Here is a 57,671-nt window from a genome sequence, read left to right on the forward strand (position 1 = left end):
TTATCAGTGACCTATCCTGGTCAAATTGGCGATTTCAATTATGTGTTCAGTGGCTCTATTTTTCGCAATGGTCAACGCGATTATTCAAATGCGTTGCGAGTAGAGCAGAGCGATGAAGGCATAATCCAATTAATACAAGATCAAATTGATCAGACCAAGCGACAATCAACTGGCATTCACTTAACACCACGGTTAAGTTACAAATTGGAGAATGGTGATAATCTGACGGTGCAGCCGTTCTTGATGAGTTCGCGCTCACAGTCGAATAGCCATTCGCAAATTTCCCAAACCCCTGAACTACTTGATCCGATTACGCTAAGGGCACCCGTGGCGTTGGCAAATTCGCAGAGTCATTCTGATTCCACTATGATGCGTTTGAATGCGAATTATCAACATCGATTTGAGGATACTTCTAAACTGACATTGCGTGCTGGCGTCAGCAGTAGTCGTGCCGATAGCAACAGTTTGCGTACGCAGTTTGCAAAGAACGGAGAGCAACTCAATTTAATTAGCGATGTCAATAATACGCGCGATATGGGATTGAGCTTCGGCGGCAAATATACAACGCCCATCGGTGATAAACAGAACTTAGCTACCGGTTGGGATATGGAGCGTAGTCAACGTGAACAGAAACGAATTTCACTCGATAATGGTAAGCCGCAATTTACCGAGTCTGGTGATAATTTGGAAGCTGCAACCAGACGCTTAGCCGCTTACGTACAAACCGAAATTGACTTGAGCACTCAGTGGTCAGGTTATGCAGGCATTCGTTGGGAAGGAATACAAACACATAGCAGTAAAGCCAACTATGTTGTCGACAATTCGACTAGCGTGTTTAGTCCTATCGTGCATGCGGTTTATCGCATCCCAGATTTTGGTAAAGATCAAATTCGTATGAGTTTGACAAATAGCTATCGTGCACCGGCTTTGAATGATGTGATAGCTGTTCCCGCAATTTCTCCTTTGAATGGTCCAACTCGCCCTGATCGCAGCGGTAACCCAGATTTGAAGCCCGAACTCTCACGTGGTATCGATATCGCTTACGAACACTACTTAAAATCAGCGGGAATCATGAGCGTTAATTTGTTTGTGAAAGAAATTGATGACTTGATTCGACGCCGTACCGAGTTAGTTAAAGCAGGTAACGATTATCGCTGGCTAAATTCGCCGATTAATATTGGTCGCGCAATTGCTAAGGGAGTTGAGTTAGAAGCAAAATTTCAGCTACAAGAATTCTTTCCTCAAGGCCCAGCGATCGATGTCAGAACAAACTACAGTCGTTTTTGGTCTAGTGTTGACGATGTCAAAGGACCCAATAATCGCCTAGATCAACAACCAAGTCAGACCGCGAATTTTGGTTTGGATTATCGCGTAAGTGGATTACCGCTAACTCTGGGTGGAAACTGGAACTGGACTCCTGCGTATGTGAATCAGGTCAGTGACACCCAGTTATTGAGTATTGGTATCAAACGCCAAGTGGATATGTATGCGCTTTGGAAATTCTCACCCAATTTTAAAATACGTTTGGCAGCCAATAACTTACAGGCGGCCGATTATCTGAGTGGGAATAGTCTGGCAATCAATGGCGTTAATTATTTGCAGAACAATCGATCTCGCACTTTTACGGTATTTAATTTAAGGCTGGAGTTGAAGATTTGAAGATTCGTTTCAAAGTGAAAGTCTTTTCGGCTTGTTATTCACGTTTAGCTTGCGTGGATTGTGTCGTCGAGGTCATCCGTTTTATGTGACACAATATGAATTAGACCGGATTGCGCAGCTTGTTGCGGATGCCGCATGACGCGATTGTAAAAGTCATCCGCTTGCATTGCCTCAGTGTGAACGATACCGATGCAAGCGTTGCGGCCTGATTTTTTTACCATATATAAACCTTGGTCAGCAAAATTCACGACTTGCGCCCAGTTTACGAGATGAGGTTGATGCGGCATGAATGGGAAGCTCGCGTAACCGACTGAGCAGGTTCGAGAAATTTCCATATCATCTAGTAATTTAAAAGTCGTGTCCGCCACAACTTGCCTTATACGTTCCGCGACCACAGCTGCATCTTTGCGATTGCAAGTCCGAGCAACCACAAGAAACTCTTCGCCACCCCAACGTACTAAATAATCTGATTCGCGAAACACATTCTTTAAGCGGTCGCGCATTTGCATCAACACCATGTCGCCGCACGCATGGCCATAGGTATCATTGACCGATTTAAAGTGGTCTAGATCAACCATAAAAAATACCAGGTCGCTATCAGCAGGATGGTTTAAAAGTTCATTTGGACTACTGATTTGATCTTCATAAGCGCGAAGCGTACGCGCCACATCGCTTTCGATATTTTGTAATAAAAATCGTCGATTACGTAATCCAGTTAATGGGTCGGTAATGCTAACTTCTTCTAATTGATTTTGCGTTTCACGTAAGGCAGTTAATGTCGCTTGTAGTTGTTTGTAAGCAGATGCATTATCTAAGGCAATTGCGCCATAGGCGGCGAGTGTGCGTAAAATAGATCGCTCACGTTCTCCATAAACATGGGCTCTGGTTGATTGGATAGACATGACACCTAATAGTCGATCACCGATCATGAGCGGTGTGTAAAGCAGACTTAAAGTCGCCACAGTACCCGGAATAATAAAACGACCTGTTGCACCTGGTTCTCGCTCTAATACAATTTCTTGTCGCTCGCGTGCGCAACGCGCGAACGAGGATATGGGATGGTCTAAAGCAGTTTCAAAACTCGGAATAGGTACACCATTTTCAATACCAAAAACGAATCGCAGTGTATTGCCATCTGGTTCGAGTAACGATATGCCGAAACTCGTGGCATCAAGTAAGTCGTTGACATGTCGATGCAGTGCCTCAAATACAGATTCAACATTCAGATTTGCAGTCAATTCTCGTCCAATCAAACCTAAGGTTTCCAGTGTATTACTGGCTTCTTGAAGGCTGGCGGCACGTTCAGCTTCACTTGCAGCAATCTTACGATGATATTCTGCATCGGCGCGATGACGTGCATTTTCATAGCGCACTTGCATTGCGATCGCGCGATTATGTGCCTCGTGTAAGCGATGATTTTCTTTTGCTTTGGCAGCGAGCTTTGCATAATGAAACGCCGATTCAAAATCAGAGATGCTTGCATAATTGTCAGCGATGCTGTCCAACAAATCAGCGGGAATGCAGATGCCTTTGATCGACTGACATAAGCTTAATGCTTCAAGTTGATAATGCAAGCTTAGATTGGCTGTAGGAACTTCCATCTGTAATGCATTAACATCAAAGTCAGGATGTTTTCGTGCCAATTCTGAGTACACCCGTAAGCACTTTATCTGCTCGTCGATATTTTGATGCTCACGTGCGATGTGTAAAGCATGACGAATTTTTTCATGTGCTTCGTTTGGTAAATTTAGTCGGCAATATGCGATTGCTTGTCCACGCCAGCAATCTGACAAAAATATTGCTTCATTGTGCGCTTCGATCCGTTCGGCTGCTTGCTCAAAATACTGTAGCGCTTGGTTTGGCAATCCAGTATCTAATGAAAGATCGCCCAAATACGCCAAGGTGTGTGCATAGGTGCGAGAACTAGAGATCTTGGTTTGCATCTGTAACGACGCAATTAGTTGGTCTTTTGCTTCTTCGAAACGCCCAAGTAAGCGCAAGGCATTTCCGGTTTGTAGCAAGGCAATGGCTACTGAGCTTGGCCATTGATTATGGCGAGCAAATTTTAAAGCAATTTCATCCCATTCTAAGGCGGCATTCATATCGCCGAGAGTGGCAAACGAGTCGCCAGCATTCGTCGCTGCCAAAATTGCTTGGCGAATTTGTCCAGTCTCAAGTGCTGCGCTATGTGCCTGTATATGTAAGCGACATGATTCACCCATCTCGCCGATTTTATTGGCGATGATAGCGCGCGCGCTAGCTAGCCATGCGAGTACTGCAGGATGATAATTATGCTCAGGTTGAAAATGCCGCTGTAGCTCGGTATTCGTATTTTGTGGATCTCTGATGGCGCTATTGTGCAATTGGCGTGCGAATGCGATTTGCATATGTAATGGATCGCCGGCCCGCTCATAATGTTCTTTTGCTGCTTGCAAACATCGGTCGCGCTGCAAAATATCGCCTAAGTCTCGATATATAGAACAAAATAAAAAATAGCTGTCGCCAAGTGCGGATTGATCGCCATTTTCTTCAAATAAATGAAATGCTTGATTGGCTTCGTGTCTAGCCAATTCTAAATCACCAAAAAGCCAGTGAACTTCTGCTCGTATTAAAGCTAGGCGCGCTTTGATCGAGCTGGATTCTTTTTCACTTATCGCATGATTGTCCGATAGCAGCACGGCTTCATTTGCCAACAAAAGTGCGCGTTGACAATCGCGCTGTCGTAAATGCCAAGCGAGAGGGACTAAAACGTTCAAGCGAGACAGTGTATCTTCAGACAAAAGCGCAGCTTCTAGTCCGGCGATTTCTGTGTCTGATACGTACAAATCCATTTCTACCTTAGGTGATTGTTCGATGTTTTAGTCGATGACGAAAATATAGCGTCGTCGAATTTAACATAAAGGCGCATCGCTTGAAATACGCCATTTTGCCCAATCTAACAGTGTTTTACGATTGCTCTCTATTTTGACCGAATTGCAGTAAATTAAAGATAACTGTTTAATTTATATTTTTATGAATAATATTAATCAGAACAGGGCAGACGTTACTTTCAGAACTTCATCAATGGTTGTTACGCCATCGATAATTTTGTGTGCTCCAGCAATCCGTAAAGGCTTCATATCATCTTGAATTGCCTGATTTCTGAGAGCATGAATGTCAGAATCTTGTTGTATTAATTTACTGAAGGTCTGTGTCACGGTTAATAATTCGTATAAACCGGTACGACCTTTGTAACCTGTTTGACGGCACTCTAAACAGCCAACGGGACGGTAAACCGTCTTAGGTTTCTCAATGGGCCAGTCTTCAACGGTGGCAGACCAGACAGGATCAGGGATTTCTCCATCACTGGTTTTGCAATGTGGACACAAGGTTCTTACTAAGCGTTGCGCCAGAATGCCAATGATGGTTGCTTCGAGCAAATAATAGGGAACACCCAATTGAAGCAAACGCATAATGGCAGAAGGCGCATCGTTGGTGTGCAAAGTGGAAAGAACCAAGTGGCCGGTTAGCGCAGCTTGAATTGCCATTTCTGCCGTAGCTAAGTCACGAATCTCACCGACCATAATAATGTCTGGATCTTGACGCATCAATGCGCGAATTCCATCGGCAAAAGATAAATCAATATTGGATTGCACTTGCATTTGATTAAACGATGCCTCCACCATTTCAATCGGATCTTCTACCGTGCACACGTTGACATCGGAAGTGGCTAGCGCTTTCAGGGTTGTGTATAGCGTAGTTGTCTTGCCTGATCCCGTTGGTCCTGTCACCAGAATAATGCCATTCGGTTTTTTTGTGAGTTCATCCCAACGAATCGCATCATTGGTAGGGAAGCCTAGTTCAGGCAAAGTTTTTACCACGACTTCTGGATCGAAAATACGCATCACCAATTTTTCGCCAAACGCGGTTGGTAAGGTTGATAAACGTAATTCGACTTCTTGCCCTTCTGAAGTTCTTGTCTTTACACGCCCATCTTGTGGCCGACGTTTTTCAATCACGTCCATACGACCAAGTAATTTGATCCTCGCGGTCATTGCGATCATGACGACAGCTGGAACTTGATACACTTGGTGTAATACGCCATCAATACGAAACCGAATTGCTGCCATGTCGCGCTTCGGTTCCAAGTGAATATCCGAGGCTCTTTGTTCGAAAGCAAACTGCCATAACCAATCAACGATATTGATGATGTGCTGATCATTTGCGTCAACTTGTTTATTTGATTTGCCAAGCTCGACTAGTTGTTCGAAATTATTTCTGAGTGCAACGTCATTCCCATTTGATTTGCGCGCATCCTTGATCGATTTCGCTAAGGAAAAAAATTGCGCAGTGTATTGAGCAACATCGAGCGGATTGGCGAGAACTAATTTAATTTCTTTCTTTGTCAGTCTCGAGATTTCGTCGAACCAAGCAGCATTGTTGTATGGATCGGTTGTCGCAATGATGACGCTGTCATTGGTCGCATCCACAGGCAAAATATGAAATCGTGTGGCGTAGGTGGACGACATCACATCAGAAACTTTTGTAAAGTCGATTTTGAGAGGATCAATGCGATAAAAGGGAATGCCAGCTTTGCGAGCAGCCCATTCGGTCAGCCAATCGAGCGTCAGTAATTGTTGTGGGCGTAGTGCTGAATACAATTTTGATTGAGCAATCGCGGTGAAAGGATGCATGCTCTCCGGACCATTTTTATGTATTCCTCGCGCGTGATTAAATGCCGCTTTGGCATCTTCTTTCTTTACGATGCCATCTTCCATCAGCCACGTAAAAATTTGCTGCATACTTAAACTTTTAATTGGTCCGCTATTCATGTTGTTCGCTTCAATTTGTTGGCTAATGGAGAGTTAAATTTCGTTGATGCCAGTTTGATTTATTTTTGCGTTTTCGCCAATCCATCAACCCATTGTTTTGCTGGAAGTTTGCAAGATTCTTGAATTTGTTGTGCTCTTTGGTACAAAATTTCAAGATCCAATTTTAAGCGAGGCTTGAACGCGACCGCGACTACATTGCCCTCATGGACTTCTGGTAGGCATAAGACGGTACCAAATACATAGCGCAAGACTTTGATATTTTTAGCAAAGCTAGGATGGTCACCGAATAAGTTCACGGTCAAGGTGCCATCTGCTTTTAAACAGTCAAAGCAGGCTTGATAAAATTCTGTGCTGTCGAGTACGGGACCGCGTGCTGTTGCGTCGTATAGATCGACCTGCAATGCATCAAACTGATTGTGATTCACTTCATCACAAACGAAATCGAATGCATCAAGTTCTTTCACTGATAGGCGTTCATCATTGGCGGGTAACTTAAACATGCTCTCGCAAATCATGATCACTGCTGGATTTAAATCGACCGCGGTAACCTTTGCATTCGGAAACTGTCGATAGCAAAATTTAGTGAGCGCACCTGTTCCTAGACCTAATTGCAAAATGTGTTGTGGCTGATCCTTAAACAACATCCAACACATCATTTGTTGTGCGTACTCCAGTTCCAGCCAATCTGGTTTGCGCAAGCGCATTGCACCTTGAACCCATTCAGTGCCGAAGTGAAGGTAACGTACGCCATCGTGTTCGGAAATAGTGACTGGAGCAAATTTAGGTTTACGTCTTTTTTCAGCTCCACTTGGGCCTGATCGATAATTTGATTCAGCTTCAATAGATTTTCGTTTGATCAGCATATTGGGGGATGTAAGGTGACAATTGATGATTATTCAGTTGATGATTGCACAAGTGCTAGTCTAAATGAAATTTAAAATCGCACTTAGCTTGTATAAAGATTCATTGTAAGCCCTACGCCAGTATAAATGCTATTGATCTATCACTAAGTGATGTGAGCTTACTCATGTTAAACCTTCTTGCCGGAAGACTTAAAATGTCAACTAAATGTTAAATTTGGCGTTATAGTGAAACAGGTCTAGAAAATTTCCGATACTTATCGAATTTGTTGAAAGGAGTCTATCTTGAAAAAAATGATTACGATTGCGACGCTTATTGTTGCGACTATGACCTTAAGTGCGTGTGTATCAACACGTACTTCTGGCAGTGTTTATCGCCCTTATCAAACTCAAAATGAAATGTCAGTACGTATGGGAGTTGTAGATTCCGTGCGTGAAGTGACGATAGATGGCGGGCGTAGTGGTGTGGGTACATTAACTGGTGCAGCGTTGGGTGGCTTAGCTGGTTCAAGCGTCGGCGGCGGCCGCGGATCGACAGCGACAGGCATAGTTGGTGCGGTTGTCGGTGGCATTATCGGCAATAATGTAGAAAGCAATGCCAATACGCGTAAGGGTTTAGAAATAACTGTTCGTTTGGATAACGGTGAGTTAAAGGCAATCACGCAAGATGCAGATGAAAGTTTTAGGCCAGGGGATAGAGTGCGCTTGCTTTCAGATCGTAGAACAACGCGTGTTACTCATTGAGTGATGTGCATTGATGCGTATTGATTTGTATTGCACGTATTGGTTTTTTTAGAATAAATTGCATAGATAAAGTCACCCTTGTGGTGACTTTATTCGTTTTATAAGCCCTGATTCCTTGACTCAAGAAGTTATAATCACGCTTTCGGATTTTTTCGTTGATGCTCTTGTTATGCTGCAATTTACGCTTTATTCTCGTTCCTACTGCCATCTTTGCGATGACATGCTAGTCCAGCTTAAAAGTGCCTTACAAGCTATCCCGCATTTGATTGAGGTGATCGATGTCGACGCAGATGAAAAATTAGTAGCGCAATTCGATGAATTAGTTCCTGTTTTGTTTGCTCGCAAAGGCGAGCAAGAAGCGCGACAAATTTGTCATTATTTTTTAGATGAAGTAAAACTGAAGGCATACCTTAATGAACACTAAAAATACAGGCAGCCTTGAGAATTTGTCTTTGTTTGATTATGAGGATGAGTTAATTTGTGGTGTCGATGAGGCGGGACGAGGGCCACTTGCTGGGCCTGTTACAGCCGCGGCTGTAATACTTGATCCAGCTCATCCAATTGAAGGATTGAAAGACTCTAAAAAACTCAGTGAAGCCCAGCGCGATTGGTTGGCTGAGCAAATTAAGAAGCATGCTTTAGCATGGTCGATTGCGGAAAGCTCAGTCGAAGAAATCGATACATTGAATATTCTTCAAGCGACGATGTTAGCGATGCGTCGTGCAGTTGAAGGCTTAAAGATTACCCCAAGCCTAGCTTTGATTGATGGTAATCGTTGCCCTGTGATGCCAGTCAGATCAGAGGCGATTGTGAAGGGGGACGATAAGGTGGCAGCCATTTCTGCAGCCTCGATTTTGGCGAAAACTGCACGTGATCATTTACTGGCTGAATTACATAGCATTTATCCGCAATATGCCTTGGACCAACATAAAGGTTATCCCACTGCATTGCATTTAGCTAGGCTCAAAGAGTTTGGTGTTTCGGCTATCCATAGAAAATCGTATGCACCAGTTAAAGCATTGTTGAAAGATATCTAAATGAAGCAAATTAGTTCTCGTGATAACCCACTGTACAAAGAGCTAAAACAGTTAGCTAGCTCAGCAAGTGCGCGTAAAAAAGCTGGTAGAACGATTTTAGATGGCGTTCACTTATGTCAGTCTTTTTTACAGCATGCAGGCGTTCCAGAATATTGTGTGATTTCCGATGCAAGTATAGATCTACCTGAAGTTGGTGCTTTAATTCATGCTTGTGAGAGCAAGAACGTCAATTGCATCGTTTTGCCAGACAACATGTATCAAATCATGAGCCAGGTTGAAAACGGGATTGGCGTGATGTTTGTTATTAAGACTCCGCAGCATACTAGTCCTACAAATCTTACATCGAATGCCGTTGTGCTCGACAATTTGCAAGATCCAGGTAATCTTGGCTCAATTTTACGCAGTGCGGCTGGCGCGGGTATTGAACAGGTATTCTGTAGTATAGGAACAGCTAGCGCGTGGTCGCCCAAAGTATTGCGTGCGGGTATGGGGGCACATTTTGCTTTGCAAATTTATGAGTCTGTTGATTTGTATGCTTTTTTGCGAGAAGCCGCCATTCCTGTGCTGGCGACCAGTTCACATACATCTACAACGATTTATCAGGTGAATTTAAATCGACCGGTCGCATGGTTGTTTGGGCATGAGGGACAGGGAGTCGATCCTGCTTTGATGGCATTGGCAACCGAGAAAGTCACCATTCCGCAGCGAGACGCGATTGAGTCTTTAAATGTTGCAGCAAGCGCGGCGATTTGCTTTTTTGAGCAGGTTCGGCAACGAATTTCTTAGTTCAATTGATTCACCGCAGTTTAGATAATCAATCTCAACATGCTTGATGAGATCTAAAAGGTTTCAACGATCTCATCGATCGTTGAAGCGCTATGTGGTAGATGTACACAAAAATACGTGTACTAGAGCCGAGAATCCGGCTTTACTTCCTGCAAAATTGTAGTAGCAATTTCTTCGATTGACTTCGCCGTCGACGATAACCAACGAATCCCTTCTCGTTTCATCATCGCTTCTGCTTCGTTGACCTCATAACGACAATTTTCTAGGGATGCGTATTTACTTCCTGGGCGTCGTTCATTACGAATTTCCGACAAACGTTCTGGTGCAATGCTTAACCCGAAGATCTTTCCTTTGAATTCAGGCAAAGCAGAAGGTAATTTACCACGTTCAAAATCATCGGGAATCAGAGGATAGTTCGCAGCCTTAATCCCATATTGCATCGCTAAATACAGCGTAGTTGGCGTTTTGCCAGAGCGGGAAACACCGACCAAAATAACATCTGCTAACGATAAATTCTTGTTTGATTGGCCGTCGTCGTGGGCTAAGGAGAAATTAATTGCTTCGATCCGATTCTTGTATTCTTCTGTATCTGCAATGTTGTGACTGCGACCGACGGTATGTGTTGACTTAATTCCTAACTCTTCTTCTAAAGGCGCAACAAAAGTTTGGATTAAATCCATGTGTAAACCTTTAGACTTAAATATCACGTTCGCCAATTCAGGTTTCACCAAGGTAGAAAACACAATTGGTCTGTTTCCTGTTTGCTCAAACGCCTCATTAATGCGCCTCACCGCATCTTCTGCTTTTTCTATATCATCAATAAATGGTAGACGAACTTGTTTAAATTTGAGATCGAATTGTGTAATTACGGAGTGCCCAAACGCCTCTGCAGTGATGCCTGTGCCATCAGAGACAAAAAAAACGGTGCGATTAGCAATCGGAAGTGCATTTGAAGAGTGGTCTGGCATAGGTATTCAATCTGAATTTGAAAAACGAGAGTGGAGATAAATTGTACTGTAAATGATCCACGCCAAGCTGTCCGTATGGTGAAATTGACAGTTTGTGTGCGTAAAATATATCAAGCAAAAAAATGCACAAATTTTTTCCATCAAATGTGCATTTTGCAGCGCACAAGGTAAAATGCATAGCAAAACTAGCGTTGTTGTTGGAAACAGAATAATAAGAAAGACCGATGATCAACCTATCCATGCAAGCCATTGCGCATTTCAATGCCTAGCGCAATACCTAGCAAGGAAGCAGTGCGAAAGATTTCTTATCATCAAAAAAGAGGTTGTTATGTCTAACGCAGCAAATATCGAGGCGGGCAGTGAATCTGTGTACGTTGCCTCGTTCGAAAACTTACGGATGACTGATGTTGATTCTGTCGGTGGTAAAAATGCTTCACTTGGCGAAATGATTAGCCAGCTTGCTTCGGCAGGTGTACGTGTTCCGGGTGGTTTCGCCACGACTGCTCAAGCTTTCCGTGATTTCTTGTCATACAGCGAAAATGGTGGTTTGCCATTGGCGCAACGTATTGCAGATCGTCTGGCATCTTTGGATATCGAAGACGTGAAAGAACTGGCAAAAGCCGGTGCTGAAATTCGTCAATGGATAATCGACACGCCTTTCCAACCACGTCTGCAAAAAGAAATAGAAGAGTTTTACAATAAACTGGTTGCTGATTCTACTGCCGAAATGTCATTCGCTGTGCGTTCCTCTGCTACCGCAGAAGATTTGCCAGATGCTTCATTCGCAGGTCAACAAGAGACTTTCTTGAACGTGGTTGGTATCGACAATGTGCTCGAAGCGATGAAACATGTATTCGCTTCTTTGTACAATGATCGCGCAATTTCTTATCGCGTACACAAAGGCTTCACACATGCAGAAGTGGCTTTGTCTGCTGGCGTACAACGCATGGTGCGTTCTGACTTAGGCGCAGCTGGTGTGATGTTCACGATTGATACTGAGTCTGGTTTTAAAGACGTCGTGTTCATTACTTCAAGCTATGGTCTTGGCGAAACCGTGGTGCAAGGCGCGGTCAACCCTGACGAATTTTATGTGCATAAGCCTATGCTCGAGCAAGGCAAATTGCCGGTGATTCGTCGCAATATTGGTTCCAAATTAATCAAGATGGAATTTACGGGCGAAGCAAAAGCAGGACGCTCAGTAAAAACGGTTGATGTGCCGATTGAATTGCGTAATCGTTATTCTTTGAACGATACAGAAGTAGTTGAACTGGCGAAGTATGCAGTCATCATCGAGAAGCACTATGGTCGTCCTATGGACATCGAGTGGGGCAAAGATGGTCGCGACGGCAAGCTCTACATTTTGCAAGCACGTCCAGAGACAGTGAAGTCACAGCAAAAATCGACCGACGCGCAACAGCGTTTTAAACTCAAAGGCACCGGTGCGGTGTTGGTTTCAGGCCGTGCGATTGGCCAAAAAATTGGCGCGGGTCGAGTTCGTGTGATCCACGATCCATCCGAAATGGAACGCGTACAACCAGGTGACGTGTTGGTAGCAGATATGACCGATCCTAACTGGGAACCAGTCATGAAACGCGCTTCGGCGATCGTAACAAATCGTGGCGGACGTACATGTCATGCGGCGATTATTGCGCGCGAATTAGGCGTGCCAGCCGTGGTTGGTTGTGGTGATGCGACTGATTTGTTGAAAGATGGTACTTTGGTGACTGTCTCTTGTGCAGAAGGTGATGAAGGCAAGATTTACGACGGTTTAATTGAAACCGAAGTGACAGAAGAAGTACGTGGCGAATTACCGAGATTGCCTTTGAAAATTATGCTGAACGTGGGTAATCCACAACTGGCATTTGATTTCCAATCTGTACCGAACGAAGGCGTAGGCTTAGCGCGCTTAGAGTTCATTATCAACAACAACATCGGCGTGCATCCAAAAGCAATTTTGGAATATCCGAATATTGATCCTGATTTGAAAAAAGCAGTCGAATCCGTCGCACGTGGTCATGCATCGCCTAAAGCTTTTTATGTTGATAAATTGGCTGAAGGTGTCGCTACCATTGCCGCTGCTTTTTGGCCTAAAAAAGTCATCGTGCGTTTATCTGATTTCAAATCCAATGAATACAAAAAGCTGATTGGCGGTACACGCTACGAACCGGATGAAGAAAATCCAATGTTAGGTTTCCGTGGCGCTGCACGTTATTTGGCGAGCGATTTTGCTGAGTCATTCGAGATGGAATGCACAGCAATGAAACGCGTGCGTAATGACATGGGCTTGACCAATGTTGAGATCATGGTGCCGTTTGTTCGTACCTTAGGTCAGGCAGAAAAAGTCGTCAATTTATTAGCCAAAAATGGCTTGAAGCGTGGCGAAAATGGCTTACGTTTAATCATGATGTGCGAAGTGCCATCTAACGCAATTCTGGCAGATGAGTTCTTAGAATTCTTTGACGGCTTTTCAATCGGCTCCAACGATTTGACGCAATTGACTTTAGGTTTGGATCGTGACTCTGGCATGGAACTGCTGGCAGCAGATTTTGATGAGCGCGACCCTGCAGTCAAAGCAATGCTGTCACGTGCAATTTCTGCTTGCCGTAAAGCTGGCAAGTACGTCGGCATTTGTGGTCAGGGTCCTTCAGATCATCCTGATTTTGCAGAATGGTTGATGGCTGAAGGAATTGAATCGATTTCTTTAAATCCTGATTCTGTGATTGATACTTGGAAGCAGTTGGCAACTGTCGCAAATTAGTAGATAACAAGATGTAGTCAAAATTAACCGCGAAGATTCGAGAGACTCTTCGCGTTTTTTATAGTTATTTCGTTATGCTGTCATAACAGTTGCTCAGAGTAGCCTTCAACAAAACAAGCGATAAAACATATTCGAATTCCCTCAACATCATTCCGTGTTGAGGGTTTTTTTGTTTGTAAAATACCGATGACAATTTGCTAGTTATCGGGCAAACTGTTGTAATTCTTATTAAGGAGAATAATCAATGGAAGCTTGGACATGGTGGTTGGTGCTAGCTGGTGTGGTCGTCATTTGTGAGTTATTTACCGGGACTTTTTATTTGTTGATGTTCGCAGTTGGTTTGTTTAGCGCATCGCTTGTTTCTTTATTTACGGACTCTACGCAACTACAAATGTTGATTGCTGCTGTGGTGGGCAGTGCAGCTACCTTGGCGCTACATAATAGTAAATACGGTTGGAAACAACGTAAAGAAGTGGCGACTGATCCGAACGTGAATATCGATATTGGTCAGCAATTAAGAGTCGATGAGTGGCAACAGCAAGGGAATGGAATTTCATTCGCAAGGGCAAAATATCGTGGTGCGATGTGGGATGTTGAGTTGCGTCATGCGCATGCTAGTGCAGGTTTGTTTGTGATTGAGGCGGTAGAGGGAAGTCGATTAATTGTGCGTCCAACGTAAATTTGTGTGCTCGGTGTGACTTGGTTGAAGTAAAAAATGATGTTGGTTTAAATAAAAAAAGGAAAATGAGATGGAAAATTCAGGCTTTGTCGTATTAGTTTTATTTGTGCTCGCATTGGTTTTCATCATGAAGACAATTAAAGTGGTGCCACAACAAGATGCGTGGGTAGTTGAGCGCCTTGGTAAATATCATGCGACCTTAGCACCGGGTCTCAATATTGTCGTGCCGTTTGTTGATCGCGTCGCGTACAAGCACGTCTTGAAAGAGATTCCGCTCGATGTACCACCACAAGTTTGTATCACCAAAGATAACACGCAGCTACAGGTAGACGGCATCTTGTATTTTCAAATTACAGATGCGATGCGCGCTTCTTACGGTTCGTCAAATTACATCGCTGCAATCACGCAGTTGGCACAGACTACGCTGCGTTCAGTGATCGGTAAGATGGAACTCGATAAGACGTTTGAAGAGCGTGATCACATCAATACAACGATTGTGAATGCTATCGATGAATCGGCAGCGAATTGGGGTGTCAAAGTATTGCGTTATGAAATTAAGGATTTGACGCCGCCGAAAGAGATTTTGCATGCAATGCAAGCACAGATTACGGCAGAGCGTGAAAAGCGTGCTTTGATTGCGGCTTCCGAAGGCCGTAAGCAGGAGCAAATTAATATCGCCACGGGTGAGCGCGAGGCTTCGATTGCCAAGTCTGAAGGTGAAAAACAAGCGTCGATTAATCGTGCCGAAGGTCAAGCAGGCGCGATCCGTGCAATTGCAGAAGCGAGTGCTGATGCGATCCGTCAAACCGCTGCTGCGATTCGTGAACCTGGTGGTGAAGATGCGGTGAATTTGAAAGTGGCTGAGCAATATGTTGCAGCTTTCGCGAATTTGGCGAAAACCAATAATTCCATCATCGTTCCTGCCAATATGAGTGATATGAGTGGCTTGATCGCTAGTGCTATGCAAGTGGTGAAGGCGCAGAAATAATTCATATTTTTGAACGCAGATTTATAGATTGCCTTGCTATAGATTGCTTAATGATGAATTGAATAGTGTAGATGATTTATTTATGTCCGTTCCAGTCTGTTTAGTCGATATCGATATTCAAATTTGACAGTCCTATCGCCAGTCTGAGTGAGGAAATAACTGCAAAGCCCCAACATGTCGTTTCGTGTTGGGGCTTTGTGTTTTGGCAACATTTCTTTCAATTTTATTGTTATTTTAATTAAAAATTTTTACACTTAAAGTCCATTCAATGGCACGTGAGAACTAAACATGTTTTTTCATCGCTTTCAATCTGTTCTGAGTACATTAGGTCGTAAGCAGTATTTTAAAGCTGAATTACTTAAGGGCTGTAATTCAACCATGCCGATGCGCCGCTTGCTGCTGTCAAGCATCCTAACAGTTGGGGTCATCTCCGGAAAAGTGTTTGCCGCGTCAAGCCAAACTAGTGAGGCGAGTGAAGAATTGCCGGCATCGAAGAAAACATTCAATTCGACCTTAGCTTTAGTCCTGCCTAAGACAATTTCATTTGCAAAAGAAATAGAAGGGGAAATTGCTAGCTTTCTGATCAGTGAGAAGCTTGACGGTGTCAGAGCCTACTGGGATGGCAAACAGTTATATTTTCGTAGTGGTCGCATAATTAATGCGCCTAAATGGTTTGTCGAAAAATTTCCAGATCATCCTATGGATGGTGAACTCTGGATTGGGCGCGCGCAATTTGAAGCATTATCTGGCGCAGTGCGGCGCCAAATTCCACAAGATGAAGAATGGCGGAAAATTCATTATTGTTTATTTGAGTTGCCACTTGCTAATGGGGACTTTCGAACCCGTGTCGCTGCCCTAGAAAAATTGGTTCATGTTGTTCGTATACCTTGGTTGAGTGTCATTCCTCAAGAACATTTATCGACAGTAGAACAACTTGAGACAAAGTTGAAACAGATCGTTTTACGAAAAGGCGAAGGGCTTGTTTTGCATAAAAGCGATGCCTTGTTTCAATCGGGACGGTCTGCTGAAGTTTTAAAACTTAAACCTCAGCACGATGCGGAAGCAAAGGTGATTGCGATTTTGCCTGGACGTGGGAAGTATGACGGCATGATGGGCGCGCTATTAGTCGAAACGAAGGGCGGACAAAGATTCAAATTGGGTACTGGATTTGATGATGCCATCAGAAAAAATCCACCGCCCGTAGGAAGCTTGCTTACCTATCGTTATCGGGATTTGACAGGAAATGGCTTGCCGAAATTTGCGAGTTTTATTCGTGTGTTTCATCCGGAGTAGGTATTCGGCTGTATTTCTGTCAGCCGTAGAGCTGGCGACTCACTGGCTCTCAACAAGGGCTTTATTCGACCATATATTTCTTTTTTAATGTGTCGATTAAGCTGGTAGTCTTTACCTTATCAAATGCCAACCGAATTTTTCTGATGGTGATGGGGTCACATTTTTTATTGATGGCAAAGTAGAGTTGAAATTCGTCATTTAAAACATACACTGCTTCCATCGCGTCTTTGGGGTAGGGCAACTGACTTAGTTCATAGTTTGCACCGGCTCTCGTAGCGAGGATCAGGTCGACCCGCTTAAAGAATAGTTTTTTTAGGTTCGACGCGGTTGTCGGTGCTTCGTCAATTTGCTTGCGTGGGAATAGGCCTCGATCCATGACCAGCTTGAGACTGGAAGTATCACGCACGATACTGACCGTGTACTTCTTTAAATCCTCTTTACTATTGATTTGAATATCTTTGCGTTCAGCCAGTTTGAATAGCCATAATTTTCGTGTTGCAACTGGGCCTATCCATTCGAAGTTTTCTTCGCGTTCTGGCGTTCGGGTGGTGGTATAGATAAGGCTATTTGCTTCTTCACTCGCCTGTTGAAAAGCACGATTCCAGCTCATTAATTTGTAACTTGCGTCGATGTCTGCTTCGCGCAAGACGGCTTGTAGCAGTTCGGTCGAATAGCCTGTTAGCTTGCCGTCTTTTTCATAACTATAAGGCGGCCAAGATTGCGTGTAGACGTGCAGCGTTTGGGCTTGTAGCAAGCTTGCTGCAATCACAAGTGATATTGCCAAACTAATTTGAGACAACCGCCAGCGAAGTTCGCGCATTTTGCTCTTAATATCAGAAAATTGATGCCTTATGGTAATGCTGAATCAGGCGATAAGCAAGAAAGCTGTCGATAACTTGCTATGCATAAAAAATTCAACTGATATGAAGAGACTTCCACACAACATACTGCGTGACCGGACTTTGTAGAGGCGATGGCAGCAAGTAACTTAGATGCACTAGCTAAGACACCGTAGCATCGTGATGTTTTTCTATCTAAACAATGATCAAGTCCGGCACTTGCACAGAGGTCCTATTTATTGGTTTTACATGTCTTTCATTTATGTGCTTGATGTCAATTATTGCAGCAATGCGCAGCGACTAATTCGCTGCTTCTAAAAACTCCTGCTGTTCCAACCAATCCGCCTCCAATTGATCTAGCTCTTTGACCACATAGGCTTGATCCAATAGGAGATTTTTTAACTTCTCTTTGTTGACGTCGTCGTAAATTGCACTATCTTCGAGTTGCTTGCTGTAGTCTTCTTTTTTGAGATTGAGTTTAGCCATTTGCTCTTCTAAGCGTTTAATGCGCGCCTCGATTGGTTTGCGTAGCGCTGCAATCCGTTGACGTTCTTCGGCATCTCGACGCTTGCGTTCTTTGTCATCAATAGGTGCGCTCGGTACTGGCTGCGTTTGCGGTAGTGCGCTTGCTTTTTCTTTTGACTTGCTTGGCAATGCAGTTGGGTTCGCTGCTGCAGCTGCTTGTTCTAATTTGGTTTTATACAGCCAATCTTTGTAGTCGTCTAAGTCTCCATCGAATGGTAAGAGCTTGCCGTCGGCAACAATAATAAATTGGTCGGTCGTGGCACGTAATAGATGACGATCATGTGAGACCACCACCAAGGTTCCTTCGAATTGAGCGAGCGCCTCGGTCAATGCTTCACGCGTTTCTAAATCTAAATGGTTGGTCGGTTCATCGAGTAATAACAGGTTAGGGCGCTGCCAAACGATCATCGCCAATGCTAAGCGTGCTTTTTCTCCGCCTGAAAATGGCGCGATTGGGCTGGTGACCATGGTTCCTGGGAAATTGAATCCACCCAAAAAATTACGCAATTCTTGCTCGCGTACATCGGGTGCAATATGTGCCAAATGCCACAATGGCGATTCGTCATGTCGCAACATTTCTACTTGATGCTGGGCGAAGTAGCCTATCGATAAACCTTTGCCCGTCGTAATCGACCCTTTGAGTGGCGCTAGCTCACCGACGATGGTTTTGATGAGCGTTGATTTACCCGCACCGTTGATTCCAAGTAGACCAATGCGCTGACCGATTTGCAGCGAAAATTTCACGTCGCCGACAATTTTCTTTTCGGTAAAACTGTGATCAGTTTGTGACTCCAGTCGATAACCACAATCGACATCGTCCATCACTAACATAGGATTCGGTGCGCTTAAAGGCTCGCGGAATTCAAATGAAAATTCAGCCGCTGCACGCAATGGTGCCAGTTCTTCCATTTTTTCCAATGCTTTGATACGGCTTTGCGCTTGTTTTGCTTTTGATGCTTTAGCCGCAAAACGATCAATAAACGATTGCAGATGTGCGCGTTTGCGATTTTGTTTTTCAATTGAACTCTGCGCTAGAATCAATTGCGCGGCACGTTGACGTTCAAACGCAGAGTAGTTACCTGAATAGCGTTTTAGTTGGCGTTCATCGATATGCACGACGACGTTGACAACACCGTCTAAGAAGTCTCTATCATGCGAGATGATGATCAAGGTTCCTTCGTAACGTTTCAGCCAATCTTCTAGCCAGATAATGGCATCCAAATCCAAATGGTTGGTTGGTTCATCGAGTAGCAGCAAATCAGATTTGCACATCAAAGCTTGTGCTAGATTCAAACGCATGCGCCAACCACCGGAGAAGCTCGCTACCGATTGTTCCATTTGTTCCAGTGTAAAACCTAAGCCCAGTAATAATTGTTCGCCACGTGAGCGTACCGTGTAGGCGTCTGCATCAGCTAAGGCACCATATACCTCACCAATCGCGATGCCATTATCGTGTGATTCTGGTTGTGCTTCCAGCTCTGCTAATTGTGCTTCTAATTTTCGTAGTGTGACATCGCCGTCAATCGCGTAATCAATCGCGCTGCGTTCGAGTGGTGGCGTCTCTTGTGCGACATGTGCCAATTGCCATTTGGCTGGAAATTCTATGCTGCCTTGGTCTGGGTGTAATTCGCCTCGAAGCATCGCAAACAGGCTGGATTTACCTGCGCCATTGGAACCAATCAAGCCGATCTTGTCGCCAGGATTGAGTGTGACATCGACGCTGTCAAAAAGTGGCTTGGTACCGCGGGCGAGGATGACCTGTTGAAGACGTATCATAAATAACTAACAAATAGAAAAGCGTAGCGAACTACAAAAATAAAAATGCTCAAAACGCTTTATCAAACGTTTTGAGCGATAAGGCAAAGAGCAAGAACAGTGCTTAACTAGCGTCTTGTAATTGTTCTGCGGTGAGCAGGAAAACCATATCATCACCTGCGCTGGTCGATAGCCAAGTTAAACCATATTCAGCGAATGCTTCTTCGGCGAACACACGTTCATTGCCAATCTCGACCATTAAAATACCATTTGGCTTGAGTCGTGATGCTGCGCCCGCCACGATTTTGCGCACTAAATCCATACCATCGTCACCGCCGGCTAGAGCGATTTGTGGTTCATGTAAATACTCTTTGGGCAGTTTGCTCATTGAATGTGAGTTCACATACGGTGGATTGGTAATGATCATGTCGTATAGCTTGTCTGGGACATTGGTGTACAAGTCAGATTCAATCAAGGTAATACGATCTTCTAATTCATAAGTGGCGACATTTTTAGCTGCGACTGCCAATGCATCTTTAGAAATATCCACCGTATCAACATGTGCATTTTCAAAAGCGTCCGCCAACATGATAGGCAAGCAACCAGATCCAGTGCAAAGCTCTAGAATGTCGGTGACTTCTTCGGGATCTTGTACCCAAGGTGTAAAGCGCTCAGGAATTAATTCTGCGATAAATGAGCGTGGCACAATCACGCGCTCATCAACATAAAAGTTATAAGTGCCTAGCCAAGCTTCATTCGTAATATATGATGCCGGAATACGATCTGACGCACGACGCTCAATGACAGCGATTGCAGCATCAATTTCGTGTGGTAATAGGCGTGCATCCAAGAACGGTTCAATTTTATCGAGCGGTAACTTTAATGTGTGCAGCAATAAATAAGCGGCTTCATCCAAAGCATTGGCACTGCCATGTCCAAAAAAAAGTTGTGCTGTGTTAAAGCGCGTTACTGCGTAGCGCAATAGGTCTCGCAGTGTTTGGAACGGGAGCGTATTTGCATTCGTCATAGCATTCTTAGCCTAATAAAAGATTTTCCAGCGCGCGGCGGTAGATGTTTTTGAGTGGATCAATGTAGCGAACTTCAATATGCTCATCAATTTTATGGATACTGCCATTCGGTGGCCCAAACTCAACCACCTGTGGGCAAATTTTGGCAATGAAGCGTCCATCTGAAGTACCGCCAGTGGTGGATAACTCGGTGGTGACGCCCGTTTCATCCTGAATCGCTTTCGCCAAGGCATCACTTAAATTGCCTTTGGGTGTTAAGAAGGGATGGCCGCCAATTGTCCATTTTAGATCGTACTTCAGTTGATGCTTATCGAGTATGGCATGCACACGTTGTTGCAATCCCTCTGCTGTACTCGCCGTGGAAAAACGGAAATTAAAATCGATCACGACTTCACCAGGTATCACATTCGATGCACCAGTGCCTCCATGAATATTCGAGACTTGCCATGAGGTGGGTAGGTAATATTCGTTGCCCTGATCCCATACTTCATTGACCAAATCATTGAGCGCAGGAGCGACCGTGTGAATCGGATTTTCTGCCAATTGTGGGTAGGCGATATGGCCTTGAATACCTTTCACGGTGAGCTTGCCAGACATCGTGCCGCGACGCCCGTTTTTAATGGTGTCACCAAGCACTTCACTGGAAGTCGGTTCGCCAACGATGCAATAGTCGAGTTGTTCGCCACGTTCTTTGAGTTTATTACAGACGACGACCGTGCCATCAGTAGCAGGGCCTTCTTCATCGCTCGTAATCAAGAATCCAATCGAACCTTTGTGATCGGGGTGTGCTGCTACAAATTCTTCTGTTGCAATGACAAATGCAGCGATGGATGTTTTCATGTCGGCTGCACCGCGTCCAAATAATTTGCCATCACGATGTGTAGGCGCAAATGGCTGCGATTGCCATTGTGTGACTGGACCTGTTGGAACAACGTCGGTGTGACCAGCGAAGACAACTAGAGGTTGACTCGTGCCGCGACGCGCCCAAAGGTTCGTCACGTCATTCGATTGTATGGTTTCACATACGAAGCCCAACGGTTCTAATAAACTGATTAAGGTATTTTGGCAGCCTTTATCTTCTGGTGTGACAGAATCAAGAGTAATTAATTGTTCAGTCAATGCGAGCGTTTTACTCATAAAAACTTACTTTTCAAAAAAAATGGAAGAATAGAGTTGATCGTTGAAGCCAACACCAACATAGTCGAGCTGATCGTCGCCGATTTGTAATACTGGACGCTTGATCAAGGACGGATTTGCTAAGACTAAATTCATCGCGCCAGCTGGTGTTTCTGCCTCATTTTTTTGTGCATCGGATAGTGCGCGCCAGCTTGTTCCTTTACGATTGATCAGCGTTTCAAAGTTTATTTTCTTTAACCAAATATCGACTTGCGCAGCGCTCAATCCGTCTTTTTTGAAATTATGAAATTCAAACGGGATCGATTGTTGTTCTAGCCAAGTGCGTGCCTTTTTGACCGTATCGCAGTTAGGAATTCCAAATAAGGTGATGCTTGAAGATCGGTTCATATTACATATTTAAATTAAATTCAGTAAAGGTCGCTTCTGTGTGGCGTTCGGGCTCAGGCTCGGCTTCGGCCGCTGCTTTTTGGGCTAATGCAGCGTCATTGTTGAGTAACCATAAAAGATTGTTCGCAGAATCCGCATTCGCGAGACCTTCTTCTTGGGTAATTAAGCCGTCTTTAATCAATTGCAGTAAGGCGCGTTCAAAGGTTTGTGAGCCCGGTGCCAAGCTCTTTTCAATCGCTTCTTTAATTTGGAAAATATTTCCTTGCTCGATCAATTCGGCGACATAGCGCGTGTTGAGCATAATTTCAACAGCTGGACAGCGACCACCGTCTACCGCTTTAATTAATCGCTGTGAAATCACTGCTTTGATTGCAGAAGCCAAGTCGAGTAAAAGCGCGCTACGATTCTCAATTGGGAAGAAGCTGATGATACGATTTAAAGCTTGGTAACTATTATTCGCGTGTAATGTGGCGACCACTAAATGCCCAGATTGTGCGTAAGCGATCGCTGCCATCATCGTTTCTAAATCACGGATTTCGCCAATCAAAATGACATCAGGTGCTTGACGTAAGGAGTTGCGTAATGCCGTCTTCAAACTGTCTGCATCCGTGCCAACTTCACGCTGATTCACAATAGATTTTTTGCTTCTAAACAAATACTCGATTGGATCTTCGATCGTCAATATATGACCAGTTTTGGTCTCATTTCGATAATCAAGCATAGAAGCAATCGAAGTCGATTTTCCTGAACCTGTCGCACCGACCACTAGAATTAATCCACGCTTTTCCATGATTAATTCAGATAAAACTGGTGGTAGGTGCAGCGATGAAATGGCAGGGATATTGCCAGGGACAAAACGGAACACCGCTGAGGTCGATCCACGTTGTCTAAACGCAGACAAGCGGAATCGACCAACGCCAGCCATGCCGATACCCACATTGAGTTCGTTTTCGCGTTTGTATTGCGCTATTTGTTCGGCAGATAAAACTTCACCAAGCAAAGCCAAAATATTATCTTCATCCATCTTCTGTTGATTGATGGGAAGCAGATTTCCATTGATTTTTAAATGTATCGGCGAGTTGATGGCGAAGAACATATCGGAAGCGTTCTTGTCCTTCATCAACTGAAACAATCGATCCATTGCCATGATAATTCCTCTACGAAAATAAAAAGGATGAAACCTGAACTTTTAATACAATGACTTCGCGTTGGCTAAGGTGCTTGAATTGGCGAATTAAGCGCCGCGCAATAATTCGTTGATGCTGGTTTTTGATCGCGTTTGTGCATCGACACGTTTTACGATCACAGCGCAATACAAACTATATTTACCACAAGCAGATGGCAAATTACCAGAGACAACGACCGAGCCTGCTGGGATACGACCATAACTAACTTCGCCTGTTGCACGATCATAAATTTTGGTTGATTGACCAATATACACGCCCATCGAGATTACCGAATTCTCTTCAACGATCACTCCTTCGACTACTTCAGAGCGCGCACCGATAAAACAATTGTCTTCGATGATGGTTGGATTGGCTTGCATAGGTTCAAGCACGCCACCGATGCCTACGCCACCAGATAAATGCACATTTTTTCCAATTTGCGCGCAAGAACCAACGGTGGCCCAAGTATCAACCATAGCGCCTTCATCGACATAGGCGCCAATGTTGACGTAGGAAGGCATTAACACAACATTTTTGCCGATAAAACTACCACGACGTGCGACTGCAGGTGGTACCACGCGGAAGCCGCCTTTTGCAAAATCTTCTGCCGTATAGTTTGCAAATTTTGTAGGAACTTTATCGAAAAATTGCATGTGATCGCCAGATGGCATGACGATGTTATCTTCGAGGCGGAAAGACAATAACACGGCTTTCTTTACCCATTGATTGACTTGCCATGCGCCATCTAATTTCTGCGCTACACGCAAACTGCCGGAGTCGAGTTGTTCGAGCACATGCGCAACTGCTTCACGTAATTCTGTTGGTGCATTCTTAGGTGAAAAATTTGCACGGTCTTCCCAAGCTTGATCGATGATGTTTTGTAATTGCTGTGTCATGAGATTGTCGATTAAAAGTAAAAAATTGAAAGTGATTTTTGAGAGCGATTTATGAGAACTTGTGCGCTAATAAGGAACAGTTATTTAGATTGTTCCATTTATCTGCACGGCTATGTATTTCTATGTATTTGCTTACATTAGTTCATCAGTTGTTTCGTGAAGCTAGCGATTCTTTGCGCAGCCTCCATGCATTCTTCAACTTCCGCCACTAATGCCATGCGTATCCTTCGGCTACCAGGGTTAATTCCATGTGCTTCTCGTGCCAGAAAACTACCTGGTAAAACTGTGACATTATAGTCTCGGTAAAGACCTTGGGCGAACTCTGTGTCAGAGATTTGAATGTATTTGTCGACGCGAGCCCATAGGTAAAATGCGGCGTCAGGAAGTGCTACGTCAAGCACTTCCTGTAGTACTGGGGTAACTTGAGAAAATTTCTTGATATACAGCGCGCGATTATCTATGACGTGTTGTTCGTCATTCCACGCCGCAATCGATGCCGCTTGGATACTTGGTGACATCGCTCCACCGTGGTAGGTACGATAAAGTAAAAATTGCTTAATAATTTTTGCGTCACCAGCCACAAACCCTGAGCGCATGCCAGGCACATTTGAGCGTTTAGACAAACTGGAAAGTGTAATGAGTCGTGGATAGTCATTACGTCCCAACGCACGTGCGGCAGCTAGGCTGCCAAGTGGTGCTGTGTCGCCGAAATAAATTTCTGAATAACATTCATCTGCTGCAATTACGAAATTGTAGCGATTAGATAACTCGAACAATTCTTCCCAATCGTCGAGAGTCAGTACGGCGCCAGTTGGATTTCCTGGCGAGCACACGTAGAGCAGCTGTGTACGTTGCCAAATCGAATCAGGCACTTGGCTAAAATCAGGCGCAAAATTTTTCGCAGGATTAGCATTTGCAAAATAGGGTTCTGCACCAGCGAGGTAGGCTGCTCCTTCGTATATTTGATAGAAGGGATTCGGGCACATCACAATTGGCTTGCCTAAATTACCTAAAGCATTTTGCTGCGGATTAATTACGGCTTGTGCAAGTGAGAACAAGGCTTCACGAGAACCATTAACCGGCAAAATCTGGGTCATTGGATCGAGCGCTGGAATCGCGTAGCGCTTAGCTAACCAATTACTAATGGATGCGCGTAAATTGTCGCTGCCATTGGTAGATGGATAATTGGCGAGTCCGTTCAAATTGGCAACTAGTGCATCCTTGATTAACTGGGGTGTTGCATGTTTAGGTTCACCGAGTCCCAAGCTAATCGGTTTATAGCTAGGATTGGGAGTAATGCCGGCAAATAGCTGTCTTAGTTTTTCAAAAGGATATGCTTGTAGTTTTTCTAAATTGGGATTCACGGGGAAATTCACTTAAAAATTACGAATAAAAAATCTGAAAAGAAAACAGCTGCTCTGATGCAGAACTTGCACACAAAATCGTATGAAACAAGCCAACGCGGTTTCTGAAAAATCTGCTAGCTACGTATTATAGCTGTGCTTGCACTTAATTCTATGCACGGATTCAAGAAGCATCGCCATTTCTGTCATAAAACTGTGGAGACTTAGGATTTTTAGCATCGTTTGCTAATCAAAATCTGTAAAACTTGGCATCGTGAATGTTATGATGTGCGGTCTTACTTGTCCGAACTGCAAGGAGATAGGTAATGAGAGGATGTACTTTTATTGCGTTTTTGCAAAAATAAAAGATCTTTTGGTAGCGAATCTGAAGCCGATAAAGTTTGTGTATTTTGGTCTAAAAATCGATAAATAAAAATAACGTGCGCTTAACTTCTATTAAATTAGCGGGATTTAAATCCTTCGTTGAACCTACCCATTTTCAAGTTCCTGGCCAACTCGTTGGGGTGGTTGGTCCAAATGGTTGCGGCAAGTCGAATATTATCGATGCCGTGCGCTGGGTCTTGGGTGAGTCTAAAGCATCAGAATTGCGTGGAGAATCCATGCAAGACGTCATTTTTAATGGCTCGACTCATCGTAAACCTGCTGGACGTTCCTCAGTAGAATTAGTCTTTGATAATAGCCTAGGAAAAGCCGCTGGTCAGTGGAGTCAATACGGCGAAATAGCCGTCAAGCGGACTTTGACGCGCGACGGTACTTCGACTTATTACATCAATGGTCAACCTGTTCGCCGTCGTGATATTCAGGATATTTTTCTTGGTACTGGGTTAGGGCCACGCGCATACGCGATTATTGGTCAGGGCATGATTTCTCGCATTATTGAATCACGTCCAGAAGAATTGCGTGTGTTTTTAGAAGAAGCGGCTGGTGTTTCGCGATACAAGGAGCGTCGCCGTGAGACAGAAAATCGAATTCACGACACGCATGAGAATTTAGTGCGTGTCGAAGACATTCTGCGCGAATTGAATAACAATTTAGAAAAATTAGAAGCGCAGGCTGTTGTCGCCAATAAGTATCATGCTTTGCAAGCCGATCAAGAAGAAAAACAAAAACTCTTGTGGATGCTGCGCAAGCGAGAAGCCGCAACAGAACAGAAAAAGTATTTTGCTGAAATCGAAAAATGCCAGCTTGATTTGGAAGAGCAAACGGCTAAATTGCGTCATGTCGAGTTAGAACTTGAGCAAATGCGACAAGCTCACTATGCAGTGGGCGATAAGATGCATCAGGCGCAAGGGAATTTGTATCAAACCAATGCAGAAATTGGTAGTTTAGAAGCGCAAATTAAGTTTGTGATTGAATCTCGTGCGCGCTTGCAATCGCAAATTAATTCTTTATCTGCGCAACGCGATCAATGGCAGCGTCAAGGTCAACAATTTCAAGACGATCTGGCCGATGCTGAGATGCATGTTGAAGAGTTGGCGATGCGCAGTGAACAGGCGCAAGAGTCTGTAGCACAGCAGAATGAAAAAATTCCCGCACTTGAGCAAAGCTGGCGTGACGCACAATTAAAAGCGACCGAGTCGCGCGCCAAAATCATGCAAATGCAACAGCAGATCGAGTTGGAATCTGCACATCAGCGTAATGCGTCGAATATTTTGAACACCTTAGCAGTACGACGTGAGCGCTTAAATCAAGAGAAGCAAGGTTTGGTGGTTCCTGATTCTTCGCATTTGCAAAATCTCTCCCTGCAGTTGGAAGAAAAAAAACAAATGTTGGAAGAAGCAACTTTCCAATTAGAAGAAGCGCAAGCTGGCTTGCCGCAACTAGAAGAAGCGCGTCGTTCCGCACAAGAGCAAGTTAATCAAGACACAGCGCATTCGGCGCAGCTTGACGCAAAGTTGGCGGCACTGAAATCCTTGCAAGAAAAAGTCGAAAGCCAAGGTAAAGTACAACCATGGCTAGCGAAGCACGAGCTGGAAAAATTGCCGAAGCTATGGCAAAAAGTGCAGATAGAAAATGGCTGGCAGACCGCGCTGGAGTCGATTTTGCGTGAGCGCACCTCCGCTTTAGAAATGTCAAATTTAGAGTGGGCAAAAGCGTTTTTCAGTGATGCGCCTCCGGCAAAATTGGCGCTCTATTCACCACAAGTGCTTGCTCCTGTGACGATGGTTGAGGGATTAAAACCCTTGTTTAACTTGTTGCAATTGAATGATGCGGGTGTGCGTAGTGTGATGCAAGATTGGCTGCACAATGTATTTGTCGCACCTGACGCGCCCACCGCATTTGCGGAGAGATTAAAGTTGCCTGCAGGTGGATGCTTTATCACCAAAGAAGGTCATATTATCAGCGCCAATAGTGTGCGATTTTATGCGGCAGATTCTGAGCAAGATGGCGTACTGGCGCGTCAACAAGAGATCGAAAATATAAGCAAACAGGCACGCGCTCAACATTTACTAGCGGACGAAGGTAAAACGCGTGCGGTTCGTGCTGAAGCAGCGCTGAGTCAGGCTACACATAGCTTGCAAGAATTGCGAGTTCGTGTAGCAGGATTGACGCAAGCAGTGCATGGTTTGCAGATTGAGTACATGAAGTTGGCTGAAGTGCAGGAACGCTTTAATCAGCGTAGCACGCAAATTGCATCTGATTTAGCGGAGATTGCGGAGCAAGAACAAGAGCAACAGACTGCGCGCGCAGAGTCAGAAGCGAAATTTGAAGAGCTTGATATCGCTCTTGCTGAAATGCAGGAAACGCATGAAGATGGACAGACTGCTTTCCTTGAAAAAGAACAGCATTTGAACGACGCGCGTGCACGTCTACGTGATTTGGAATTGGCTGCGCAAGAAGCCAGTTTCGCGGAGAAAACGCATCGCGTCAAAATGGAAGAGTTGCGACGAAATATTGCAACCGCGTTAGAGCAATCTTCGCAGTTGTTCGCCAATATGCAGCAAGGCCAGCTTGAGTTAGAAAGCATGGATGAACAAACTGCTCACGCAGGTTTGCAAACCTTGTTGGAAAAACGTAGTGATCAAGAACGCGTATTGGCAGATGCCCGCCATGAGCTTGATCAGTTGACGCAAAAATTGCGTCACGCAGAAGAGTCGAAGATGCAAGTTGAACGCAGTTTGCAACCGCAGCGTGATCGGATCGTTGAGTTGCAGCTGAAAGAGCAAGCCGCGCGTTTGAATCAAGAACAATATGAAGAGCAACTACGTAATTTCGAAGTTGATGAAGCTGCGCTCGAAGAAAAATTACATGATGATTTGAAACCGTCCTATTTGCAGGGCGAGGTAACACGTTTGACTAATGCGATCGCCGCTTTGGGTGCGGTGAATTTGGCGGCACTTGATGAATTGGCACAAGCAACAGAACGTAAGACCTTCCTTGACGCGCAATATGCAGATTTGACCGAAGCAATTACCACATTGCAGGACGCAATTCACAAAATCGATATTGAAACACGTGATTTATTGCAAGATACTTTTAATCGCGTGAATCACCATTTTGCAGAGCTATTCCCAATTCTGTTTGGCGGTGGCCAAGCGAAATTGATTATGACTGGGGATGAAATTCTTGATTCCGGTGTGCAGGTAATGGCGCAACCACCTGGTAAGAAAAATGCGACTATTCACTTGTTGTCGGGTGGTGAAAAAGCATTGACGGCAACGGCACTGGTGTTCTCGATGTTCCAGCTAAATCCTGCACCGTTTTGTTTACTCGATGAGGTTGATGCGCCGCTGGATGATTCAAATACAGAACGTTTCTGTAATATGGTGAAACGGATGTCTAGCAATACACAATTTTTATTTATCTCCCACAATAAGATTGCAATGGAAATGGCGCAACAATTAATCGGCGTGACCATGCAAGAGCAGGGGGTTTCTCGAATCGTTGCGGTTGATATGGAATCTGCCGCAAGTTTAGTTGGTGAGGGTTGAGTAGTATGTCAGAGTTAACAATGAGTTTGATTATCGCGGGTGTTGCGTTTGTTGTGATTGTTTATATTTACAGCAAATGGCAAGAGTACCGTGCTCGAAAAAGTGTAGATCGTGCATTTTCTGATGGGCACGATGATGTGCTGATGAATGCCCATGATGATGTAGACCTTGTTCGTCAAGAACCACAATTCGATCACGACGAGCTTAGTGAACTTGATGCTGCAGATCCAGTCGACCTTGCTGGTGGCGAGCCGGGATCAGAAAGCAACGTGGCAAAACAGGATTTTGATGCGACCATGTTCGGCAAAGAATTGTCGGTTGATGATCTTATTGATTGTGTCATTCCTTTGGAGTTTGATGCGCCAATTCGGGGCGAACGCTTACTCAAAGAAGTCAGTGACTTAAAATATGTCGGACGTAAGCCGGTGCATTTTATTGGTCTAACGCACGATGGTGTGCGTGATGAAATTGCACATGGCAGCATATACACGGCGATGTTTGCTGGCATACAAATGGTCAGTCGTAGCGGCCCCTTAAATGAGTTGGAGTATTCTGAGTTTGTCAGCAAGTTACGCGAAATTGCAGATCGCCTCAATGCGCATTCCGACGTGCCTGATATGAATCGCGTGATGTCGAACGCACGTGAGCTGCATCAATTCGTGGCAGAGCATGATGCACAACTTAGCGTCAACGTTTTGTCGAATGGCGCACCGTGGGACATTACAACTTTGCTCGGCGCTTTAGAAAAACAAGGGTTTGATGTGCGACCAGATGGACGTCTGGTGATGCCAGATGGCGACGTCGGTAATTTGTTTACGCTTTCCACCAATGTCAGCGCCAGTGAGACGGTAACATCAAAATTAACTTTGTTATTGGATGTTCCTTGTGTTTCTCCCGACCTTGAGGGCTTTGGTGTCATGGCGAAATGCGCCCGCTCTCTTGCATCTCGACTTGGCGGTACTGTTGTTGATGATGGCAATAATCCTATTTCTGAGCAAGCTTTGGCTGAGATCGCCGAGCAAGTGCGCGAATTTTGTAATGCTATGGCGATAGCAGAAATTCCTGCTGGTTCTCGTCGCGCGAAACGCTTATTTAGTTAATCTGATCAAAAGCTTCATCATGCAAAATGATTTATTTGGGGATACGAACGCTAATTTAGGCGCTTCGAATGCAGAGTCATTATCAGATCAAGCAAGACGTTTGCGTGAAGAGCTTACGCAACACGCCTATCTTTACTACACCTTAGATCAACCAAGTATTCCTGATGCCGAATACGACAAGCTGTTTCGGCAATTGCAAGACTTAGAACAAAATCATCCTGAATTAAAAACGGCGGACAGTCCTACACTAAGGATTGGCGGTGCCGTTTTGCCCGAGTTTTCACAAGTTCAACATACTGTTCCAATGCTGTCCTTGAATAATGGTTTTGAGAACGAGGATGTGCTTGCCTTTGATCGTCGTGTGCGTGAAGGATTGGGCTTTGATAAGCAGACGAATCTGCAGGAGATTGAATATGCGATTGATTTAAAGTTCGATGGCTTGGCGATTAATCTTCGTTACGTTAATGGCGTTTTTACCCAAGCTGCTACCCGTGGTGACGGCTACACAGGCGAAGACGTCACGGAGAATATTCGCACTATTCGTAGCCTACCTTTGCGCTTGCGTTGCGATAATCCGCCCGCAATTCTCGATGTGCGTGGCGAAGTGTTGATGTTCAAGGCAGATTTCGACAAACTTAATCAACGTCAACGTGAGCTTGGTGCCAAAGAATTCGCCAATCCACGAAATGCGGCGGCGGGTAGCTTGCGACAATTGGATTCAAAAATCACTGCGCAACGTAGTTTGCGTTTTTTTGCTTATGGCATAGGAGCAATGGAGGGGGCGGAATCGCCGGCTTCGCATCGTGATTTGTTGGATTGGTATCAGCAAATAGGCATTCCGACTTGCGAAGAAAAAGCTTTGGTATCAGGCGCACAAGGTTTGCTCGATTTTTACCGCGCTATACAAGATAAACGTGCCGAATTACCCTACGAAATTGATGGGGTCGTGTACAAGGTCAATCGATTTGATCAGCAAGAAACACTAGGATTTGTATCTCGTGCACCGCGTTTTGCTATTGCCCATAAATTTCCTGCGGAAGAAGCATTGACAACTGTGTTGGATATCGAAGTGCAAGTTGGTCGTACTGGTGCGATTACACCGGTCGCTCGTTTAGCGCCTGTGTTTGTTGGCGGTGTGACGGTGACCAATGCGACTTTGCACAACGAAGAAGAGGTTCAGCGCAAGGATGTAAGAGTCGGTGACACAGTCATCGTTCGGCGTGCTGGAGATGTGATTCCTGAAGTCGTTGCTAGTGTTTTGGAAAAGCGACCAGAAGGAACACATCCATTTTTATTGCCTAAGCAATGTCCTATTTGCGGTTCGGATATTCTTAAACTCGAAGATGAAGCAATTGCGCGCTGCTCTGGTGGTTGGATTAAATGTGCTGCACAACGTAAAGGTGGCTTGTTCCATTTTGCTTCACGCAAAGCTTTAAATATTGAAGGCTTGGGTGAACAGTTGATTGAGCAATTAGTCGATAAAAATGTGGTGACCACCGCTGCTGATTTTTATAAATTGGGCTTAATGGCTTTGGCCGAACTAGATCGTATGGCAGAAAAGTCGGCGCAAAATGTATTAGATGCACTGGAGACTTCTAAATCGACGACCTTGCCACGATTTATTTATGCGCTTGGTATTCGACATGTGGGTGAGTCGACCGCAAAAGATTTAGCTCTGCATTTCGCAGAAATTGAGGCGCTCATGGCAGCAAACGAAGAGCAACTTTTGCAAGTGAATGATGTTGGGCCAGTCGTCGCTAGATCGATTACGCAATATTTTGCCGATCCAATTAATGTCGAGTTAGTAAGGCAATTAATTGCTGCGGGAATCCATTGGCCGACCATTGAAAAAATCGATCTTAGTACCGCAATTTTTGCAGGTAAAACTTTAGTGCTAACTGGAACGCTACCAAGTCTAAGCAGAGATCAAGCTGCAGCACTCATAGAAAAACATGGCGGTAAGGTGGCAGGTTCGGTTTCCAAGAAAACTAGTTATGTAGTTGCTGGAGAAGATGCGGGCAGCAAGTTAATAAAAGCGCGTGAATTAGGGATTACCGTCTTATCGGAAGAAGAATTATTGGCTCATTGTGGTGTGCAATAAGATGATGACATATTCAGTAAGTCGAATAGACGGTGTGTAAAAACAATCGTAAGAGAAAATCGCGCAAGAAAATAGCACAAAAAATAGAATAATGGTGGTGAGGGTTTTATGAGAAAAATTAGAAAGGCAGTCTTTCCAGTCGCTGGTTTTGGTAGTCGATTTTTGCCAGCGACAAAGGCGCAGCCAAAAGAAATGCTATCAGTGGTAGATAAGCCCTTGATTCAGTATGCAGTGGAAGAAGCAGTTGAAGCTGGCATTACTGAAATGGTGTTTATTACTGGACGCAACAAGCGTGCAATCGAAGATCACTTCGACACAGCGTATGAACTGGAGCATGAATTAGAAGCTGCGGGTAAAGATGCTTTGTTGGATATTGTTCGTAGCGTGATCCCGAGTAACATCCATTGTATTTATATTCGCCAACCAGCAGCGCTCGGATTAGGTCATGCGGTATTGTGTGCTCGTCCGGTAGTCGGTGAGGATCCTTTTGCTGTTTTGTTGGCAGACGATTTAATGGATGTGCGTCCAGGGCAACGTGGCGTCACAGCACAGCTCGCCGCTTTATATTCACAAGAAGGTGGCAGTATCGTTGCGGTGCAAGAGGTAATGCGCGAGTTCACCAATCAATACGGGATTGTGAGTGGTGAAGCGTATAAGCCAAATCTAGAACGGATGTTAGGCATTGTCGAAAAACCGAAACCAGAGGAAGCACCATCGACGTTAGCGGTTGCTGGTCGCTATGTGTTAACCGCGAATATCTTTAATTATTTGGAAAAATTAGGTAAGGGATCGGGCGGAGAGATTCAATTAACAGATGGCATCGCAGCAATGTTGAAAGACGAAGCGGTCTTTGCATATCGATGCGATGCAAAGCGCTATGATTGCGGTTCAAAACTCGGTTACCTGAAGGCCAGTGTCGCACTGGGATTAAAACACCCAGATATGGGCGAAGAATTTGCTAAGTATCTGCAAGAGTTGAAACTCACCCCGTAAATTTCTTTCGTCAAAACAGGAGCTGTAAATCTATGATTTATCCGATTTTGAAGATGGGCGATCCACGATTGCTGAAAGTTTCCGATCCTATCCAAGACTTCGATACGCCGGCTTTGCATCAATTGATCGCAGATATGTTTGAAACCATGCAGCATGCCAACGGAGCTGGCTTGGCAGCACCACAAATTGGCATCAATCTGCAATTGGTCATTTTTGGTTTTAAAAAAAACCTACGCTACCCAGATGCACCCAATGTCCCAGAGACGGTGTTGATTAATCCCACTTTGACGCCCTTATCAACAGATACTGACGAGGCATGGGAGGGCTGTTTATCTGTGCCAGGTATGCGTGGATTGGTGCCGCGCTGGAGTCGTTTGCGTTATGAAGGATTCGATCAGTTTGGAAATAAAATTGATCGTGAGGTAGATGGCTTCCACGCAAGAGTCGTGCAGCATGAAACCGATCATCTACACGGTATTCTCTATCCTATGCGGATCAAAGATTTGACCAAGTTTGGATATACTGAAGTATTGTTTCCTGAGTTAGATCCGAGCGATGATGATTAATACTCGCAAATACATACATGTAAGATTTTGATTTCTTTGCTAAACAAAAAGCCGTCTTTTGACGGATTTTTGTTTGATGTTGCTAATGAGGCTGACATCGCTTTCGAGTTTGAACTTCATACCTGAGTTGAAAATCATCGATGATTGCGAGACATCATCATTAGTCGCTCAAATAAATGTAGGTCTTGCTCGTTCTTTAAAAGTGCGCCATGCAGTGGTGGTGCCGGATTGCCGCTATCTTTTACTTTCAGTACTTCTGCAGGGATACCTTCTGCTAGCAGAAGCTTTAACCAATCAATTAATTCAGAGGTGGATGGTTTTTTCTTCAAACCATTTATTTCACGTAGTCGATAAAAAGCTTCTAATGCATTGACGAGTAACTCCTCCTTCAAATGTGGAAAGTGCACATTGACAATCTCTTGCATCGTCTGTTTGTCTGGGAATTTGATGTAGTGGAAAAAGCAGCGACGCAAAAAGGCATCGGGCAGTTCTTTTTCATTATTTGACGTGATGATCACAAGTGGACGATGTTTGGCTTTAATCATCTCTCGTGTTTCATACACATAAAACTCCATTCGATCTAATTCGCGTAATAGATCATTTGGAAATTCAATATCTGCTTTATCAATTTCATCAATTAATAATACGACTGGTTGATCTGCATGAAACGCCTGCCATAAGACACCTTTGACGATGTAATTGTGAATATCCTTCACACGTTCGTCACCGAGCTGCGAATCACGTAAGCGTGAAACCGCATCATATTCATACAATCCCTGTTGGGCTTTTGTAGTTGATTTGATGTGCCATTGTAAGAGCGGCATGCCAAGTGCGGCTGCAACTTCTTCTGCTAACATCGTTTTGCCGGTTCCTGGTTCACCTTTGATTAACAACGGGCGTTGCAGTGTTAATGCGGCATTTACTGCGAGTTTTAAGTCATCTGTGGCGACATAGTTGTCCGCGCCATTGAAGCGTTTGTTCGTCATCATTATTAGTTTAAATTGGAAATGTCAGAGTCAAAGAATGTTGCAAGTTAGGTGAGTATAAACAAAATAATTTTATTATTGGCTTGATTCGCTGTTCTAGTAGAAAGCTTCGAACAGTATTTATTGCAGAATTGAATTCTCATGCAGGCTAATAAAAATGACCTTTGCAGTGAAAATGTGTCTGAAATGCACATGAAAATTGCGCAAAATTAATGGTTATCAGCTAAAATGCTGACTTCGATCAAATCGCTGTTTTGATTTTCCTGATTATTTTCTCTCAGCTAATATGAAAAAATTATTTGCTCTACTCGCTTTGGCGAGCGTCGCACAGGTTGCTGTGTCGGCTGAAGTCGTTGGTAACGCGAAAGCCGCAGAAAACAAAGTGGCGATGTGTATTGGTTGCCATGCAATCCCTGGTTATAAAGCGACCTTCCCAGAAGTTTACCAAGTTCCAATGATTGGTGGACAGTCTGCTAAATACATTGAAAATGCATTGAAAGCATATCGTAAAGGTGATCGTAAGCATCCATCTATGCGCGGTATCGCTGGAAGCTTGAGTGATCAAGACATTGCAGATTTGGCTGCCTACTACGCACAACAGAAATAAGTTGAGGATAATGATGAAAAAAATCGTTTTAGCAGTTTTGGCATCAACATTGTCTGTTGCGGCATTTGCTGGTGGAAATATCGAGGCTGGAAAAGTAGCCGCAGCAAAATTTAATTGTGCTTCATGCCATGGTGCAAACTACAGTGAACCAATTGACCCTAGTTACCCAAAATTAGCTGGTCAACATAAAGATTACTTGGTTCAAGCATTGAAATCTTATCAGCGCGGTGCTGTTGGTACTTCCGGCCGTAGCAATGCGATTATGGAAGCGCAAGCAAAGGCCTTGAGTAATGCGGATATTGAGAATATTTCTGCGTATTTGGCTAGCTTAAAAGGTAGTTTGGTATTGAAAAAATAATCACCGTATCTTTTGGTGGAATTAGCTGACTAGAATTGGCTCGATTTAAATACCGTTTTCTTCAGCTATAAAAAAACCTCACTTTTTAGTGAGGTTTTTTTACGACAAAACGAGTGTTTGATAGATTATTTTACGCTCAACAACATCTCATTCAAACGTTTAACAAAAGCACTTGGGTCTTCAAGTGTTCCGCCTTCAGCCAAGGCCGCTTGATCAAATAAGATGTGTGACCAGTCGTTGAATTTGGCTTCTTCGTACTTCAAACGTTGCACCAAAGGGTGATCTGGATTGACTTCCAAGATCGGTTTGGATTCTGGTGCAGCTTGGCCAGCGGCTTTCAACATTCTGACCAGGTTACCTGATAATTCATTTTCATCGGCAACTAAACAAGCGGGTGAATCCGTCAAGCGGAAAGTGATGCGAACGTCTTTGGCTTTATCTGCCAAGGCAGCCTTCATTTTTTCGACTAGATCTTTGAACTGGGTTTCAGTTTCCTCATGCTGCTTTTTCTCAGCTTCGTCTTCCAATTTACCTAAATCCAAATCACCTTTGGCGACGGATACCAAATCTTTGCCTTCGAATGCAGTCAAGAAAGACAACATCCATTCATCAACGCGATCTGTCAGCAACAAGACTTCGACGCCTTTTTTGCGGAAGATTTCTAGGTGTGGGCTGTTCTTTGCTGCTGCGTAGGTGTCGGCTGTGACGTAGTAGATCTTGTCTTGGCCTTCTTTAGCGCGCGCGATGTATTCAGAAAGTGAAACGTTTTGGATGTCGCTATCATTGTGCGTAGAGGCAAAACGGAGTAGGGCGGCAATGCGATCTTTATTTGCTGCATCTTCACCTATACCTTCTTTCAACACTTGACCAAACTCTTTCCAGAAGCTCGCAAATTTTTCTTTTTTGCTTTCTGCTTCATCGCCCTCAGCATTCGCCAAGTCTTCCAACATGCCTAACACACGTTTAGTCGAACCTTCTCGAATCGCTTTGATGTCGCGCGATTCTTGCAAAATCTCACGAGACACATTCAAAGGTAAATCGTTGGAATCAATAATGCCTTTGACGAAGCGCAAATAGACTGGCATCAATTGCTCGGCATCGTCCATGATGAAGACGCGTTTAACGTAGAGCTTGATACCACCACGTTTATTGCGATCCCACATATCAAATGGTGCGCGGCTTGGAATGTACAGTAATTGCGTGTATTCGCTACGACCCTCGACGCGATTGTGGGTGTGAGTCAGCGGAGCGCTGTAATCGTGTGAAATGTGTTTGTAGAATTCAGTATATTGCTCAGGTGTGATGTCAGACTTGCTGCGTGCCCACAAAGCACTTGCTTGATTGACTGTTTCTAACTCATCTTTCAGAACCTGTTCTTTTTTCTCATCATCCCATTCTTCTTTCTGCATCAAAATCGGCAAGGAGATGTGATCTGAATAAGTACGAATAATCGATTTCAATTTCCATGAAGACAGGAATTCATCTTCACCTTCACGCAAATGTAAAGTAATAGCAGTGCCGCGATCTTCTTTGGTGATTTGTTCGACACTGAAATCGCCTGCGCCTGCAGATTCCCAGCGAACACCTTCGCTCGCAGCAGTGCCAGCGCGACGGGATTCGACTGTCATCTTATCGGCAACAATAAAGCCAGAGTAGAAACCAACACCAAATTGACCAATCATGGCCGCATCTTTTTGTTGGTCGCCGGAGAGTTTGGCAAAGAATTCTTTGGTGCCAGACTTCGCAATCGTGCCTAAATGATTAATCGCGTCGTCACGCGTCATGCCTATGCCATTGTCGGCAATCGTGATGGTGCGCGCTGCTTTATCGAAGCTGACTTTGATTTTGAGTTCTGAATCATTCTCAAACAGGCTGGCATTATTAATTGCTTCAAAGCGAAGCTTATCTGCCGCATCCGAAGCATTGGAGATTAACTCTCGCAAAAAGATTTCTTTGTTTGAATACAAAGAATGGATCATCAATTGCAATAACTGTGAAACTTCAGCTTGAAATCCTAGGGTTTGTTTTTCTGACATGCTTTCCTCGATGTTGAAGTATAAATAGTTAATTTACTAAATAAATTTGGCGAAAATAACGCGAGTGAAGGTACAGGTAGGGTGAATGCTGCAAATTTCAAGAGGAATTTCTCGTTTATTTCGCAATTAAGCTGAGTTTTGATGTGATTATGTCAGTGTATTGGCGTGAATATTGTGGCGGAATTGCTCTGTCGAGCTGAATATGGCATGCGACTTTCTGTCATCATTTGGTAGTAAGTCTTTGAAATAATGACGAAAATATCTGCATTGTTTGTAATCAAGGCGTAAGTTTTGCATTGCAGCATGCTATAATCGTGGGTTATCCGAATTACCTCTAATTAAACACAATCATGACCGACAATATTCGCGCTATTCGCAACATCGCCATTATCGCTCACGTTGACCACGGCAAAACAACGCTGGTGGATCAATTGCTGCGTCAATCTGGCACTTTCCGTGATAATCAACAAGTTGATAATCGCGTTATGGACTCCAACGATATTGAGAAAGAGCGCGGTATTACGATTCTTTCCAAAAATTGTGCAGTTGAATACAAAGGCACACATATCAACATCGTTGACACCCCAGGCCATGCTGACTTCGGCGGTGAAGTTGAACGTGTATTGTCCATGGTTGACAGTGTTTTGTTGCTGGTGGATGCGCAAGAAGGTCCAATGCCGCAAACCCGTTTCGTTACGCGTAAAGCTTTGGCATTGGGTTTGAAGCCTATCGTGGTTGTGAACAAGATTGACCGTGAAAATGCGGATCCGCAAAAAGCAGTGAATGCGACATTTGAGTTGTTCGACAAACTCGGCGCAACAGATGAGCAATTAGATTTCCCTATCGTTTACGCTTCTGGTTTCAAAGGCTACGCTGGCCTCGAAGACACGGTGCGTGACGGCAACATGGAACCTTTGTTTGATGCGATTTTGAAACACGTTCCAGCGCGTGAAGATGATCCAAATGGTCCATTGCAATTGCAAATCACTTCCTTGGAATACTCTTCTTACGTTGGTAAAATTGGCGTTGGTCGTATCTTGCGTGGTCGCGTTCGTGGTGGCCAAGATGTCGTATGGATGAATGGCCCAGAAGACAAACCAACTAAAGCGCGTATCAATCAAGTTTTGACATTCAAAGGTTTGGATCGCGTTCAAGTTGACGAAGCTTTGGCTGGCGATATCGTGTTGATCAATGGTATTGAAGAAATCAGTATCGGCTCCACCATTTGCGCACCGGATACACCGGAAGGCTTGCCAATGTTGAAGATTGACGAACCAACATTGACAATGAACTTCATGGTTAATAGCTCTCCACTGGCTGGTCGCGAAGGTAAGTTCGTCACGACGCGTCAAATCCGTGATCGTTTAGAGCGTGAATTGAAATCCAATATGGCTTTGCGTGTAGTGCAAGCTGAAGGTGATGATTCTACTTACGAAGTTTCTGGTCGCGGCGAATTGCATTTGACGATTTTGATCGAAAACATGCGTCGTGAAGGTTTCGAATTAGCAGTTTCCCGTCCACGCGTAGTTTTCAAAATGATCGATGGCGTGCGCCATGAGCCGTATGAAAATTTGACCGTTGACGTGGAAGAGACTAATCAAGGTGGCGTGATGGAAGAACTTGGTCGTCGTCGCGGTGATTTGCAAAACATGGAACCGGACGGCAAAGGTCGTGTACGTTTGGAATATCGTATTCCTGCGCGTGGCCTGATCGGTTTCCAAGGCGAATTCATGACCTTGACACGCGGTACAGGTTTGATGAGTCACGTGTTTGATGAGTACGCACCAGTTGATAACTCCAAAGGTGAGTTGGCTGGTCGCCGTAACGGTGTCTTGATTTCTCAAGATGACGGCGCTGCTGTTGCTTATGCAATTTGGAAATTACAAGACCGCGGTCGTATGTTCGTCGTGCATAACGATCCAGTTTACGAAGGTATGATTATCGGTATCCACTCACGCGATAACGACTTGGTTGTTAACCCGATCAAAGGTAAGCAATTAACCAACGTTCGTTCTTCTGGTACTGATGAAGCAGTACGTTTGGTACCACCAATTCAAATGAGTTTGGAATATGCGGTTGAATTCATTGAAGATGATGAATTGGTCGAAGTAACTCCGAAGAGCATCCGTTTGCGTAAGCGTTTCTTGAAAGAACACGAGCGTAAGAAGGCATCTCGCGAGGCGTAATATGCGTTTGAGGATAAGTTCCTCATTCATATTGTCGCTTGTCGTAAGTCAGTGAAAATTTTATTTGATTTACGTAAGGTAATAAGAAGCCCGCTTGATTCTTTGTCAAGCGGGTTTCTGCTTTCTATTTTGGAGTATTTGCATGCGCCAACCTAGCCACAAGACAGCTTTGCTTTTGATGATCATTGCACCGACGATGTGGAGCACTGCCGGTGTCTTGTCACGTCAATTAGAGTCGGCACGTGGATTTGAAGTGAGTTTTTGGCGCAGTTTTTTCGCAGCGATTTTTGTATTCGCCGTGTTGGCTTGGCAGCATAAATCACAGCTCGGGAAAAAGTTAGTTAACCTCGGTGCTTATGGACTGGCATCAGGTTTTATGTGGGCAGCGATGTTCACTTGTTTCATGCTGGCATTGACGATGACGACCGTAGCAAATGCTTTGATTGTCGAAAGTTTCGCGCCTTTGCTGACGGCGATTTTTGCGTGGATTTTTTTGGCTGAAAAAATTCCAAACCGGACATGGCTAGCAATTTTGGTTGCATTCGCTGGCATGCTGTGGATGTTTGTCGATGGCTTTTCCAAACTCGATGGTCGTGGCTTGATCGGTGTGGTGCTGGCTCTGTGTGTACCCTTTGCCGTTGCTGCGAATGTGATTATTTTAAAAAAAGGCGGGCAGCAAGTCGACTTGATTCCGGCGGTGCTTGTCGGTGGTGTGATTTCTGCCTTATTGATGCTGCCATTTGCTTGGCCATTTTCGGCGTCAAATCATGATATTTTGATCTTGGCGACCTTGGGCGTATTTCAACTTGGCTTACCTTGTATGATTATGGTACATGCAGCGAAAGGCTTGAGCGCACCAGAGATTTCTTTGCTGTCTTTGTTGGAAGTCGTGTTGGGGCCATTTTGGGTTTGGTTGGCGATTGGTGAAGAACCTGCGAAAGCAACGCTACTCGGTGGCAGTATCGTCCTTGGCGCTTTGATCTTTAATGAGGTGATGGCGTTCCGTGAGGATAAGTTGAGAAATCAAACTTCTTCGCTTTAGTGCGCTTGAGTTTGCCCGATCTCAAAAATTTTTATTAATCTTTTGCGACTGCTTGATGTGGAAAGTCGCTGTTTTTAAATGGTGTTGTTATGTCGAATTCATCTAGTTTGCTCAAATCGCCAGAATTATTGTTACCTGCAGGCTCTTTAGAGAAAATGCATGCCGCCTTTGATTTTGGTGCGGATGCGGTGTACGCAGGTCAGCCACGTTACAGTTTGCGTGCGCGTAATAATGAGTTCTCGACGCTGGATATTTTGCAGCAAGGCATCGAAGGTGCGCATGCACGTGGTAAGTCTTTCTTTGTAGCGAGCAATATTTTTCCGCACAACTCCAAACTAAAAACCTATCTGAATGATATGGAGCCCGTGATCGCCATGAAACCTGATGCTTTGATCATGGCAGACCCAGGTTTGATCATGATGGTGCGCGAAAAATGGCCAGAAGTGAATGTCCATTTATCGGTACAAGCGAATGCGGTCAATTGGGCTGACGTTAAGTTCTGGCAAAAAATGGGTTTAACGCGTGTGATCTTATCGCGTGAATTATCATTAGACGAGATTGAAGAAATCAAACAGCGTTGTCCAGAAATGGAATTGGAAGTCTTCGTACATGGCGCTTTGTGTATCGCTTATTCAGGTCGTTGTTTATTGTCAGGGTATTTCAACCATCGAGATCCAAACCAAGGTACTTGTACCAATTCATGCCGTTGGGATTACAAAGTTGAAAATGCGACAGAGAACGAGACTGGTGATTTGCAACGCATTCCTGTCGAGACAATTAAATTCGATTTCAACAAAGCTTTAGAGGAAGCGAATCAATCATTTTCTGCGATGGGCGACATGCAGCGCCATCCACTGGCCGATCGTCCTTATTTGATTGAAGAGGCAGGGCGCCCAGGTAGTTTTATGCCTATCTTAGAAGATGAGCATGGTACTTACATTATGAACTCTAAGGATTTGCGTGCGATTGAACATATCGAGCGTTTAACTAAAATTGGCGTCGATTCTTTGAAAGTCGAAGGTCGTACCAAGTCGCTTTACTACGTCGTACGGACAGCGCAAGCCTATCGCCGAGCAATTGATGATGCGGTTGCTGGACGCCCATTTAATGAGCGTTTGTTGAGTGAATTAGATGGCTTGGCAAACCGTGGTTATACCGATGGTTTCTATCAACGTCATCATACGCAAGATCATCAAAATTATATGGAAGGCGTATCAAAAGCGCACCGTAGCCAGTATGTGGGCAATGTGCTGGCGATTGAAGATGGCTGGGCCGAGGTTGAGGTAAAGAATCGCTTTGCGGTGGGCGATAAGATCGAGATCATTCATCCAAGTGGCAATGAAATTATCGATTTAGCGCAAATCAGAAATAAGCACAATGAAGCGATTGATGTGATTGGTGGTGCTGGCCACAAAGTGCGCATTCCGCTTGATGCAAAATATGACAAAGCCTTATTGGCGCGCATGCTTTAATCGCTCGCGTTGACTGATAGAGGCAAATACTTGAGTGGGAAGATTCGGGTAAAGAGTTAAGTAAAACATTTCTGTCTCAATGATGATGGGCTGCTGCTTGGGGAAACAAGTTGCAGCCCATTTTTATTAGCAAATCTTGATAAGATAATTTCGATAGGTGCGATACGTATCGAATTGAACTTTAGTGTAAGTGCACAGAGCCTTCAGGCGGTGCATCATCAGGCATTTCAGGATGAACCAAATCGCCTTCCGCATCAGCGTACAGTGGCGCTTGGCAGTCTTCACAAAATTCCAAACCAAAGATGTCTTCTAAGATGAGAACTTGGCTAATGCCACTTTCTTTCAATAATCTTGGAATTTCTCCTTCACGTTCATCCATCGTGCTATTGGATGGTCCAACCAAGGCATGAATTTCATCTTCTTGCTGATACAGTGGCCAGATCACGCCATAAATAATTTCAGGTGCTTTTTTCAAAGTGAAGCCAACTCGAATCTCGTCGACTTGACCAGGATGCGTCTCTGGACCGAAGCGACCAACGATCGCGGTTAACTCGCTGGCTTCTAGGTTGAGTGTTTGGCATAAATAAAATACAGTCGCGCGAATAGATATCGGGCGTACCAAAATATCTGCTTCTCTGCATGCTGAGTAGTAGGCTTCTGGTAGCAAAAATTCGAAACCGCAGCCCGGAAGTAAATGCGCAATGTCGGCATGCGCTCTTTGTTTCCACAACAATAAAGCAGCCTCCTTGGCTTTGCTAATGTCGAAAGGTGAGGGTGTCATTTGCCACTGAAATAGTGGCGCATTACTTGGCGCAAGAATCACCCCAAGCAAGTAACGACTGTCGGCCAAAAAGGGAACGGTTTTAGGTAAATCTTTCGGTGCAATGATTGCTTTATTTTGTAAAAAATGCTGCGCAGTCTGGTGTAATAGTTCATTAACTGCACAATGATCTTGCGGTAATTGGTCGATTGAGAACAAGTTTGGCAAGATGCAAACTTGAACTCCTTTGCACAATAATGATTCTCGCCAACTCGTGGTTAATGATTTGATGAGATTTGTCGGAATCGAGCCCGAAGCGATATCAAATCGACTCCAGGCCAAGATTGGTGCTGCCACCAACAAGATATCATAGCTAGTATCGCCGTCTTTGATTTGTCCTGAAGTGGCGATCGACTCGATCGCCTCGATTAATACTTCATATGCGTCCGCTTGATTGGTAAAGACGTGTTCAGCCGCTGCATCCAAAATAGATTGGTGTTTGGCCTCTAAAATTTTAGCAATAAGTGTATCGAGTAAGGATTGCCAATCATTGTCCTCTAGCCGACTACCTGCCTGAGAAATCGCTTGTGAGAGATTAGCGATGCGCAGTGCATCGCCAGCTAATTTTTGAATTTTCTTTTTCGGTGCGCGTCGCATAATTGTTTTTATTCCTCATCGAGTATGTAGTGCTGGCGCAGATGTTCATGGCAAATCTATCGCAAAAAAGCAGCATTAAATCAAGCTATTTTTTTGCATATTGGGTTTGGCCAAATAAGATATCTTTCGCCTTATTATCGGTTAAGGGCTTTCGATAATCTGCAAGTACGGTAAGCGCTTTTTTTACCGCAGGTCTGTCATTAATCTGATCAAACCATCGTTTTGTATTGGGGTAATCTGCCCAGTCAATTCCCTGATTCGCTGCTGAGCGAGCCCACGGGAAACAAGCAATATCAGCAACTGTGTAGTTGTCGCCGGCAAGATAGGATTGATGCGCCAACTGATTTTCAAGCACTTGATAAAGTCGTTTCGCTTCATTGGTATAACGTTCGTAAGCGTAATCAATTTTCTCCGGAGCATAAATCCGAAAATGATGTGCCTGCCCCAACATCGGGCCAAAACCACCAACTTGAAACATCAACCATTGCAAGGTTTGATATTTTTCTCGATCACTTTGTCCTAAGAAGCGTCCAACTTTGCTAGCTAAATAAATCAAGATCGCACCGGATTCAAATAAGGCGATGGGCTTTCCATCCGGGCCATCTGAATCGACTATGGCCGGGATTTTGTTATTTGGCGAAATGCCTAGAAACGCAGGTTTAAATTGATCTCCGGCACCGATATCAATTGGAATCGCGCGATAGCTCAAACCGCATTCCTCAAGCATGATATGGACTTTATGGCCATTCGGCGTGGGCCAAGAATAAACATCAATCATTGCAAGATCCTCCTGTAGTTGCTCGTGCTTCATCAGCGCGAATTGGGAATTGACTATTCGCGTTGATTATATCCTGAGTCTCGCGATTCAGAATTCAGGTTCTTGCAATGCCTGTGTTGACGCTGGTGATAATGCGCTTAGAAATGTTGGAGCGCGACCGAAGGTCAAGAAAGCTGGACTCGATCCATGTATTAAAACAACAAAACAAATTAAAAACCAAAAGAGTTAAATTTTATCTAGACAAAACAATCTAGATTATTTAATCTAGACAAATCGATCTACATTATTCTGGGTTCCCATGAAAAAAAATGACGTTAGCAACACAAAGAAATCTAGCCCACCGAAACCAACGGCTGCTGAAATGGAGCTAATGCGTTTGCTGTGGGTTCTCGGTCCAGCTACCGCCAAACAAGTGCACGAAGCAGCAATGAAAGAGCGACCAGAAATCGCTTATGCCTCGGTTTTACGCATGCTTCAAGTGATGCACAGTAAAGGACAATTGCGACGCGATGAAAGTCAAAAAGCGCATGTGTATGCTGCTGTCGAAGAGCAAGATACTTTACAGACCAATCTAGTGAAAGATTTAATTCAAAAAGCATTTTCTGGCTCTGCTAAAGCTTTGGTGTTAGCTGCATTGCGGTCGCACGTTAGCAAAGAAGAGCGTGAGGAAATTCAAAAGTTTTTGCATGGAGATGACAAATGAATTTCGACTTCCATATCATCACGCATGCCCTTGGTTGGGCGCTGATTCATTTCCTGTGGCAAGGACTTGCGATTGCTCTAGCCACAGCCTTTTTGTTACAAATCAGCAGGAATGCTCGTGCACAAATACGTTATTTGATTGCGTGTTTCAGTCTATTAGCATGTTTTCTTGTGCCGATTTGGGAAGTGCTAACAAGCTCACAAACGACAGCCGAGTTTATTGGTGTGCAGGTGATTCCTAGTACTTTTGCTGAAGCTAAAACAGCGTTAGGTTGGATTGAACAAGCGCAGATATGGTTTCAGCTACACATTGATCTAATCGTTATCGTATGGGCGACAGTGGTTGCCATGCTTGGCTTGCGATTATTGCTCGGAGTCTTATGGCTACGAACGTATAGCAACGGAGAACGTGGTGTCAGTAATGCTTATTGGCAGCGGAAAACCGATCAACTAGCTGCGCATTTTCAGATCGCCAAGCCTGTGCTTGTGCGTATTGTCGAAGAACTAGATAGCCCGATCACGATAGGGTGGATACGCCCGATGATTTTGATTCCTGCGTCACTTATTACTGGCATGACGCCTAGCTACCTGGAAGCGCTGATCGCGCACGAACTTGCACACATTTCGCGCTTCGACTATCTGGTCAACTTTATTCAAAATCTGATTGAAATGGTTTTGTTTTTCCACCCAGCGGTATGGTGGATTTCAAAGAGAATCCGCATTGAACGCGAGAACATTGCGGATGATTTAGCGGCAAGTATGCTCGGCGAACCGCGGCGTCTAGCACTTGCATTACAAGAATTGGAATATCTCCAATTCACAACCCCTCAACTCGCCCAAGCGGCACATGGAGGAAATCTTATGTTAAGAATTAAACGATTAGTGCGTCCAGAAGCACAAAGTATTAGTTGGAAAACCGCGGTAACAGCAATTGGGATTGCATCTGCATCTGTTGGGTTGGCCGCAAATGCTGCCATGCCTTTGTGGATACAAACTGATAGATTAGATTTGCACGACAATGTAGAAACAGTGATTGGTGGTGTCTCAGAACATTCAATGAATTCAATTAAATCTAAGGAGTCAAAAGATAATGAAACTAAGTCTACCCTTGAGGCAAAGCTATCGACTGCGAAAGACATTATAGTCCACCCTCGAATTGACTTTGCGAGAACAGGATGTGCACCAGAATATCCTGCCGCCGCTATGCGCAGTGAATTAGAAGGAACAACTAGATTGGCGATTCTGCTCTCTGATAAAGGGATAATTGAAAACGTGAATGTGGAAAAATCTAGTGGGCACTCGATACTTGATGATGCCCTAAAGAACCAGCTTTTGTCGGGAAAGTGTACTGGCTTACCTGGAAGCTTAAATGGCAAACCACATTCAGCCAGAACTTTAGTGGATTATGTTTGGAAGCTTGATGAGTGGCCAGTTAAAAACGAGAAACCATATAAAAATCGTCAAGCCAATTTAGATCATGTTGCGACGGTGGATTTTGTCAAAACTGGATGTAGTCCTGAATATCCAAAAGTTTCAGTGAGAAATTCAGAACATGGAACTACAGTGCTTGCGGTTAACGTCAGTGATTCAGGTGCAATCGACGACGTCAAAATATTTGCGTCCAGTGGCTTCCGTGGGCTAGACCAAGCTGTAGCTAGCAAGTTGCGATCTGGCACTTGCAAGGCAAATCCAGCAAAAATGGATGGGAAAAACGTCGCTTCCGTGATTAATGTTAAATACGTTTGGAAGTTAAATTGATTTAGATTTGAGCCGAGCAATCGTTTAAAGCTCGGCTCATTAAGGGTAATAAGAACTGAAAATACTAAAACAAATTTAAAACCCCATCCAAACCAACAAAATTCAACGCGACATTTGCTTGCATACGCACGACGGGCTTCGCTCGAAATGCAACGGACAGGCCAGCGATACTCATCATCTTTAAATCATTTGCACCATCACCCATCACGATGGCACTTTGGGTGCTGATGCCAAGTTCTTGGCAAACCTTTTCGACGGTGCGTTTTTTTTCTTCGGCATCAACAATGGTTCCAATCACTTTTCCGGTCAATTTGTCACCGACAATTTCCAGTACGTTGGCGAGGCTGTAATCTAGATTTAAACGGGATTTGATTCTGTCTGTGAAAAAGGTGAATCCGCCCGATACTAATAAAGTTTTCAAGCCAGCTTGTTGTACTTGCTTGAGCATATTTTCAGCACCGAGCGAGAGTTGTAGGCGTTGATCATAGACTCTTTGTAGTGCAGACGCCTCTAGTCCTTTCAACAAACCAACGCGGCGAATCAAGCTTTCTTGAAACTCAATTTCACCCCGCATCGCCGCTTCTGTGATTTCGGCTACTTGTGGTTTTAGACCTTGCATATCGGCGATTTCGTCTATGCATTCTATGGTGATTAAAGTGGAGTCCATATCCATCGCCACCAATTTAAATTCATTGAGTTGGTGTGACGGACCATGATAGACGTCTAGTTGCGCGCTTAAGCAAAGTTCTTGTATCGATTGCAGTATCGTGGCATCGCACTGTACATTTTCTAAGCGAACAGCATTGCTGTTTAGGGGAATGATTTTTTCTGCCGCCGACATGGTCGCGATACTTTGCACTGTTGCCGTATGCTGCGATAAGACGGCATTTAAGCCTTGTATGATTAAGTTCATATTAATTATTTAGAGGGCGCGGAAGACGAATGTAATGCTTTCATTGTGCTCTTGATCTGTGCAACGCGCGCTGCAAGATCAGGCATGTTGGCACTGATGCGTAATTTGTCTTGACCGTTCAGTTTGATATGTTTGTGCTTTTGTACCAACTCAATGATGCGCATCGCATCAATTGGCGGTTGTGGTTCAAATTGCAGAGTTGCAGCCTCGCTATGTGCATCGATTTTGATAATGCCAAGCGGCTTCGCGGCAACGCGTAGTCGATGTGTTTCCAATAGTGATTTGACTGGCTCTGGTAATTTGCCGAAGCGATCAATCATCTCTTCTTGTAGGTCATCAATAGCATCAAGCTTGTTGCAATTCGCTAGACGTTTATAGATCGATAAACGCTCGTGTACATCACCGCAGAAATCACTGGGTAAGAGAGCTGGGATGTGTAAATTAATTTCGGTTGTGGTCGAAAGTGGTGCTGCCAAGTCGGGTTCTTTACCGTTCTTTAAACTACGTACAGCTTCGTTAAGCATGTCTGAATACATTTGGAAACCAATCTCATGCATTTCGCCAGATTGATTGTCACCCAATACTTCTCCGGCACCGCGAATCTCTAGATCATGCATAGCGAGATAGAAGCCGCTACCCAATTCTTCCATTTGTTGAATGGCTTCTAAACGGCGGTTGGCTTGCTTGGTTAAGCCTTGCACATCATGTACCAGCAGATAAGCGTAGGCTTGATGGTGTGAGCGACCGACACGACCACGTAGTTGATGCAACTGCGCTAGACCAAATTTATCGGCACGATGCATGATGATGGTATTGGCACTTGGCACGTCGATACCGGTTTCAATAATCGTTGTACATAACAAGATGTTGTAACGTTGCGCAACGAAATCTCGCATGACGCGCTCTAGGTCACGTTCATTCATTTGACCGTGCCCAACACCAATTCGAGCTTCAGGTAACAAGGCTTCCAGCATCGCTTTACGATTTTCTATCGTTTCAACTTCGTTGTGCAAGAAGTAAACTTGTCCACCACGTTTCAGTTCGCGTAAACACGCTTCGCGTATGACAGAATCACCTTCACTACGCACAAAAGTTTTGATCGCCAAGCGTTTTTGCGGTGCAGTAGCGATGATAGAGAAATCGCGTAGTCCCTCTAATGCCATGCCCAAGGTACGTGGAATAGGGGTAGCGGTGAGGGTCAGTACATCAACCTCAGCGCGCAAGGCTTTTAAGCTTTCCTTTTGACGTACACCAAAGCGGTGTTCTTCGTCGATGATCACCAAACCAAGGCGCGAAAACTTGACGTCATCGGACAATAGTTTATGTGTGCCAATGACGATATCAACCGTGCCATCACCCATGCCTTTAATTGCTTGCGTGATTTCTTTACCGCTTCTGAAGCGAGACAATTCAGCAATCTTGACTGGCCAATTGGCGAAGCGATCGGTGAATGTTTGTGCATGCTGCTCAGCGAGTAGGGTAGTTGGCGCTAGGATAGCAACTTGTTTACCACCCATTACTGCAACAAACGCAGCGCGCAATGCGACTTCGGTTTTACCAAAACCAACGTCACCACAGATCAAGCGATCCATTGGTTTGCCGGAAGTCATATCACTAATCACCGCATTAATGGCCGCGGCTTGATCAGGGGTTTCATCGAAGCCAAAACTTTCTGCAAAGGCGGCATAATCATGCGCTGAATATTCAAACGCATGACCGTGACGCAATGCTCGACGCGCGTATAAATTGAGTAATTCAGCTGCGGTATCACGAATTTGTTGTGCCGCTTTACGCTTGGCTTTTTCCCATTGACCTGAGCCGAGTGTGTGTAAAGGCGCGTCATCCGGTGACGCACCTGAATAGCGAGAGATCACATGTAATTGCGATACGGGCACATACAGCTTGGTATCTTTGGCATATTCCAAGTGCAAGAATTCGGTCTCGCCTTCGCCCAAATCCATGCTGATTAAGCCCATGTAACGACCGATGCCGTGGTTACTATGGACAACTGGATCACCGATTTTTAATTCAGATAAGTCGCGCACCATGTGCTCGACTTGCGTCACCGCTTCTTGTTTTTTGCGACCGATACGTTTGCCAGAACCAGCGTATAACTCAGCCTCAGTGATGAAGGCAATATCCTGTAATTGAAAGCCAGCATGGATAGGTGCAACACCCAGAACTAATTTTGCGCTACTTGTGAGAAAGTCGGTGTAATCCTCACAGATACTGATGTCGAGTTGGAAGTCGCGGAAATATTGTTGCAGGGTCTCACGTCGACCAGCTGTTTCTGCACAGATGAGTACGCGTTTATCTGTTTGCAATAAATAAGAACGCAAATTCGTTAAAGGGTCATCGGCACGACGATTGACCGCAAGATCCGGCAGAAAGCTAGAAACTTCCGATGCCGCGCCACCGTTTTGTATGATCCAGCGTGATTCTGATTTCAGTGTGGCGAAGAAATCTTCGTCACGCAAAAAGATCGATTCTGGTGCCAGAACCGGACGCTCTCTGTCTGATTTTAAAAACTGATAACGTGAGCGGGTATCTGTCCAAAAGCGCTGTATCGCTTCTTCAATATTGCCAATTAAAACGTAATGCGTTTGCTGAGGCAAATAGTCAAATAAGGTGGCGGTCGATTCAAAAAATAGAGGCAAGTAGTATTCGATACCGGCCGAGGCGATGCCATTACCGATGTCTTTATAAACCGTGGAACGAGATGGATCGCCTTCAAACTGTTCGCGCCATCGATTTCTGAATGCGCTGCGACCTGCTTCATCCATAGGAAACTCGCGTCCAGGCAACAGGCGAACTTCTTTTACTGGATAGAGCGAGCGCTGTGTGTCGGCATCAAAGGTACGGATACTTTCTATACTGTCGCCAAATAAATCGAGTCGATATGGCAGTACCGACCCCATAGGGAATAAGTCAATTAAACCGCCACGCACCGAATATTCGCCGGGCGACATGACTTGTGAAACATGGGTGTAACCAGCCAGCGTTAATTGTGATTTGAGCTTGCTCTCGTCAAGTGTTTCTCCCACTTTGAAGAAAAACGTATAAGCCGCCAAAAATGAGGGTGGCGCCATTCTGACTAATGCCGTGGTCGCTGGAACGATCAAGACATCGCAATTGCCGCTATTGATTTCATATAAAGTCGCCAGACGTTCTGACACCAGATCTTGATGCGGTGAAAATGCATCGTAAGGCAGTGTTTCCCAATCTGGTAGCAAGTGACAGCGTAGTTCGGCAGCAAACCAAGGTAATTCGCTGAGCAAGCGTTGCGCATCGGCGGGGCTGGCGACGAAGACGGTTAGAAACCGTTGTTCAGCCTTCAGTTTGACCGCTGCTTGTGCAATTGCGTAAGCATCGGCTGAGCCATGCGTCGCGGGCAATACGAATCGTTGACCAGCTTTGGGTAGCGCTTTGATGAAATCGAAAGACATTAGATGTAAAGCAAGGAGTTCTGCTAATTCCTGCAAAACAGCCTGGAAGAGGCTTGGAAAAAGCCTAGAAAAAGCCCAGAGGCAGGAATTGGCGGTTAAAATGAGCATCAATTATAAACGATGCACAAGCAGCGCTACTTGTATCCTGAAAATGACCCAACAATCTTCTGATTTAGCTGATTTGTCCCAGCATTTACCAAGGGAAAATTCGCGCTATGTTGCCCTGATTCCAGCTGCGGGTGTCGGTACGCGTATGGCGAGCAATATACCTAAACAGTATCTCGATTTAGCGGGGGAAACTGTATTGCAGCGCACGGTAGATTGTTTTTTGGCGTGTGAAAAAATCGAGCATATTTTTGTCGTGGTTAGTGCTGAGGACGGCTATATTGATGCCGCCTTGCGCCCAAATCCAAAATTAACGATCTTAAACTGCGGAGGGCTTACGCGCCGAGATACGGTGCAGAATGGCTTGGAAGTGATACGTCGATTTAGTCATTTCCAAGACAATGATCAAGTGTTGGTGCATGACGCTGCAAGACCTGGCCTGACACCGATGTTGGTGAATAAATTGATTGAGGCGGTTGGAATTGATGTGAATGGTGGCTTGTTGGCTTTGCCAGTCGTAGATACCGTAAAACGTTGTATCGCTGGTCAGGTCGAAACGATTGATCGAAAACATCTCTGGCTGGCACAGACGCCACAAATGTTCACACTAGGATTATTGTCGCGTGCACTAACAATGGCAATTGAAGTTACTGATGAAGCCAGCGCGATCGAGTCCATTGGATATCACCCAAAATTAGTCGAAGGCGCGATGCGAAATCGAAAACTTACGTTGCCTGAAGATCTAGAATTATTGAACTTATTTTTTAAACCATCATGAATTCAAATGTAGAACAAACAACGCCTACGCCACCACCATTTCGTATCGGTCAGGGCTACGATTGTCATGCCTTAGTAGCAGGTCGTAAATTAATTATTGGTGGCGTTGATATTCCCCATAAAACGGGCTTATTGGGACACTCTGATGCCGATGTATTGCTGCATGCAATTACCGATGCATTACTTGGAGCCGCAGCGCTTGGTGATATTGGAAAATTATTTCCTGATACCGATGCCAAGTTTGCTGGCGCGGATTCGCGTGTGCTGTTAAGAGAGGCACTTGCGCGCGTACACGCAAGTGGCTACCTATTGGGAAATCTTGATGCGACGATTATTGCGCAACAACCAAAAATGGCGCCGCATATTCCCAATATGATTGCGAATATTGCGGCCGATTTGCAAGTGCCGTTAGCGCAAGTCAATATCAAAGCAAAGACCAATGAGAAGCTTGGTTATCTAGGAAGAGAAGAGGGGATTGCTGCTGAAGCTGTTGCGCTAATATACAAAGGGACAGTGGCTTAAACAGCGCTTAAACTAAGATCAAGTCAAACGCAATGCAAGCAACTGATTGATATGTAGAGTGACCAAATTTGTGATTGTAAGAACTAAGGAGAAAATAATGAAACGCGATATGTTAAAAGGTTTGTTAAAGCAATTGCAGGATGGTTTGCATACCACAGAGCAGGTTGATGCCGAGATGCGCACCTTGTTGCAGCATTTACATCAAGATATTGAAACAGTATTGGCGAAAGATGAAAATCCCGATGATCCGCTGTACGCGGCATTGAGCGACCGTTCGCGCGCGATTTATGCCGAATTTGCAAGCAAACATCCCAAGTTGGAACCTGCATTGCGTGAGCTCGGCAGTATGTTAGAAAAAATGGGTGTGTAGTTTCGCCATGCGATCAATTTACTTTGTGAGTCTTGCTTGAGTAACTTCGCTTGCCAACGTGGTTAACGTAGCTAACGCATAAAAACAAAAAAGACGCCTAGGCGTCTTTTTTGTTGTGTCATCTATCAAGGCATCAAAGCATTTATGTTGAGCCTTGATAGTTGAATTATTTAATGACAGCTTGCTTGATCAATGATTGTTGATAAGCCTGTACTTTTTCTTGTACCAAGCTTTCACCGATTTGCTGCTTTACTTCATCCAATGTTGGCAACTTTAATGGACGTACATCATCCAATTTAATGACATGGTAGCCAACTTCGGTTTTTACTGGTGTTTCAGTGAATTGACCTTTTTTCAAAGACGCTAAAGCAGTTGCAAATGCAGGAGGAACGTTGGCTTGGGAAACCCAATCCAAGTCACCACCTTTTGCTGCAGAACCTGTATCTTTTGATTGTTTTGCCAATTCTTCAAATTTAGCGCCACCTTTTAATTTAGAGATAATTGCTTTTGCGTCATCTTCTTTTTCTACCAAGATGTGGAATGGATGGTACTCATTGTCACCATTTTGTGCTTTCCATTTATCGTATGCAGCTTTGATGTCTGCTTCAGATACTGGATTTTTTTCGACGTGCGCACGCATCAAAGCTTGAATCAAAATTTGTTGGCGAGCCATTTCGATTTGGATTTTGACATCTTCATTTTTCGAGTAGCCAGCTTTTTCTGCGGCTTGCAACAATACTTCAGTACCAACCAAACGGTCTTTAATCATTGCGCGCAATTGTGGCGTGTCTTTTTGACCTTGTGCCAAAGCTTGCTTTACAAATGGTTCTGCTTTTGAAGCAGGGATTGCTTTTCCATTGACCGTTGCCAAGTTCTGCGCCATCGCAGGGAATGCGGTTACTAGAAGTACAACCAGCAAATGAGCGGGTTTAAAAGTCATTATCTGTTCCTAAAATACAAAGTAAGTAAAACAAAAAACGGTTAATAAAAATGTTTAATTGGGTGTTTCTGAAGGACTTAAGGCTTGGATAACAAGTGCATGTATTTCCGTATGCATTAAATCGCCAACGGCATCATACACTAGTCGGTGACGAGAAATGCGATTTAAACCTTCAAATTTTTCGCTAATAATTGTCACAGAGAAATGTCCTGCACCGCTCGCTGCGCCAGCATGGCCTTTATGCGCGGCAGAATCATCTTTTATCTCACATAAAGTTGGTTGAAGAACCGCTTCTAGAGATTGTTGTATACGTTCCACGCGTGTACTCATTTTGGTTCCTGTATATGTTTAGCAAGAAAAAAGCTTTGCAAAATCAAAAAGACGGGCAGTGCACCAATCGAATACAACTTGAAGCTGACCCAAGTGCTTTGCGAGAAATGAAAAGCCACATAGATATTAAGTGCGCCCATGGCGACAAAGTAAACCGCCCACACAAGATTTAATTTACGCCAAATGGCATCTGCCATGATGATTTGCCCGCCCATCGCCATTTTTAATAAATTTTTATCAAATAGGAAATCACTGATTAAGAAAGCTGCGCCATAGCACCAGTAAATAATCGTCGGTTTCCATTTGATGAATGCATCATTCTGAAAATAAATGGTGGCACCGCCAAACACTGTGATGATAAAAAAGGAGATCCACAGCATCGCATCAACTTTTTTCTTGGAAACAAGGAGATAGCCAATCTGAATCACTGAGGCGACAATCGCTAGTGCAGTTGCTAATAAGATAGGTGCTTGTTCTAGCCCGACACCATTGCCTGCGGTGAAGTGAGACAAAATTTGGTTGGCTAATTGTTGTGAGGATTCTGCATTTTTTTCACCCCATTTATAGGTGATGAAAAAAAGAATTACTGGAAAGACGTCAAACAGAAATTTCATCATAGCGTTAATTTTTTGCTTTAAATTTGAGTGAAGCGGAGTTTATACAATAACGTAGACGGGTTGGTAGAGGTCCGTCGGGAAAAACGTGCCCCAAATGCGCGTCGCAGATGTTACACACAATTTCGGTGCGCGTCATGCCATGCGAATGATCCGCAATCTCTCTTACATGTTGTGGATTGAGCGCCTTGAAATAACTTGGCCAGCCACAACCCGAATCAAACTTGGCATCGGACTCAAAAAGAGGAGTCTCACAACACACACAAGTGTAGATGCCGTGCTCATGATGATCCCAAAACTTGCCTGTGAACGCGCGCTCAGTTGCCGCGTGTCGTGTCACTTGATATTCGATTTCAGAAAGCTGTTGGCGCCATTCTGCGTCTGTTTTTTTGATTTTATCCATGATTTTTAGGTCAATAAGTTGGCTTGAGGTCGAAGACTAATCGTTCTCGATGTTTCAGATTTCTTTATCTCGATAGTATGCATCAAGATGAGCAACTAACAGATAATTGCGCCGCCCAATCGGGTGGCAGCTGCGCATAAGATTCAAACTCATTTTGTTCTGTATAAGGATTTTCAAGAATTTGGCGCAATCGATTGATCTCACTAAAGTCTTTTTGTTCTGCTTTTTCAATTGCTTGCTGTGCTAAATAGTTACGCAAGACAAATTTAGGATTGACTAAATTCATCTGCTCGGATCGTTCTGCATCGATCGAATTTTCCTGCTGCAAACGTTGGCGATATCTGAGTAGCCATTGATCGAGTTCATCGCGATTGATGAATAAATCACGCAATGCATTTTCTTGTTGACCTGCTTGTGAAGTGACTTCGCTAAGATTTCGGAATGCCAAAGTAAAATCGGTTTTGGTTGCGGCCATCACGTCTAAATAGCTGTCAAATAAATCTTGATCACCAGGTAACTCGATACGAAGCCCAAATTTTTGACGTAGTTTATTTAAGTAAGATGTTTCGTAGTGTTCGGCATAGCAGGATAGCGCATCTTGGGCGGCATCGACATCGCCAATGAGGGGCAACAGCGCTTGCGCTAAAGCATGACAGTTCCATTGGCCGATACGCGCCTGCATCTGATATGCGTAACGACCTTGCGAGTCACTGTGATTGCAAATGTGACTTGGATCAAAGCCGTCCATAAAACCAAAGGGGCCGTAGTCTAGGGTTAGTCCTAAAATCGACATGTTGTCGGTATTGAGTACGCCGTGCATAAATCCTACACACTGCCACTGTGCCACCAATTCAGCGGTTCTTTTTACAACCTCTCTCAATAATTCTTGATAAGGATTTGCTAGCGCTTTCAAATGTGGATAATAATTGTCGATCACAAAATCGGCGAGTTGTTGTAATTGTTCTGGTTTATTATTGTAGTACCAGTGTTCAAACGATCCGAAGCGAATGAAGCTTGGCGCGGTGCGTGTAACAAGTGCTGTTTTTTCCGGCATCTCACGCATCGTAAATTGATCCGATCCAATAATGCATAGCGCACGTGAGCTTGGAATTCCTAAGCCAGCCATCGCTTCAGAGCACAAAAATTCTCTTACCGAAGACCGTAAAACCGCACGGCCATCACCCATACGAGAGTAGGGTGTCATGCCAGCCCCTTTTAGTTGAATCTCGTGCAGGTCTGATGGTGTTTCGTGAGCGCTGCTTGCATTCAGTTCTCCCAATAAGATCGCACGACCATCGCCCAACTGACCAGCCCATACGCCAAACTGATGCCCTGAATAAACAGCAGCCAGAGGTTTACTGCTGTGATGAACGCGATTGCCACTAAATACTTCGACAAAGTCCTGCGTGTTGGTCACAGTTGGATCAATATCAAATTGCTTCAATAAAGAAGGACTCGCCGCGATTAGGTACGGTGATTTGACCGGAGTCGGTTGCAAGTGGGTATAAAACTGCGAACCCAAGCGCGAGAAGCGATT

Annotated in this window: 47 protein-coding genes (2 of these 47 running past the window's edge); 24 read left to right on the top strand and 23 right to left on the bottom strand. The window is 44.4% G+C overall.

Translation table 11 applies throughout. The annotated features are described in order from the left end of the window. Positions 1 to 1,659: the 3' portion of a TonB-dependent receptor plug domain-containing protein gene (locus IE103_RS00535; protein WP_189344079.1), read on the top strand. It extends 693 nt beyond the left edge of the window; only the last 1,659 of its 2,352 coding nucleotides appear in the window; the start codon falls outside the window, past its left edge; its stop codon occupies positions 1,657 to 1,659. Between the two features lie 44 nt (positions 1,660 to 1,703). On the opposite strand, the gene IE103_RS00540 is transcribed toward IE103_RS00535, so the two are convergent. The 3 genes from IE103_RS00540 to IE103_RS00550 all read right to left on the bottom strand — a co-directional run bounded on the left by IE103_RS00540 (position 1,704) and on the right by IE103_RS00550 (position 7,333). Next, positions 1,704 to 4,490 carry a diguanylate cyclase gene (locus IE103_RS00540; protein ID WP_189344080.1) on the bottom strand — a complete coding sequence of 929 codons (2,787 nt, stop codon included), beginning with the start codon at positions 4,488 to 4,490 and terminating at the stop codon, positions 1,704 to 1,706. A 195-nt stretch (positions 4,491 to 4,685) separates the two neighbouring features. Then, complete coding sequence (tfpB, locus tag IE103_RS00545; RefSeq protein WP_189344081.1) at positions 4,686 to 6,470, bottom strand: type IV pilus assembly ATPase TfpB; 1,785 nt, start codon at positions 6,468 to 6,470, stop codon at positions 4,686 to 4,688. A 59-nt stretch (positions 6,471 to 6,529) separates the two neighbouring features. After that, positions 6,530 to 7,333 carry a spermine/spermidine synthase domain-containing protein gene (locus IE103_RS00550; protein WP_189344082.1) on the bottom strand — a complete coding sequence of 268 codons (804 nt, stop codon included), beginning with the start codon at positions 7,331 to 7,333 and terminating at the stop codon, positions 6,530 to 6,532. Positions 7,334 to 7,615: 282 nt separating this feature from the next. Between IE103_RS00550 and IE103_RS00555 the strand changes: the two genes are divergently transcribed. The 4 genes from IE103_RS00555 (at position 7,616) to IE103_RS00570 (ending at position 9,897) form a co-directional block, all read left to right on the top strand. Next, complete coding sequence (locus IE103_RS00555; protein WP_373295212.1) at positions 7,616 to 8,074, top strand: outer membrane lipoprotein; 459 nt, start codon at positions 7,616 to 7,618, stop codon at positions 8,072 to 8,074. Between the two features lie 115 nt (positions 8,075 to 8,189). Further along, positions 8,190 to 8,498, top strand: coding sequence for a glutaredoxin family protein (locus IE103_RS00560; RefSeq protein WP_308426949.1), 309 nt, complete (start codon positions 8,190 to 8,192; stop codon positions 8,496 to 8,498). Further along, entirely contained in the window at positions 8,488 to 9,111 is a 624-nt protein-coding gene (rnhB, locus tag IE103_RS00565) for a ribonuclease HII (RefSeq protein ID WP_189344083.1), read from the top strand. The genes IE103_RS00560 and rnhB overlap by 11 nt, the downstream gene beginning before the upstream one ends. Then, the gene (locus IE103_RS00570) at positions 9,112 to 9,897 is read left to right on the top strand and encodes a TrmH family RNA methyltransferase (protein ID WP_189344084.1); all 786 of its coding nucleotides are present in this window, start codon (positions 9,112 to 9,114) and stop codon (positions 9,895 to 9,897) included. A 122-nt stretch (positions 9,898 to 10,019) separates the two neighbouring features. Here IE103_RS00570 and ppsR read toward each other — a convergent pair whose 3' ends face one another. Continuing rightward, on the bottom strand, positions 10,020 to 10,865 hold the full coding sequence (gene ppsR / locus IE103_RS00575; RefSeq protein ID WP_189344085.1) for a posphoenolpyruvate synthetase regulatory kinase/phosphorylase PpsR: 846 nt from the start codon (positions 10,863 to 10,865) through the stop codon (positions 10,020 to 10,022). A gap of 328 nt (positions 10,866 to 11,193) precedes the next feature. On the opposite strand from ppsR, the gene ppsA reads away from it, so the two are divergent. The 4 genes from ppsA (at position 11,194) to IE103_RS00595 (ending at position 16,583) form a co-directional block, all read left to right on the top strand. Beyond that, positions 11,194 to 13,623, top strand: a complete 2,430-nt coding sequence (gene ppsA / locus IE103_RS00580; protein WP_189344086.1) for a phosphoenolpyruvate synthase — start codon at positions 11,194 to 11,196, stop codon at positions 13,621 to 13,623. A 244-nt stretch (positions 13,624 to 13,867) separates the two neighbouring features. Beyond that, positions 13,868 to 14,302, top strand: a complete 435-nt coding sequence (locus IE103_RS00585; RefSeq protein ID WP_189344087.1) for an NfeD family protein — start codon at positions 13,868 to 13,870, stop codon at positions 14,300 to 14,302. 70 nt (positions 14,303 to 14,372) lie between these two features. Continuing rightward, positions 14,373 to 15,290, top strand: a complete 918-nt coding sequence (locus tag IE103_RS00590; protein WP_189344088.1) for an SPFH domain-containing protein — start codon at positions 14,373 to 14,375, stop codon at positions 15,288 to 15,290. Between the two features lie 288 nt (positions 15,291 to 15,578). Continuing rightward, a complete protein-coding gene (locus tag IE103_RS00595; protein ID WP_189344089.1) occupies positions 15,579 to 16,583 on the top strand; it encodes a DNA ligase in 1,005 nt (334 codons plus the stop codon). Between the two features lie 61 nt (positions 16,584 to 16,644). Here IE103_RS00595 and IE103_RS00600 read toward each other — a convergent pair whose 3' ends face one another. The 8 genes from IE103_RS00600 to dapC all read right to left on the bottom strand — a co-directional run bounded on the left by IE103_RS00600 (position 16,645) and on the right by dapC (position 25,680). Beyond that, a complete protein-coding gene (locus tag IE103_RS00600; RefSeq protein WP_189344090.1) occupies positions 16,645 to 17,403 on the bottom strand; it encodes a substrate-binding periplasmic protein in 759 nt (252 codons plus the stop codon). A gap of 319 nt (positions 17,404 to 17,722) precedes the next feature. Then, positions 17,723 to 19,723 carry an ATP-binding cassette domain-containing protein gene (locus tag IE103_RS00605; protein WP_189344091.1) on the bottom strand — a complete coding sequence of 667 codons (2,001 nt, stop codon included), beginning with the start codon at positions 19,721 to 19,723 and terminating at the stop codon, positions 17,723 to 17,725. A 103-nt stretch (positions 19,724 to 19,826) separates the two neighbouring features. Further along, positions 19,827 to 20,729, bottom strand: coding sequence for a 50S ribosomal protein L3 N(5)-glutamine methyltransferase (gene prmB, locus IE103_RS00610; RefSeq protein ID WP_189344092.1), 903 nt, complete (start codon positions 20,727 to 20,729; stop codon positions 19,827 to 19,829). A gap of 7 nt (positions 20,730 to 20,736) precedes the next feature. After that, positions 20,737 to 21,867, bottom strand: a complete 1,131-nt coding sequence (gene dapE, locus IE103_RS00615) for a succinyl-diaminopimelate desuccinylase (protein ID WP_189344093.1) — start codon at positions 21,865 to 21,867, stop codon at positions 20,737 to 20,739. Between the two features lie 6 nt (positions 21,868 to 21,873). Next, complete coding sequence (locus IE103_RS00620) at positions 21,874 to 22,254, bottom strand: arsenate reductase (RefSeq protein WP_189344094.1); 381 nt, start codon at positions 22,252 to 22,254, stop codon at positions 21,874 to 21,876. Position 22,255: 1 nt separating this feature from the next. Continuing rightward, positions 22,256 to 23,401, bottom strand: coding sequence for a PilT/PilU family type 4a pilus ATPase (locus IE103_RS00625; protein WP_189344095.1), 1,146 nt, complete (start codon positions 23,399 to 23,401; stop codon positions 22,256 to 22,258). A gap of 87 nt (positions 23,402 to 23,488) precedes the next feature. Beyond that, on the bottom strand, positions 23,489 to 24,316 hold the full coding sequence (gene dapD / locus IE103_RS00630) for a 2,3,4,5-tetrahydropyridine-2,6-dicarboxylate N-succinyltransferase (protein WP_189344096.1): 828 nt from the start codon (positions 24,314 to 24,316) through the stop codon (positions 23,489 to 23,491). A 137-nt stretch (positions 24,317 to 24,453) separates the two neighbouring features. Next, complete coding sequence (gene dapC, locus IE103_RS00635) at positions 24,454 to 25,680, bottom strand: succinyldiaminopimelate transaminase (protein WP_189344097.1); 1,227 nt, start codon at positions 25,678 to 25,680, stop codon at positions 24,454 to 24,456. Between the two features lie 419 nt (positions 25,681 to 26,099). Here dapC and smc point away from each other — a divergent pair, with 419 nt between their 5' ends. The 5 genes from smc (at position 26,100) to def (ending at position 34,372) form a co-directional block, all read left to right on the top strand. Further along, a complete protein-coding gene (gene smc / locus IE103_RS00640; RefSeq protein WP_189344098.1) occupies positions 26,100 to 29,612 on the top strand; it encodes a chromosome segregation protein SMC in 3,513 nt (1,170 codons plus the stop codon). 5 nt (positions 29,613 to 29,617) lie between these two features. Next, positions 29,618 to 30,712, top strand: coding sequence for a cell division protein ZipA C-terminal FtsZ-binding domain-containing protein (locus tag IE103_RS00645; RefSeq protein ID WP_189344099.1), 1,095 nt, complete (start codon positions 29,618 to 29,620; stop codon positions 30,710 to 30,712). A gap of 19 nt (positions 30,713 to 30,731) precedes the next feature. After that, entirely contained in the window at positions 30,732 to 32,813 is a 2,082-nt protein-coding gene (ligA, locus tag IE103_RS00650) for an NAD-dependent DNA ligase LigA (RefSeq protein WP_189344100.1), read from the top strand. A 108-nt stretch (positions 32,814 to 32,921) separates the two neighbouring features. Further along, positions 32,922 to 33,806, top strand: coding sequence for a UTP--glucose-1-phosphate uridylyltransferase GalU (gene galU / locus IE103_RS00655; RefSeq protein WP_189344101.1), 885 nt, complete (start codon positions 32,922 to 32,924; stop codon positions 33,804 to 33,806). Between the two features lie 32 nt (positions 33,807 to 33,838). Then, a complete protein-coding gene (gene def / locus IE103_RS00660) occupies positions 33,839 to 34,372 on the top strand; it encodes a peptide deformylase (protein ID WP_189344102.1) in 534 nt (177 codons plus the stop codon). A 134-nt stretch (positions 34,373 to 34,506) separates the two neighbouring features. Here the strand turns inward: def and IE103_RS00665 are convergent, their stop codons facing one another. Continuing rightward, the gene (locus IE103_RS00665; RefSeq protein WP_189344103.1) at positions 34,507 to 35,361 is read right to left on the bottom strand and encodes an AAA family ATPase; all 855 of its coding nucleotides are present in this window, start codon (positions 35,359 to 35,361) and stop codon (positions 34,507 to 34,509) included. A gap of 283 nt (positions 35,362 to 35,644) precedes the next feature. Here IE103_RS00665 and IE103_RS00670 point away from each other — a divergent pair, with 283 nt between their 5' ends. Then, positions 35,645 to 35,965: a c-type cytochrome gene (locus IE103_RS00670; RefSeq protein WP_186920588.1), complete on the top strand. Its 321-nt coding sequence runs from the start codon at positions 35,645 to 35,647 to the stop codon at positions 35,963 to 35,965. Between the two features lie 10 nt (positions 35,966 to 35,975). Then, entirely contained in the window at positions 35,976 to 36,323 is a 348-nt protein-coding gene (locus IE103_RS00675) for a c-type cytochrome (RefSeq protein ID WP_308426950.1), read from the top strand. 125 nt (positions 36,324 to 36,448) lie between these two features. Here the strand turns inward: IE103_RS00675 and htpG are convergent, their stop codons facing one another. Further along, positions 36,449 to 38,359, bottom strand: a complete 1,911-nt coding sequence (gene htpG, locus IE103_RS00680) for a molecular chaperone HtpG (RefSeq protein ID WP_189344104.1) — start codon at positions 38,357 to 38,359, stop codon at positions 36,449 to 36,451. Between the two features lie 350 nt (positions 38,360 to 38,709). Here htpG and typA point away from each other — a divergent pair, with 350 nt between their 5' ends. From typA to trhP, 3 genes are all read left to right on the top strand, one after another. Next, entirely contained in the window at positions 38,710 to 40,545 is a 1,836-nt protein-coding gene (gene typA, locus IE103_RS00685) for a translational GTPase TypA (RefSeq protein ID WP_189344105.1), read from the top strand. Positions 40,546 to 40,687: 142 nt separating this feature from the next. Next, positions 40,688 to 41,587, top strand: coding sequence for a DMT family transporter (locus tag IE103_RS00690; protein ID WP_229826988.1), 900 nt, complete (start codon positions 40,688 to 40,690; stop codon positions 41,585 to 41,587). An 89-nt stretch (positions 41,588 to 41,676) separates the two neighbouring features. After that, entirely contained in the window at positions 41,677 to 43,059 is a 1,383-nt protein-coding gene (gene trhP / locus IE103_RS00695) for a prephenate-dependent tRNA uridine(34) hydroxylase TrhP (RefSeq protein ID WP_189344106.1), read from the top strand. A gap of 181 nt (positions 43,060 to 43,240) precedes the next feature. On the opposite strand, the gene IE103_RS00700 is transcribed toward trhP, so the two are convergent. Both IE103_RS00700 and IE103_RS00705 read right to left on the bottom strand, forming a co-directional pair. After that, on the bottom strand, positions 43,241 to 44,476 hold the full coding sequence (locus tag IE103_RS00700) for a DUF2863 family protein (protein WP_189344107.1): 1,236 nt from the start codon (positions 44,474 to 44,476) through the stop codon (positions 43,241 to 43,243). Positions 44,477 to 44,561: 85 nt separating this feature from the next. Continuing rightward, positions 44,562 to 45,254, bottom strand: coding sequence for a glutathione binding-like protein (locus tag IE103_RS00705; protein ID WP_189344108.1), 693 nt, complete (start codon positions 45,252 to 45,254; stop codon positions 44,562 to 44,564). 298 nt (positions 45,255 to 45,552) lie between these two features. Here IE103_RS00705 and IE103_RS00710 point away from each other — a divergent pair, with 298 nt between their 5' ends. Next, positions 45,553 to 45,957, top strand: coding sequence for a BlaI/MecI/CopY family transcriptional regulator (locus tag IE103_RS00710; RefSeq protein ID WP_189344109.1), 405 nt, complete (start codon positions 45,553 to 45,555; stop codon positions 45,955 to 45,957). Further along, on the top strand, positions 45,954 to 47,714 hold the full coding sequence (locus tag IE103_RS00715) for a TonB family protein (RefSeq protein ID WP_189344110.1): 1,761 nt from the start codon (positions 45,954 to 45,956) through the stop codon (positions 47,712 to 47,714). The genes IE103_RS00710 and IE103_RS00715 overlap by 4 nt, the downstream gene beginning before the upstream one ends. A gap of 64 nt (positions 47,715 to 47,778) precedes the next feature. Here the strand turns inward: IE103_RS00715 and serB are convergent, their stop codons facing one another. Both serB and mfd read right to left on the bottom strand, forming a co-directional pair. Further along, positions 47,779 to 48,627 carry a phosphoserine phosphatase SerB gene (gene serB / locus IE103_RS00720; protein WP_189344111.1) on the bottom strand — a complete coding sequence of 283 codons (849 nt, stop codon included), beginning with the start codon at positions 48,625 to 48,627 and terminating at the stop codon, positions 47,779 to 47,781. 5 nt (positions 48,628 to 48,632) lie between these two features. Continuing rightward, positions 48,633 to 52,073, bottom strand: a complete 3,441-nt coding sequence (mfd, locus tag IE103_RS00725; protein ID WP_189344112.1) for a transcription-repair coupling factor — start codon at positions 52,071 to 52,073, stop codon at positions 48,633 to 48,635. A gap of 151 nt (positions 52,074 to 52,224) precedes the next feature. Between mfd and ispD the strand changes: the two genes are divergently transcribed. The 3 genes from ispD to IE103_RS00740 all read left to right on the top strand — a co-directional run bounded on the left by ispD (position 52,225) and on the right by IE103_RS00740 (position 53,847). Then, positions 52,225 to 52,956: a 2-C-methyl-D-erythritol 4-phosphate cytidylyltransferase gene (gene ispD / locus IE103_RS00730; RefSeq protein WP_189344113.1), complete on the top strand. Its 732-nt coding sequence runs from the start codon at positions 52,225 to 52,227 to the stop codon at positions 52,954 to 52,956. Beyond that, a complete protein-coding gene (gene ispF, locus IE103_RS00735; protein WP_189344114.1) occupies positions 52,953 to 53,477 on the top strand; it encodes a 2-C-methyl-D-erythritol 2,4-cyclodiphosphate synthase in 525 nt (174 codons plus the stop codon). The genes ispD and ispF overlap by 4 nt, the downstream gene beginning before the upstream one ends. A 97-nt stretch (positions 53,478 to 53,574) precedes the next feature. Beyond that, a complete protein-coding gene (locus tag IE103_RS00740; RefSeq protein ID WP_189344115.1) occupies positions 53,575 to 53,847 on the top strand; it encodes a DUF4404 family protein in 273 nt (90 codons plus the stop codon). 166 nt (positions 53,848 to 54,013) lie between these two features. Here IE103_RS00740 and IE103_RS00745 read toward each other — a convergent pair whose 3' ends face one another. The 5 genes from IE103_RS00745 to IE103_RS00765 all read right to left on the bottom strand — a co-directional run. Then, a complete protein-coding gene (locus tag IE103_RS00745) occupies positions 54,014 to 54,787 on the bottom strand; it encodes a peptidylprolyl isomerase (RefSeq protein ID WP_189344116.1) in 774 nt (257 codons plus the stop codon). Between the two features lie 54 nt (positions 54,788 to 54,841). Next, positions 54,842 to 55,117 carry a BolA family protein gene (locus tag IE103_RS00750; protein WP_189344117.1) on the bottom strand — a complete coding sequence of 92 codons (276 nt, stop codon included), beginning with the start codon at positions 55,115 to 55,117 and terminating at the stop codon, positions 54,842 to 54,844. Continuing rightward, positions 55,114 to 55,734, bottom strand: coding sequence for a septation protein A (locus IE103_RS00755; RefSeq protein ID WP_308426952.1), 621 nt, complete (start codon positions 55,732 to 55,734; stop codon positions 55,114 to 55,116). The genes IE103_RS00750 and IE103_RS00755 overlap by 4 nt, the downstream gene beginning before the upstream one ends. 4 nt (positions 55,735 to 55,738) lie before the next feature. Further along, entirely contained in the window at positions 55,739 to 56,134 is a 396-nt protein-coding gene (msrB, locus tag IE103_RS00760) for a peptide-methionine (R)-S-oxide reductase MsrB (protein ID WP_373295214.1), read from the bottom strand. A gap of 82 nt (positions 56,135 to 56,216) precedes the next feature. Beyond that, positions 56,217 to 57,671 carry the 3' portion of a protein adenylyltransferase SelO gene (locus tag IE103_RS00765; protein ID WP_189344118.1) on the bottom strand. The gene runs 45 nt beyond the window's last position, so 1,455 of the gene's 1,500 nt are visible here — the last part of the coding sequence; the start codon falls outside the window, past its right edge — the gene reads right to left on this strand; the stop codon is at positions 56,217 to 56,219.

The sequence above is a fragment of the Affinundibacterium macrobrachii genome (genome assembly GCF_014652415.1).
Lineage (GTDB): Bacteria > Pseudomonadota > Gammaproteobacteria > Burkholderiales > Burkholderiaceae_D > Undibacterium > Undibacterium macrobrachii.

What these genes read in the sequence shown, in the direction of transcription:
- IE103_RS00705 (WP_189344108.1), bottom strand. Translation starts at nt 45,254, where the DNA reads ATGATTGATGTTTATTCTTGGCCCACGCCGAATGGCCATAAAGTCCAT.
- IE103_RS00595 (WP_189344089.1), top strand. Translation starts at nt 15,579, where the DNA reads ATGTTTTTTCATCGCTTTCAATCTGTTCTGAGTACATTAGGTCGTAAG.
- IE103_RS00700 (WP_189344107.1), bottom strand. Translation starts at nt 44,476, where the DNA reads ATGCGACGCGCACCGAAAAAGAAAATTCAAAAATTAGCTGGCGATGCA.
- rnhB (WP_189344083.1), top strand. Translation starts at nt 8,488, where the DNA reads ATGAACACTAAAAATACAGGCAGCCTTGAGAATTTGTCTTTGTTTGAT.
- ispD (WP_189344113.1), top strand. Translation starts at nt 52,225, where the DNA reads ATGACCCAACAATCTTCTGATTTAGCTGATTTGTCCCAGCATTTACCA.
- IE103_RS00585 (WP_189344087.1), top strand. Translation starts at nt 13,868, where the DNA reads ATGGAAGCTTGGACATGGTGGTTGGTGCTAGCTGGTGTGGTCGTCATT.
- IE103_RS00715 (WP_189344110.1), top strand. Translation starts at nt 45,954, where the DNA reads ATGAATTTCGACTTCCATATCATCACGCATGCCCTTGGTTGGGCGCTG.
- IE103_RS00710 (WP_189344109.1), top strand. Translation starts at nt 45,553, where the DNA reads ATGAAAAAAAATGACGTTAGCAACACAAAGAAATCTAGCCCACCGAAA.
- trhP (WP_189344106.1), top strand. Translation starts at nt 41,677, where the DNA reads ATGTCGAATTCATCTAGTTTGCTCAAATCGCCAGAATTATTGTTACCT.
- IE103_RS00590 (WP_189344088.1), top strand. Translation starts at nt 14,373, where the DNA reads ATGGAAAATTCAGGCTTTGTCGTATTAGTTTTATTTGTGCTCGCATTG.
- IE103_RS00750 (WP_189344117.1), bottom strand. Translation starts at nt 55,117, where the DNA reads ATGAGTACACGCGTGGAACGTATACAACAATCTCTAGAAGCGGTTCTT.
- mfd (WP_189344112.1), bottom strand. Translation starts at nt 52,073, where the DNA reads ATGTCTTTCGATTTCATCAAAGCGCTACCCAAAGCTGGTCAACGATTC.
- msrB (WP_373295214.1), bottom strand. Translation starts at nt 56,134, where the DNA reads ATGGATAAAATCAAAAAAACAGACGCAGAATGGCGCCAACAGCTTTCT.
- serB (WP_189344111.1), bottom strand. Translation starts at nt 48,627, where the DNA reads ATGAACTTAATCATACAAGGCTTAAATGCCGTCTTATCGCAGCATACG.
- htpG (WP_189344104.1), bottom strand. Translation starts at nt 38,359, where the DNA reads ATGTCAGAAAAACAAACCCTAGGATTTCAAGCTGAAGTTTCACAGTTA.
- tfpB (WP_189344081.1), bottom strand. Translation starts at nt 6,470, where the DNA reads ATGAATAGCGGACCAATTAAAAGTTTAAGTATGCAGCAAATTTTTACG.
- dapD (WP_189344096.1), bottom strand. Translation starts at nt 24,316, where the DNA reads ATGACACAGCAATTACAAAACATCATCGATCAAGCTTGGGAAGACCGT.
- IE103_RS00550 (WP_189344082.1), bottom strand. Translation starts at nt 7,333, where the DNA reads ATGCTGATCAAACGAAAATCTATTGAAGCTGAATCAAATTATCGATCA.
- IE103_RS00620 (WP_189344094.1), bottom strand. Translation starts at nt 22,254, where the DNA reads ATGAACCGATCTTCAAGCATCACCTTATTTGGAATTCCTAACTGCGAT.
- ppsA (WP_189344086.1), top strand. Translation starts at nt 11,194, where the DNA reads ATGTCTAACGCAGCAAATATCGAGGCGGGCAGTGAATCTGTGTACGTT.
- ligA (WP_189344100.1), top strand. Translation starts at nt 30,732, where the DNA reads ATGCAAAATGATTTATTTGGGGATACGAACGCTAATTTAGGCGCTTCG.
- IE103_RS00690 (WP_229826988.1), top strand. Translation starts at nt 40,688, where the DNA reads ATGCGCCAACCTAGCCACAAGACAGCTTTGCTTTTGATGATCATTGCA.
- IE103_RS00745 (WP_189344116.1), bottom strand. Translation starts at nt 54,787, where the DNA reads ATGACTTTTAAACCCGCTCATTTGCTGGTTGTACTTCTAGTAACCGCA.
- ispF (WP_189344114.1), top strand. Translation starts at nt 52,953, where the DNA reads ATGAATTCAAATGTAGAACAAACAACGCCTACGCCACCACCATTTCGT.
- IE103_RS00570 (WP_189344084.1), top strand. Translation starts at nt 9,112, where the DNA reads ATGAAGCAAATTAGTTCTCGTGATAACCCACTGTACAAAGAGCTAAAA.
- IE103_RS00675 (WP_308426950.1), top strand. Translation starts at nt 35,976, where the DNA reads ATGATGAAAAAAATCGTTTTAGCAGTTTTGGCATCAACATTGTCTGTT.
- IE103_RS00755 (WP_308426952.1), bottom strand. Translation starts at nt 55,734, where the DNA reads ATGATGAAATTTCTGTTTGACGTCTTTCCAGTAATTCTTTTTTTCATC.
- IE103_RS00540 (WP_189344080.1), bottom strand. Translation starts at nt 4,490, where the DNA reads ATGGATTTGTACGTATCAGACACAGAAATCGCCGGACTAGAAGCTGCG.
- IE103_RS00600 (WP_189344090.1), bottom strand. Translation starts at nt 17,403, where the DNA reads ATGCGCGAACTTCGCTGGCGGTTGTCTCAAATTAGTTTGGCAATATCA.
- typA (WP_189344105.1), top strand. Translation starts at nt 38,710, where the DNA reads ATGACCGACAATATTCGCGCTATTCGCAACATCGCCATTATCGCTCAC.
- galU (WP_189344101.1), top strand. Translation starts at nt 32,922, where the DNA reads ATGAGAAAAATTAGAAAGGCAGTCTTTCCAGTCGCTGGTTTTGGTAGT.
- dapE (WP_189344093.1), bottom strand. Translation starts at nt 21,867, where the DNA reads ATGAGTAAAACGCTCGCATTGACTGAACAATTAATTACTCTTGATTCT.
- def (WP_189344102.1), top strand. Translation starts at nt 33,839, where the DNA reads ATGATTTATCCGATTTTGAAGATGGGCGATCCACGATTGCTGAAAGTT.
- IE103_RS00645 (WP_189344099.1), top strand. Translation starts at nt 29,618, where the DNA reads ATGTCAGAGTTAACAATGAGTTTGATTATCGCGGGTGTTGCGTTTGTT.
- IE103_RS00665 (WP_189344103.1), bottom strand. Translation starts at nt 35,361, where the DNA reads ATGATGACGAACAAACGCTTCAATGGCGCGGACAACTATGTCGCCACA.
- IE103_RS00740 (WP_189344115.1), top strand. Translation starts at nt 53,575, where the DNA reads ATGAAACGCGATATGTTAAAAGGTTTGTTAAAGCAATTGCAGGATGGT.
- IE103_RS00625 (WP_189344095.1), bottom strand. Translation starts at nt 23,401, where the DNA reads ATGGCAATGGATCGATTGTTTCAGTTGATGAAGGACAAGAACGCTTCC.
- IE103_RS00670 (WP_186920588.1), top strand. Translation starts at nt 35,645, where the DNA reads ATGAAAAAATTATTTGCTCTACTCGCTTTGGCGAGCGTCGCACAGGTT.
- ppsR (WP_189344085.1), bottom strand. Translation starts at nt 10,865, where the DNA reads ATGCCAGACCACTCTTCAAATGCACTTCCGATTGCTAATCGCACCGTT.
- prmB (WP_189344092.1), bottom strand. Translation starts at nt 20,729, where the DNA reads ATGACGAATGCAAATACGCTCCCGTTCCAAACACTGCGAGACCTATTG.
- IE103_RS00605 (WP_189344091.1), bottom strand. Translation starts at nt 19,723, where the DNA reads ATGATACGTCTTCAACAGGTCATCCTCGCCCGCGGTACCAAGCCACTT.